At 68.1% G+C, this 46,780-nt stretch carries 50 protein-coding genes and 1 pseudogene; 27 read left to right on the top strand and 24 right to left on the bottom strand.

Going from position 1 to position 46,780, the window contains the following annotated elements; translation table 11 throughout:
• Positions 1–27 precede the first annotated feature (27 nt).
• From AB0I34_RS40695 to AB0I34_RS40685, 3 genes are read left to right on the top strand one after another with little or no spacing between them, the layout of a single operon-like run.
• Complete coding sequence (locus tag AB0I34_RS40695) at positions 28–2,688, top strand: GNAT family N-acetyltransferase (protein WP_360456846.1); 2,661 nt, start codon at positions 28–30, stop codon at positions 2,686–2,688.
• A 24-nt stretch (positions 2,689–2,712) separates the two neighbouring features.
• On the top strand, positions 2,713–3,777 hold the full coding sequence (locus AB0I34_RS40690; protein ID WP_360456843.1) for a zinc-dependent alcohol dehydrogenase family protein: 1,065 nt from the start codon (positions 2,713–2,715) through the stop codon (positions 3,775–3,777).
• Positions 3,774–4,739 carry a nitroreductase family protein gene (locus tag AB0I34_RS40685; RefSeq protein ID WP_360456840.1) on the top strand — a complete coding sequence of 322 codons (966 nt, stop codon included), beginning with the start codon at positions 3,774–3,776 and terminating at the stop codon, positions 4,737–4,739. Before AB0I34_RS40690 ends, AB0I34_RS40685 begins: the two co-directional genes overlap by 4 nt.
• Positions 4,740–4,755: 16 nt before the next feature.
• Here the strand turns inward: AB0I34_RS40685 and AB0I34_RS40680 are convergent, their stop codons facing one another.
• Both AB0I34_RS40680 and AB0I34_RS40675 read right to left on the bottom strand, forming a co-directional pair.
• Positions 4,756–5,094: a hypothetical protein gene (locus tag AB0I34_RS40680; RefSeq protein WP_360456837.1), complete on the bottom strand. Its 339-nt coding sequence runs from the start codon at positions 5,092–5,094 to the stop codon at positions 4,756–4,758.
• Positions 5,091–5,597 (bottom strand): hypothetical protein, encoded by a 507-nt coding sequence (locus AB0I34_RS40675; protein ID WP_360456834.1) that lies wholly within the window; start codon positions 5,595–5,597, stop codon positions 5,091–5,093. The genes AB0I34_RS40680 and AB0I34_RS40675 overlap by 4 nt, the downstream gene beginning before the upstream one ends.
• 284 nt (positions 5,598–5,881) lie before the next feature.
• On the opposite strand from AB0I34_RS40675, the gene AB0I34_RS40670 reads away from it, so the two are divergent.
• The 7 genes from AB0I34_RS40670 (at position 5,882) to AB0I34_RS40640 (ending at position 13,280) form a co-directional block, all read left to right on the top strand.
• Positions 5,882–6,022, top strand: coding sequence for a hypothetical protein (locus AB0I34_RS40670; RefSeq protein WP_360456831.1), 141 nt, complete (start codon positions 5,882–5,884; stop codon positions 6,020–6,022).
• Between the two features lie 5 nt (positions 6,023–6,027).
• A complete protein-coding gene (locus tag AB0I34_RS40665; RefSeq protein WP_360456829.1) occupies positions 6,028–6,924 on the top strand; it encodes a universal stress protein in 897 nt (298 codons plus the stop codon).
• Between the two features lie 214 nt (positions 6,925–7,138).
• A complete protein-coding gene (locus AB0I34_RS40660; RefSeq protein WP_360456826.1) occupies positions 7,139–8,062 on the top strand; it encodes a universal stress protein in 924 nt (307 codons plus the stop codon).
• 1 nt (position 8,063) lies between these two features.
• Positions 8,064–9,740 carry a sulfate permease gene (gene sulP / locus AB0I34_RS40655; RefSeq protein WP_360456823.1) on the top strand — a complete coding sequence of 559 codons (1,677 nt, stop codon included), beginning with the start codon at positions 8,064–8,066 and terminating at the stop codon, positions 9,738–9,740.
• Between the two features lie 2 nt (positions 9,741–9,742).
• Complete coding sequence (locus AB0I34_RS40650) at positions 9,743–10,303, top strand: flavodoxin family protein (RefSeq protein ID WP_360456820.1); 561 nt, start codon at positions 9,743–9,745, stop codon at positions 10,301–10,303.
• Positions 10,300–10,539 carry a hypothetical protein gene (locus AB0I34_RS40645; protein WP_360456817.1) on the top strand — a complete coding sequence of 80 codons (240 nt, stop codon included), beginning with the start codon at positions 10,300–10,302 and terminating at the stop codon, positions 10,537–10,539. The genes AB0I34_RS40650 and AB0I34_RS40645 overlap by 4 nt, the downstream gene beginning before the upstream one ends.
• Positions 10,540–10,679: 140 nt before the next feature.
• Positions 10,680–13,280, top strand: a complete 2,601-nt coding sequence (locus AB0I34_RS40640; protein WP_360456814.1) for a cation-transporting P-type ATPase — start codon at positions 10,680–10,682, stop codon at positions 13,278–13,280.
• Here the strand turns inward: AB0I34_RS40640 and AB0I34_RS40635 are convergent.
• From AB0I34_RS40635 to AB0I34_RS40625, 3 genes are read right to left on the bottom strand one after another with little or no spacing between them, the layout of a single operon-like run.
• Positions 13,251–15,647 (bottom strand): glycosyl hydrolase family 65 protein, encoded by a 2,397-nt coding sequence (locus AB0I34_RS40635; protein WP_360456811.1) that lies wholly within the window; start codon positions 15,645–15,647, stop codon positions 13,251–13,253. The two genes, AB0I34_RS40640 and AB0I34_RS40635, sit on opposite strands and share 30 nt — an antisense overlap.
• A gap of 16 nt (positions 15,648–15,663) precedes the next feature.
• Positions 15,664–16,635 carry a hypothetical protein gene (locus tag AB0I34_RS40630; protein WP_360456809.1) on the bottom strand — a complete coding sequence of 324 codons (972 nt, stop codon included), beginning with the start codon at positions 16,633–16,635 and terminating at the stop codon, positions 15,664–15,666.
• A gap of 26 nt (positions 16,636–16,661) precedes the next feature.
• Positions 16,662–18,041, bottom strand: coding sequence for an MBL fold metallo-hydrolase (locus AB0I34_RS40625; RefSeq protein ID WP_360456806.1), 1,380 nt, complete (start codon positions 18,039–18,041; stop codon positions 16,662–16,664).
• 190 nt (positions 18,042–18,231) lie between these two features.
• Here AB0I34_RS40625 and AB0I34_RS40620 point away from each other — a divergent pair, with 190 nt between their 5' ends.
• The 7 genes from AB0I34_RS40620 to AB0I34_RS40590 all read left to right on the top strand — a co-directional run bounded on the left by AB0I34_RS40620 (position 18,232) and on the right by AB0I34_RS40590 (position 23,841).
• Positions 18,232–18,792, top strand: coding sequence for a hypothetical protein (locus AB0I34_RS40620; protein ID WP_360456804.1), 561 nt, complete (start codon positions 18,232–18,234; stop codon positions 18,790–18,792).
• 4 nt (positions 18,793–18,796) lie between these two features.
• Positions 18,797–20,041, top strand: a complete 1,245-nt coding sequence (locus tag AB0I34_RS40615) for an FAD/NAD(P)-binding oxidoreductase (RefSeq protein WP_360456801.1) — start codon at positions 18,797–18,799, stop codon at positions 20,039–20,041.
• Between the two features lie 2 nt (positions 20,042–20,043).
• A complete protein-coding gene (locus AB0I34_RS40610) occupies positions 20,044–20,358 on the top strand; it encodes a TusE/DsrC/DsvC family sulfur relay protein (protein ID WP_360456798.1) in 315 nt (104 codons plus the stop codon).
• A gap of 11 nt (positions 20,359–20,369) precedes the next feature.
• Entirely contained in the window at positions 20,370–20,873 is a 504-nt protein-coding gene (locus AB0I34_RS40605; protein WP_360456795.1) for a DsrE/DsrF/DrsH-like family protein, read from the top strand.
• A 156-nt stretch (positions 20,874–21,029) separates the two neighbouring features.
• Positions 21,030–21,686, top strand: a complete 657-nt coding sequence (locus AB0I34_RS40600) for a CBS domain-containing protein (protein ID WP_360456792.1) — start codon at positions 21,030–21,032, stop codon at positions 21,684–21,686.
• A 53-nt stretch (positions 21,687–21,739) separates the two neighbouring features.
• The gene (locus tag AB0I34_RS40595) at positions 21,740–22,306 is read left to right on the top strand and encodes a hypothetical protein (RefSeq protein ID WP_360456790.1); all 567 of its coding nucleotides are present in this window, start codon (positions 21,740–21,742) and stop codon (positions 22,304–22,306) included.
• Positions 22,282–23,841, top strand: a complete 1,560-nt coding sequence (locus AB0I34_RS40590; protein ID WP_360456788.1) for an FAD-dependent monooxygenase — start codon at positions 22,282–22,284, stop codon at positions 23,839–23,841. The genes AB0I34_RS40595 and AB0I34_RS40590 overlap by 25 nt, the downstream gene beginning before the upstream one ends.
• Before the next feature lie 92 nt (positions 23,842–23,933).
• On the opposite strand, the gene AB0I34_RS40585 is transcribed toward AB0I34_RS40590, so the two are convergent.
• From AB0I34_RS40585 to AB0I34_RS40565, 5 genes are all read right to left on the bottom strand, one after another.
• The gene (locus AB0I34_RS40585; RefSeq protein WP_360456785.1) at positions 23,934–24,617 is read right to left on the bottom strand and encodes a dienelactone hydrolase family protein; all 684 of its coding nucleotides are present in this window, start codon (positions 24,615–24,617) and stop codon (positions 23,934–23,936) included.
• A gap of 19 nt (positions 24,618–24,636) precedes the next feature.
• Positions 24,637–25,149 (bottom strand): DUF1579 family protein, encoded by a 513-nt coding sequence (locus tag AB0I34_RS40580; protein ID WP_360456782.1) that lies wholly within the window; start codon positions 25,147–25,149, stop codon positions 24,637–24,639.
• A gap of 21 nt (positions 25,150–25,170) precedes the next feature.
• Complete coding sequence (locus AB0I34_RS40575) at positions 25,171–26,040, bottom strand: universal stress protein (protein ID WP_360456779.1); 870 nt, start codon at positions 26,038–26,040, stop codon at positions 25,171–25,173.
• Positions 26,037–26,504 carry a pyridoxamine 5'-phosphate oxidase family protein gene (locus AB0I34_RS40570; RefSeq protein WP_360456776.1) on the bottom strand — a complete coding sequence of 156 codons (468 nt, stop codon included), beginning with the start codon at positions 26,502–26,504 and terminating at the stop codon, positions 26,037–26,039. Before AB0I34_RS40570 ends, AB0I34_RS40575 begins: the two co-directional genes overlap by 4 nt.
• Before the next feature lie 115 nt (positions 26,505–26,619).
• Positions 26,620–26,832, bottom strand: coding sequence for a DUF1918 domain-containing protein (locus tag AB0I34_RS40565; protein WP_360456774.1), 213 nt, complete (start codon positions 26,830–26,832; stop codon positions 26,620–26,622).
• A 222-nt stretch (positions 26,833–27,054) separates the two neighbouring features.
• Here AB0I34_RS40565 and AB0I34_RS40560 point away from each other — a divergent pair, with 222 nt between their 5' ends.
• Genes AB0I34_RS40560 through AB0I34_RS40550 form a run of 3 tightly spaced genes read left to right on the top strand, consistent with a single transcriptional unit; the run spans position 27,055 to position 30,361 of the window.
• The gene (locus AB0I34_RS40560; protein WP_360456771.1) at positions 27,055–28,035 is read left to right on the top strand and encodes an ABC transporter ATP-binding protein; all 981 of its coding nucleotides are present in this window, start codon (positions 27,055–27,057) and stop codon (positions 28,033–28,035) included.
• Positions 28,036–28,037: 2 nt separating this feature from the next.
• On the top strand, positions 28,038–29,204 hold the full coding sequence (locus AB0I34_RS40555; protein WP_360456769.1) for an ABC transporter permease: 1,167 nt from the start codon (positions 28,038–28,040) through the stop codon (positions 29,202–29,204).
• Complete coding sequence (locus AB0I34_RS40550) at positions 29,201–30,361, top strand: ABC transporter permease (protein ID WP_360456766.1); 1,161 nt, start codon at positions 29,201–29,203, stop codon at positions 30,359–30,361. The genes AB0I34_RS40555 and AB0I34_RS40550 overlap by 4 nt, the downstream gene beginning before the upstream one ends.
• A 31-nt stretch (positions 30,362–30,392) precedes the next feature.
• On the opposite strand, the gene AB0I34_RS40545 is transcribed toward AB0I34_RS40550, so the two are convergent.
• The 6 genes and pseudogenes from AB0I34_RS40545 to AB0I34_RS40520 form a co-directional block, all read right to left on the bottom strand.
• Positions 30,393–31,169 (bottom strand): hypothetical protein, encoded by a 777-nt coding sequence (locus tag AB0I34_RS40545; protein ID WP_360456763.1) that lies wholly within the window; start codon positions 31,167–31,169, stop codon positions 30,393–30,395.
• Positions 31,170–31,430: 261 nt separating this feature from the next.
• Entirely contained in the window at positions 31,431–32,507 is a 1,077-nt protein-coding gene (locus AB0I34_RS40540) for a YbhN family protein (protein ID WP_360456760.1), read from the bottom strand.
• Positions 32,508–32,718: 211 nt separating this feature from the next.
• A pseudogene (locus AB0I34_RS40535) lies at positions 32,719–32,829 on the bottom strand (sigma 54 modulation/S30EA ribosomal C-terminal domain-containing protein); the annotation flags it as partial.
• A 144-nt stretch (positions 32,830–32,973) separates the two neighbouring features.
• Positions 32,974–35,487, bottom strand: coding sequence for a cation-transporting P-type ATPase (locus AB0I34_RS40530; RefSeq protein ID WP_360456757.1), 2,514 nt, complete (start codon positions 35,485–35,487; stop codon positions 32,974–32,976).
• Between the two features lie 36 nt (positions 35,488–35,523).
• Positions 35,524–36,018, bottom strand: a complete 495-nt coding sequence (locus AB0I34_RS40525; protein WP_360456755.1) for a GyrI-like domain-containing protein — start codon at positions 36,016–36,018, stop codon at positions 35,524–35,526.
• Between the two features lie 325 nt (positions 36,019–36,343).
• The gene (locus AB0I34_RS40520) at positions 36,344–37,096 is read right to left on the bottom strand and encodes a glucose 1-dehydrogenase (RefSeq protein WP_360456753.1); all 753 of its coding nucleotides are present in this window, start codon (positions 37,094–37,096) and stop codon (positions 36,344–36,346) included.
• Between the two features lie 329 nt (positions 37,097–37,425).
• On the opposite strand from AB0I34_RS40520, the gene AB0I34_RS40515 reads away from it, so the two are divergent.
• A complete protein-coding gene (locus tag AB0I34_RS40515; protein ID WP_360456750.1) occupies positions 37,426–38,427 on the top strand; it encodes a hypothetical protein in 1,002 nt (333 codons plus the stop codon).
• On the opposite strand, the gene AB0I34_RS40510 is transcribed toward AB0I34_RS40515, so the two are convergent.
• Together AB0I34_RS40510 and AB0I34_RS40505 are read right to left on the bottom strand one after the other, a co-directional pair.
• A complete protein-coding gene (locus tag AB0I34_RS40510; protein ID WP_360456747.1) occupies positions 38,390–38,839 on the bottom strand; it encodes a universal stress protein in 450 nt (149 codons plus the stop codon). The genes AB0I34_RS40515 and AB0I34_RS40510 overlap by 38 nt on opposite strands.
• Positions 38,814–39,515: a hypothetical protein gene (locus tag AB0I34_RS40505; RefSeq protein ID WP_360456744.1), complete on the bottom strand. Its 702-nt coding sequence runs from the start codon at positions 39,513–39,515 to the stop codon at positions 38,814–38,816. Before AB0I34_RS40505 ends, AB0I34_RS40510 begins: the two co-directional genes overlap by 26 nt.
• Before the next feature lie 272 nt (positions 39,516–39,787).
• Here AB0I34_RS40505 and AB0I34_RS40500 point away from each other — a divergent pair, with 272 nt between their 5' ends.
• Positions 39,788–40,108: a DUF3048 C-terminal domain-containing protein gene (locus AB0I34_RS40500; RefSeq protein WP_360456741.1), complete on the top strand. Its 321-nt coding sequence runs from the start codon at positions 39,788–39,790 to the stop codon at positions 40,106–40,108.
• A 62-nt stretch (positions 40,109–40,170) separates the two neighbouring features.
• Positions 40,171–41,250: a DUF2157 domain-containing protein gene (locus AB0I34_RS40495; protein ID WP_360456738.1), complete on the top strand. Its 1,080-nt coding sequence runs from the start codon at positions 40,171–40,173 to the stop codon at positions 41,248–41,250.
• Between the two features lie 217 nt (positions 41,251–41,467).
• On the opposite strand, the gene AB0I34_RS40490 is transcribed toward AB0I34_RS40495, so the two are convergent.
• The gene (locus tag AB0I34_RS40490) at positions 41,468–41,698 is read right to left on the bottom strand and encodes a hypothetical protein (protein WP_360456735.1); all 231 of its coding nucleotides are present in this window, start codon (positions 41,696–41,698) and stop codon (positions 41,468–41,470) included.
• A complete protein-coding gene (locus tag AB0I34_RS40485; RefSeq protein ID WP_360456732.1) occupies positions 41,695–43,125 on the bottom strand; it encodes an MBL fold metallo-hydrolase in 1,431 nt (476 codons plus the stop codon). Before AB0I34_RS40485 ends, AB0I34_RS40490 begins: the two co-directional genes overlap by 4 nt.
• 107 nt (positions 43,126–43,232) lie before the next feature.
• On the opposite strand from AB0I34_RS40485, the gene trxA reads away from it, so the two are divergent.
• From trxA to AB0I34_RS40470, 3 genes are read left to right on the top strand one after another with little or no spacing between them, the layout of a single operon-like run.
• On the top strand, positions 43,233–43,595 hold the full coding sequence (gene trxA / locus AB0I34_RS40480; protein ID WP_360456729.1) for a thioredoxin: 363 nt from the start codon (positions 43,233–43,235) through the stop codon (positions 43,593–43,595).
• Positions 43,595–43,996: a DUF302 domain-containing protein gene (locus AB0I34_RS40475; RefSeq protein WP_360456726.1), complete on the top strand. Its 402-nt coding sequence runs from the start codon at positions 43,595–43,597 to the stop codon at positions 43,994–43,996. The genes trxA and AB0I34_RS40475 overlap by 1 nt, the downstream gene beginning before the upstream one ends.
• A complete protein-coding gene (locus AB0I34_RS40470; RefSeq protein ID WP_360456723.1) occupies positions 43,996–44,259 on the top strand; it encodes a metal-sensitive transcriptional regulator in 264 nt (87 codons plus the stop codon). The genes AB0I34_RS40475 and AB0I34_RS40470 overlap by 1 nt, the downstream gene beginning before the upstream one ends.
• Before the next feature lie 102 nt (positions 44,260–44,361).
• On the opposite strand, the gene AB0I34_RS40465 is transcribed toward AB0I34_RS40470, so the two are convergent.
• Both AB0I34_RS40465 and AB0I34_RS40460 read right to left on the bottom strand, forming a co-directional pair.
• Positions 44,362–44,871 carry a flavodoxin domain-containing protein gene (locus tag AB0I34_RS40465; protein ID WP_360456720.1) on the bottom strand — a complete coding sequence of 170 codons (510 nt, stop codon included), beginning with the start codon at positions 44,869–44,871 and terminating at the stop codon, positions 44,362–44,364.
• Between the two features lie 341 nt (positions 44,872–45,212).
• On the bottom strand, positions 45,213–45,413 hold the full coding sequence (locus AB0I34_RS40460; protein WP_360456717.1) for a hypothetical protein: 201 nt from the start codon (positions 45,411–45,413) through the stop codon (positions 45,213–45,215).
• A gap of 155 nt (positions 45,414–45,568) precedes the next feature.
• Between AB0I34_RS40460 and AB0I34_RS40455 the strand changes: the two genes are divergently transcribed.
• Positions 45,569–45,844: a DUF1876 domain-containing protein gene (locus AB0I34_RS40455; protein WP_360456714.1), complete on the top strand. Its 276-nt coding sequence runs from the start codon at positions 45,569–45,571 to the stop codon at positions 45,842–45,844.
• A gap of 44 nt (positions 45,845–45,888) precedes the next feature.
• Here AB0I34_RS40455 and AB0I34_RS40450 read toward each other — a convergent pair whose 3' ends face one another.
• Together AB0I34_RS40450 and AB0I34_RS40445 are read right to left on the bottom strand one after the other, a co-directional pair.
• Complete coding sequence (locus tag AB0I34_RS40450) at positions 45,889–46,380, bottom strand: hypothetical protein (RefSeq protein WP_360456711.1); 492 nt, start codon at positions 46,378–46,380, stop codon at positions 45,889–45,891.
• A gap of 5 nt (positions 46,381–46,385) precedes the next feature.
• Positions 46,386–46,780: universal stress protein (locus AB0I34_RS40445; protein WP_360456708.1), on the bottom strand; the 395-nt coding region annotated here is incomplete at its 5' end.

The following is a 46,780-nucleotide window of genomic DNA, read 5'->3' as shown; positions in this document are numbered from 1 at the left end:
CTACAGCCACCCGTCGATCATCGGCTGGTGCCCGCTGAACGAGACGCACCAGTTCCTGCACGACCGGACGTTCGGATACGGCCGATCGGCGCCGGCGACGAGGCCGCCCTGAAAGCGATCAACCAGCGGCTCTCGGACCGTTCGGTGTACCTGCGGTTCTTCGCGCTCGACCGCCGTGGCGCGGACGAGCACGCGCACCACCTGGCCGACGGTAGTCCCGGGCACCAGGCTCTGGTCGCGGAATGCGCAGGGCGCGTGGTCGGGGTCGCAAGCTACGAAGTAATCCGCTCGGGCGAGGCGGAGATGGCATTCCTGCTGGACGACGCGGTGCACGGGCGGGGGATCGGCACCTTGCTGCTGGAACAGTTGGCCGCGGTTGCCCGCGAGGCCGGCATCCACCGTCTGCGCGCCGACACCTTGGCGGAGAACGCTGCCATGCTGCGCGTCTTCACGGACTCGGGATTCGAGCAGACGCACCGGTTCGACAGCGGGGTGGTCGAGTTGATGCTCGACACGTCGTACTCGGCGCGGACCCTGGACCGGATGGCCGAACGCGAACGCCAGGCCGAGGACAAGTCCCTTCGACCGCTGTTCTCCCCGGCAGCGGTCGCGGTGATCGGTGCCGGTCGCACGCCGGGTGGCATCGGCCACGAAGTACTGCGTACGCTCGCCGGCGGTGGCTATTGCGGTGAGTTGTACGCCGTGAACCCGCGAGCCGACCGCATCGCCGAGGTAGCGGCGTACCCGTCGATCCGCGCGGTGCCGGGACCTGTTGACCTCGCGGTCATCGCGGTTCCCGCCGCGCAGGTGAGCCAGGTACTCACCGAATGTGGTCACAAGGGCGTTGCCGGCGCTGTCATCCTCACATCCGGCTTCTCCGAGCTCGGTGCGAACGGGCTGCAGAGCGAGATCCTCGCGATCGCCCGCCGGCACAGCATCCGGTTGATCGGCCCGAATTGCCTCGGCATCGTGAACACCGCACCCGACGTCGCCCTCAATGCGACGTTCGCCGACGTGACCCCGCTGCCCGGCTCACTGGCAATCGCCGCGCAGTCCGGCGCCGTCGGCATTGCGGTCCTGGACCATGCGAGCCGGATCGGCCTGGGCATCTCGGAGTTCGTTTCCCTCGGCAACAAGGTCGATGTCAGCGGCAACGACCTGCTGCTGCACTGGTGGAACGATCCGCGGACAGACGTGATCGCGTTGTATCTGGAGTCGTTCGGCAACCCGGTCAAGTTCGGCCGGCTCGCCCGGCTCGTCGGCCGGACCAAGCCGGTCCTGGTGGTGAAGGGCGGCCGCTCGACCGGCGGCCGGCGTGCGGGCGCCTCGCACACCGCCGCCGCGTCGACACCGGACACCGCCGTCGATGCCCTCTTCGAGCAGTCCGGCGTACTGCGGATGGACACGCTCGAGGAGCTCGTCGAGACGGCCCGGGTGCTTGCCGGACGTCCGCTGCCGAAGGGTCATCGGCTGGCCGTGATCGGCAACGCAGGTGGCGCGGGTGTGCTGGCGGCGGACGCGGCCGGGTGGCTCGGTCTGGAGGTTCCCGAACTCAGTACGGCGACCCAGCAGGAGTTGACGGCCGCTACTGGCGCGGTCGGCGCGGGTAACCCGGTCGACCTCGGCGCCGCGGCGTCTCCAGAGACCCTGGAACGCGCGCTTCGCGTGGTGCTCGACAGCGGCGAGGCCGATTCGGTGTTGGTCTGCTACGCCGCGACACGGGCCGGCAGCGTGTCCGAGACCTACGCCGCGATCGGGGCCGCGTCGGCCGATTCGGAGGTGCCGATCCTCGTCACCTGCCTCGGTGCGCCGAACGCCGAACCGCGGGTTCCGTTGGCCAACGGGTCACACCTTCCGGTCTTTCCCTTCCCGGAGAGCGCCGTTCGTGCGCTCGCGCACGCCGTCCGGTACGCCGCTTGGCGGTCGCGTCCGCAAGGCGTAGTACCGACGCTGGCCGGCATCGACGCGGAGGGTGCACGGACGGTTGTACGACGGTTCCTGGAGCACCGGCCAGAGGGCGGCTGGCTCGGTCCGGAGCAGGCTGAGCAGTTGCTGCAGTGTGCTGGAATCCCTGTGGTTCATTCGATCCGGGCGAGCGACCGCGAGCAAGCGCGGACCGCGGCCGGTCGGGTCGGCTATCCCGTCGTCGTCAAGACAGCCGCCGAAACCATCGTTCACAAGACCGACGTCGGGGGAGTGCGCGTCGGCTTGGCCGACGAACGCGCGGTCGAAGCGGCATATGACGAGATCGCCGCGGCGACGGGTGATCGGCGTGTCATCGTCCAGGCGATGGCGCCGGGCTCGACCGAGATGGTCGTCGGCATGGTCCGCGACGCGTTGTTCGGTCCGATCGTAATGGCCGGCAGCGGTGGGGTGCTGACCGACCTGATGGCCGACCGCCGTTGGCGTGGCCTTCCCCTCACCGATCTGGACGCCGCCGAAATGGTGCGGTCACTACGTTGTGCGCCTCTACTGGCCGGCTACCGAGGCGGCGAACCCGCCGACGAGGCCGCGGTTCTCGACGTACTGCACCGAGTCGCCTGGCTGGCCGAGACGCTGCCGGAGATCGCTGAGCTCGACATCAACCCGCTGACCGCCGCTCCGTCCGGAGCCGTCGCGATCGACGCGAAGCTGCACATCACCCCGGCCGGCCCGCCGCACGACTGGTACGCGCGGCATCTGCGCTGAACCCCCGTCGAAAGGAGAAGTGAGATGAAAGCATTGGTCTATCACGGTCCGGAGCGCCGCAGCTGGGAAGAGGTGCCGGATCCGGTCATCGAGGACTCCGAGGACGCGATCATCCGCGTCGACGCGGTCACCATCTGCGGTACGGATCTGCACATCCTGAAAGGCGACGTGCCGACGGTCCAGCCCGGCCGGATCCTCGGTCACGAGGCAGTGGGAACCGTCCTGGATATTGGTGCCGGAGTACGAGGGCTGACCCCGGGCGACCGGGTGCTCATCTCGTGCATCACATCGTGTGGGCGTTGTGAGTACTGCCGCGAAGGCCAGTACGGGCAGTGCCTCGGGGGCGGTGGCTGGATTCTGGGTCACCTGATCGACGGTGTGCAGGCCGAGCAGGTCCGAGTGCCGTTCGCGGATCGTTCGGTGCACAAACTGCCGGACAACGTCACGGACGAGGCTGCCCTGCTGCTGGCGGACATCCTGCCGACGTCGTATGAGGTCGGCGTGCTCAATGGGCGCGTGTCTCCTGGCGACACGGTCGTGATCGTCGGCGCAGGTCCGATCGGGCTGGCCGCGATCGCTACCAGCAAGTTGTTCAGCCCCGCCCGGATCATCGTCGTCGACGTGGCAGACTCCCGCCGGAAAGCCGCCCTCGAACGGGGCGCCGACGTGGCGTTGAGTCCGGACGACGACGTCGTGGGCGCCGTGCGGGAGTTGACTGGTGGCCTGGGTGCCGAGGTCGCGATCGAAGCCGTCGGCATCCCGGCGACCTTCGAGCTATGCACCCGAGTGGTTCGTCCGGGCGGGACGGTCGCCAATGTCGGTGTGCACGGTGCGCCGGCGACGCTGCACCTCGAAGATCTCTGGATCAAGAACGTGACCATCACGACCGGCTTGGTCGACACTGTGTCGACACCTCGCCTGCTGTCGATGCTTGCGGCCGGTCGCCTGGAGCTGCCCGGACTCATCACGCACCGCTTCGGTCTGGACGAGATGCAGGACGCGTACGACGTGTTCGCCCGCGCGGGTGAGACGGGTGCGCTGAAGGTCGCTCTCTTCAGCGCCGAAGGTGCGGAGCAGGACAGCCGGTGACGGCGACGCCGGCCGAGGACGTCCGCGATCAGCTGCTCCGCGCGGCTGTCGCGGCGCCCTCGGTGCACAACACCCAGCCATGGAGGTTCCGCTTCCGCGGCTGGGTGGTCGAGGTTCATCGCGACCGCGAGCGGGAGCTTCCGGCCGAGGATCGCGACCGGCGGATGCTCTACCTGTCGCTCGGCGCCGCGGTGTTCAACCTGCGCGTCGCAGCGGCCCTCTGTGGCTACGGCACCGACAGCAGGAGCGTTCTGGATCGGGCGCATCCCGATCTCGTCGCCGAGGTCGAGCTGGTCATCCCCGGACCGGATATCCAGACGCTGTCGGCGCTGGCGCCGTACGTGCCGCTTCGTCGGACGAACCGGCAGCCCTACAGCGATCGACGGGTTACGCCGGAGGTCCAGAAGTTGCTGGAGCTGTCCGCCCGGCTGGAGGGCGCTCTGCTGGACTGGGCGGAAGCACCGGCCCGGCGGAGATGGTTGCAGCTGGCAAGCAGCGATGCCGGCGCGTTGGACGATCAAGACGCGGCCAGGAGCGCCGAGCGGCGTCGCTGGGTCGGCGGCGCACGTGCCCGGGACGGTGTTCCGAGCAGCGCGCTCGGGCCACGCAGCGAGGGGGAAATGTCGCCGGTCCGGGATCTCGCCGCAACTCCCGCGGACGAGAGCCGGACGGTCACCGCGTTCGAGGCGGAACCGCAACTGGCGGTGCTGTCGACTCGCCACGACGGTCGTCCCGAGTGGCTCCGGGCCGGTCAGGCGATGGAGAGGGTGCTCCTGGAGGCGACCGCTCTGGGACTGTCGACGTCCTTGCTGAACCAGGCGCTGGAGCACGACGAGCTCCGTTGGCTGATCAACGACCCGCTCGGTCCCTCGTACCGCCCGCAAGTCATCATCCGCGTCGGCTATGGCCCACCCGTCCCGGCGACGCCTCGCCGCCCGATCTCCGATGTACTGCTGAACTGACCACTCAGCGGGCGCGCTAGCCGCGCAGGGCGATTCTGACGAGGACGCGGAGGACCGCGAGGGTTTCGCTCAGCTGGGTTTGCAGCTTGGGGGTCGGTCCGGTGGCGACCAAGTCGCGGCGGATGGCTTCGAGGCGGTCGACCGCGAGGTTGAGTTCGTCGGCGACGGCCGGCGCCCGAGTGAGCGCGAGGCGAGGCACGATGCGACCGCGGTAGGCGGTCAGCGTCTCCTGCACGGTCGCCATCAGCTGCGCTGGCAGGCTCAGGTCGCCGGCCGCCAGCTCTTCGGCCAGCACAGTCAGGTCGTGCTCCCACTGATCCAGGTCGTGCTGGACCGAAGCCGGTTCGTTGGTCATGACTCCTCCGGAGCGTTGTGGCGACGACCGACCCAGTGGGACCGCTCGGCGCTGCGGTGCCAGTCACCGATCTCCCGGAGGTCCGTCTCGCGGACGAGGTCCAGAAGCTGTTGGGTCTCCGCGTCGCCCAGCCAGGTCAGCTCTGCCTTCTCCTTGAAGGCCGCCTGCATCAGCGCGGACCGGACGACCGAGGTGATCGAGTGGTCCTGGACCGGAGTGCGGCTGGTGTGACGGCGGGGAATCTCGGTGTGGGGGTCGCGGAGTTCCTGGTCGGGAACGTCGACCGGTTCGGCGACGATGCGGGCGACCAGGTCCGGTTCATCCGGGAACGGTGCCAGCCCGAGCCAGGTGTGGTAGCCCATCGCCGCGGCCGCGCAGCGCAGGTTGAACGTCGCGGCACCGCCGGCGATCCGCTTAGTCCGCCCGCTCGGGTCGTCCGCCGGCAACGCCCGGGAACCGTCCAGGAACACGTCGATGACGTGACCGTTCACCACGAACGCCATGGCTGGGTGTTGTTCATGCTCGGGGCCGTGATGGCAGCGGTGAGCACGGCGTCGATCTGCTCGATCGGCATCTGGTCTTCAGGCATCGAGGGCCTCCTGGTTGTCAGTGCGCGGCCATGACCGCTCCACGCTCTCAGCCTCGCGCGCGGGACGGGGCCGCGGCTGCGGGCTTCGGTCCCGAACCCCAGGGTCCTTCGGCATGCCGAGCGGTGACCGCGGCCCCTGATCTGGTGAGGCTCCGTGACCGGACGATGAGGGCATCGGAACGAAGAAAGGACATGGCAATGACCACGGTGCTGGATGAGCACATTCTTGGTGCGATCACGCTGGTGGTTCTGGCTCTGGTTGCTGCTGGCAACGTGTGGGGCTTGGGCAGGCAGTGGGGGCGTCTCGACATCGTCCACCGCTACCCCTGGCTGCGGTGATGACAATGACGACCAAGCCGGTGATCCACGTCGGCATCGACGGCTCGTGGCGTGACAGCGGAGCCCTCGATTGGGCACTGCAGGAGGCCCAGTTGCGCCACGAGCCGCTGCGGGCGGTTCACGTGATCGACGACAAGTTGCGCAACACGTCGTACTGGCAGCCGACCGTTGTCGACGACGCTGCGATGGAACTCGTCAAGGACGTGCAAAGGCACCTCGACAACAGCCCTGGTCCGCTCGACCACGAGATGGATCTGGTCGCGGGTCCGCCGGCGGCGACGCTGTCCGAGGTCGCGGCTGACGGCCGGATGCTGGTTGTCGGCCGGCGCGGGCTCGGCGATTTCAGGCGACTGGTGATCGGTTCGACCTCCGAGGCGGTCGCCTCGGGAGCGACGCGGCCGGTGGTCGTGATCCCTGACCGCTGGAAGCCGTCCGACCATGCCGGGCCTGTGGTCGTGGCAGTGGAAGACGCTGACACGGACCACGAGGCAATCGACTTCGCCGTGGCCACGGCAACCGAGCGGAACCTGCCGGTCCGACTGCTGCACGCCTGGGACCTGCCCACCATGTACAGCTGGGATGCCGTGAACGTGGCGGGCGTCAGCGACGAGCTGATGGACCGGTCGCGGCGACGCGTCGAAGCGCTGGCGGACCGGTTGCGGAGCAAGTACCCCGGCCTGACAGTCGAGGTCGACGTACGGCGGGGTCACCCGGTCGACTCGATCGTCACCGCGTCCGAGGAGAGCGACGCCCAGCTGCTGGTCGTCGGGGGCCGCCGGCACCACCGGCTGACCTCGATGCTGCTGGGATCCGTTGCCCGGGGCATCCTTCATCACCCGACCTGCCCGATCGCCGTCGTCCACGATCGTCGAGACGACGCCGCAGACGCTGGAACGTGCTGAGGGGCGCGAACCAGCAAGGTGCCGTGCGGCCCGTAGGCGGACAGGCCGCACGGCACCGACTTGCGTCGGCCGATCGATCGTCACAGCTACAGCTGGGGGGACGAAAGTCCTTCCAGCTGTCGCTGTCCGGCCTGGACGCCGAGGTAGCGCGCCTCTGCCGGCGGAGATGTGCACGAGCGACGCTCAAGGTGAGGAAAGTCGAAGGAGGCATGAGATGAAGAGCTGGGTACGGAACGGACCTGTCGTCGTCGAGGTGGACGGCACGGCTGAGGGGATGCGCGTGGTCGACTACGCGTGCGTGGAGGCGCTGCGGTCCGGTGCCGACCTGGTGCTCGCTGCTTCCTACCGCGCGCACAGCACGTTCTCCCCGATGCGGCCGACCGAGCTGCCGAAGCCGCCTGGCGACCTGGCCGACGCGGCCCTGCGGGTGGCAGCTGCGCATGTCAGGCATCGATATGGCTACGGCCTGCAGCTCGAGGCCGTGTCGAAGGATGGCTCACGGGCGAGAGTGCTCGCGGAGATCGCACCGCACGCGCGGATGCTGATCATCGGACGGACGCCGAAGCGCGGTCCGCAGCGGCTGGTCGCCGCTCAGACGAATCTGAACCTGGCGGCCCGGGTCGGTTGCCCGGTCCTGGTCGTACCGCTTTCCTGGCGGCCGTCCCAGGTGGATCGCAAGGTCGCTGTCGGCATCGACGGCTCGGGGCAGTCGGCCGAGGCGGTGGAATTCGCGTTCCGGGCTGCTGCGGCCCGTGAGGGCGACCTGATCGTGGTTCGCGCCGGCCTGCCGCCCGACCATGCGTTCAATGACGACGATGTCGAGCACTCGTGGATCAGCCGGGCGGACCACACGATCAGCGAGGCAGTGGCCGCATGGACCAGTGAGTTCCCGCAGGTGCGGTTGACCCGGTTCCTCAGCGGCCGGCCTGCCGCGGAGGCGATCCTGCACGAGAGCGAGGATGTCGGCCTGATCGTCGTGGGCGCGCACGGCTCCGTGCCGGCCACGGACCCGGTGGCGCGGCGCTGTGTGGCAGCGATGCCGTGCCCCGTAGCGATCGTTCCGCATCACCTGACCGTCGTCGAGCGGGAGCGCCTGCTGGAGCCCCGTCGGCCCGACATCGTGACACCGATGTACTGAGATGGCTACGACCGGGATCGCCGCTCTCCGCCACTACCAGGTCTCCTGGATGCGGGCCGACGTACTCGCCGGCGTGACGGTCGCGGCGTACCTGGTACCACAGGTGATGGCCTATGCGCAGGTGGCGGGGCTTCCGGCCGTCGCTGGGCTGTGGGCGGCACTCGGTCCGCTGCTGGTGTACTTCGTGCTCGGTTCCTCGCGGCTGCTCTCCCTCGGTCCCGAGTCGACGACGGCGTTGATGACTGCCGCGGCGATCGGTCCACTGGCGGCCGGAGATCCGACCCGGTACGCGATGCTCGCGGCAGTACTGGCGCTCCTCGTCGCCGGGGTCTACCTGATCGCTTGGCTGGCCAGATTGGGGTTCCTGGCGGATCTGCTGTCCAAACCGGTGCTGGTCGGATACATGGCCGGGATCGCGGTCATCATGATGACCGGCCAGCTGGGGAGGCTGGCCGGCGTACGCGTCAGCGGCGATTCCTCTGTCGAGGAGGTCGTCTCAGCCGCCCGGCAGATCGGCTCGTGGCACACGCCGACGGTTGTTGTGTCAGTGGCGGTGTTGGGTTTGCTACTGGTTTCCGCGCGGTGGCTGCCGCGCCTACCTGGACCACTTGTCATGGTGGTGTTGGCATCGGTCGTGGTCTGGGCGACCGGTCTGGACGTCAAGCTGGTCGGGGCAGTCCCGTCAGGGATCCCCGTGCCCGAACTTCCGCAGGCGTCTGCGGCGGATCTGCGCATGCTGCTTCTTCCGGCGTTCGGCGTCGCATTGGTCGGCTACACCGACACCGTGCTGACCGGTCGTGCGTTCGGGCAACGCCATCACGAGCGGATCGATTCGAATCGTGAGTTGCTGGCCATGGGCGTCGGCAACCTGTCGTCCGGTCTGCTCCGCGGATTCCCGATCAGCAGTAGTGGCAGCCGGACGGCGATCGCGGACGCGACCGGCGCGAAGAGCCAGGTCTATTCACTGGTTACCGCGGTGGTCGTGGTCATGACCCTACTGTTCGCCGGACCGTTGCTGTCGATGTTCCCGTCGGCGGCGCTGGGTGCTCTGGTGGTCTTTGCGGCGTTGCGGCTGGTGGATCTGGACGAATTCCGCAGGTTCTCCGCCTTCCGCCGTACCGAACTGATCATCGCCCTGGCCACCACAGCCGGCGTCGTCGCTCTGGATGTCCTGTACGGCGTCCTCGTCGCGGTCGGGTTGTCCGTCCTCGACGTACTGCGCCGGGTCGCGCGGCCGCACGACGGTATCCTCGGCATCGTTCCTGGGATCGCAGGCATGCATGACGTGGACGACTATCCGAATGCGCGCCCGGTTCCAGGCCTGGTCGTATACCGCTACGACTCACCACTGTTCTTCGCGAACGCCGAGGACTTCCGGCGCCGTGCACTCGCCGCGGTCGACAACGCCGATCCGCCCGTGCATTGGCTGCTGCTGAATGCCGAGGCGAATGTCGAGATCGACATCACCGCCATCGACGCGCTCGACGCGCTTCGACAGGAGCTGTCCAACCGCGGGGTCGTGCTGGCGATGGCACGCGTCAAGCAGGATCTGTCCGACGATCTCGAGGCTGCGGGGTTCCTCGATCGGCTCGGCCGCGACCACGTGTTCTTCACACTACCCACCGCCGTACAAGCCTTCCGGGACCGTACGGGGACCACCACCGAAGCAAGGAGTTGACCATGTCCGAGACACCACGTGCCCTCATCGTGTACGAATCGATGTTCGGCAACACCGAGAAGGTCGCGGCCGCGATTCGCGACGGACTGAGCACCCTCATCGACACCGACCTGGTCCGTGTCGACCGGATGCCGGGCCGGATCCCCACCGACGCCCGGCTGCTCGTCGTCGGCGGACCGACGCACGCGTTCAGCATGAGCCGGCCGTCGACGCGGACGGACGCCGGCAAGCAGGGCGACGTCACGATGCCGGTCGACACCGGGATCCGCGAGTGGCTCGGCTCCTTGCCGGTCCGCACCACCAAGACGATCTCCGCAACCTTCGACACCCGCATCACCAAGGTCCGGCGCCTGCCGGGGTCGGCCGCCAAGTCCGCGGCGAAGCTCCTGCATCGACGGGACTTCAGGGCAATGGTGCCACCGGCAAGCTTCTTCGTCGACGACACCACCGGCCCGATCGACGAGCGCGAACTGGAGCGGGCCCGCCGGTGGGGCGAGGAACTCGGCCAGGAGCTCCGGTCCGTACTCGGCACCATCTCGCGCGAAAGCAGGCGATCCGCGTGATGCACAACGGCATCGACCCTACGCTCGGCTGGATCGTGTTCGGGTTGACGATCTGGCTGGCGGCGATCGGCGGCGCGATCGTGCTGGCGATCCGCACCATCCACCACCCGCCACCACCCAGGGCGCTCCCGTCGCCATTGGACATCCTCGAGCGTCGCTACGCCACGGGGAAGATGACGCGCGACGACTTCGACGAAGCCCGAGCCCGCCTCCACGAGTACGAAATAGACATCTGACTCATAGCCGGGCTCAGACTGCGACACGCGTCGTTCGGCCCTCCGCAGCGGGACGTGTGCCTCTGACTTGCCGTGGGCGGCGTCTCTAGCGTCAGCCAAGAGGCTGAGTGTGGCTTGGCAACCGTCGAGAGGAGGCGCTCGTGACCGCCGGGAGTGTCGACAATCGGGCGGTGGGGTTGTCGTCGATGGAGGCTGCCACGAGGCTGGCGGTCGACGGACCGAATGCACTGCCCGCTCCACGCCGGTCCGGCGCCTGGAGACTGCTGCTCGCTCAGATGACTCATCTGTTCGCCATCATGTTGTGGCTTGCCGCCGTCCTTGCGTTCGTGGCGGGACTGGTGCCGCTGGCCGGCGCGATCGTCACGATCGTCGTCCTGAACGGCGTCTTCGCCTTTGCCCAGGAGTACCGGGCCGATAGGGCCGCCGAGCGCCTTCGGGACCTGCTGCCTGCCCGGATCCGAGTCGTCCGTGATGGGGAGGTCACCAGTGTGGACTCCGCTGACCTCGTGGTCGGGGATCTAGTCCTGCTCGCGGCGGGTGACAAGGTCAGTGCGGATCTTCGGCTGGTGGCGGTCCATTCCCTGGCGGTAGACGAGTCGATGCTGACCGGGGAGTCGGTGCCGGTCCGGCCAGGGCAAGGTACGCCGGTGTTCGCCGGGACCTTCGTGGTCGAGGGTGAGGCGGAGGCGATCGTCAGCGCGACCGGAGCCTCGACCCGATTGGCCGGGATCCAGTCCCTGACCGAGAGCGCTCAGCATCCGGACAGCCCACTGACGATCGAGTTGCACCGGTTGGTCCGCGTGATCGCGGCCATCGCGGTCGCGGTCGGAGTATCGCTGGCGGTGGCGTCGATGCTGCTCGGGTTGGGACTCACTGAGGCATTGCTGTTCGGGGTCGGCGTGATGGTAGCCCTGGTTCCTGAGGGTCTGCTTCCCACGGTGACCTTGTCGCTGGCCCGCGGGGCGCAGTTGATGGCGCGCGGAAATGCGCTGGTACGACGTCTGGACGCGGTGGAGACGCTGGGTGCGACGACGTACGTGTGCACCGACAAGACCGGGACGCTGACGATGAATCAGATGTCCGTCGAGGAGATCTGGACACCGCTGGGGACCGTCACGATGGAAGGCAGCGGGTACAACCCAACAGGCTCTGCCCAGGGCACGCCGGCGGCGGTGGCCGAGGTCATGCGCGCTGCCCGGGCAGCCGTTGCCTGCGTCCGAGGGCACGTCGTCCGGAAGAAGGGCCGCTGGGTTGCCGAAGGTGATCCGATGGAAGTCGCTCTCGATGTCTTGGCCCGGAGGCTCGGTGTGAGGCCGATTGCTCCTGCCGGGATCAGTCATCGGGTCAGTTTCAGCAGCGAGACGAGGTACAGCGCGGTACTTGCTGAAGGCGAGACAATCGTCATCGGCGCGCCGGACGCGCTCCTGCCCTACTGCCAGCTAGATGGTGGACCGGACGCGATTGCCGCGGTCGACGAACTGGCCAGCCGGGGCCACCGGGTGCTGGCGGTGGCGCTGGCACCTACCAATCTGGTGGACGACGGCAGCCTCCGGTTGGCGCCGGATGGCCTCGAGCTGCTGGCCGTGTTCGGTCTGGAGGATCCGCCCCGACCGGATGTGCACGCCGCTCTGGATGCCTGTCGCCGGGCCGGCGTACGGATCGCCATGATCACCGGCGACCACGCTGCCACCGCCGCGGTCATCGCGCGTGAGGTCGGTCTGCTTCGCCCTGGCGGTCTGGTGCTCACCGGGCGGGATCTGCCGGCCGACAACGATCGCCTGGGTAGGTTGCTCGACCGGGACGAGGGTGTGGTGGTGGCCCGGGTAACCCCGGCCGACAAGCTCAGGATCGCCCGGGCACTGCGGGCTCGCGGTCACGTGGTTGCGATGACCGGTGACGGTGTCAACGACGCGCCGGCGTTGCGCGAGGCCGATGTCGGTGTGGCGATGGGCGCCTCGGGCAGCGACGTCGCCCGGGCGGCAGCGGATCTGGTCCTGCTGGACGACCACTTCGCCAGCATCGTGACGGCGATCCGTCTCGGCCGGGCCACCTTCGCCAACGTCCGGCGCTTCCTCACCTATCACCTGACCGACAACGTGGCCGAGCTCGCACCCTTCGCGGTTTGGGCGTTGTCCGGAGGTTCGATCCCGCTCGCGATCGGTGTCCTGCAGGTGCTCGCGCTCGACATCGGGACCGACATGTTGCCGGCTCTGGCGCTGGGCGTCGAACCGGCCGGCAAGCACACATTGGACGGTCCGGCTCGCCACCGCCACATCGTCGACCGTGAGTTGCTGGTCCGGGCCTTCGGCATCCTCGGTCCGACGGAGGCGCTGCTCGCGATGGGCGCCTTTCTCTCGGTTCTGATCGGTACCGGCTGGCGGCTCGGCACTGAACCCTCCGGGGCCGGCCTTGCGATCGCGTCCGGTACGGCGTTCGCGGTGATCGGCCTGGCCCAGCTTGCCAATGCCTTCGCCTGCCGCAGTGAGCGCAGTACGGTCTTCGAGATTCCGCCGACCAGGAACCGGGCGTTGCTGGTGGCCGTGGTCGCTGAGGTCGCGCTGCTGGTTGTCTTCCTCGGCGTTCCTCAGGTCGCGGACCTGCTGGGCGGCGGCTGGCCGTCGTACCAAGGCTGGCTGTACGCCGCCGGTGCGGCGATGGTGCTGATCGCGGTCGACACGATCGCGAAGCTGGTTCGTCGGGCCGCCCGGAGGTCAGCCGCCGCGGCTCGACCACCTGCGTGATTCCCCGGGCCTCAGCAGCCGGGTGCGGCCGAAGCACCGAACTGCGATGGCAGGCCCAGGGCCGGGGTCGACAGTGAGGGTGACCCGACTGGTCGAGACCTTGGCGACGATACGGTGCCCGCGATAGCGAAGGACCATCCTGAGGGTGCCGAGCTTGGCCGGCCAGCGAGGCCCGAACCGGAGGACGTCGTTGGTGCCGCCCAACCCGGTGAAGCAGCGCTGGATGAGATCGATGCTGCCAGCCATCGCGCCGAGGTGGATGCCCTCCGCTGCCGTGCCGGTCTGACTGGGGTCGCCGGCGTCGCTGTGCAAGGCCTGCTCGAGGAATTCGAGCGCACGGTCGGGATCCAGCATCGCCAGGCCCCACGCGTGCACGACCGCGCTGAGTGACGAGCCGTGGCAGGTCCGGGCCAGGTAGTACTCGACCGTGGCGCGCACGGTGGTGGCTGTGAACGGGTACCCGAGTCGTTCCATCAGGTCGTGCAACTCGCGACGAGGCAGCAGGTACAACAGCATCAGGACATCGGCTTGCTTGGAGACCTGGTACGACGTAACGTCGCGGCCCTCGGCTTCCAGGATCCGATCGAGCCGGCGGATGTCGCCGTACGTGGAGCGGTAGTGCTGCCAGTCGAGCTCGGTCAGCTGCTCGTACCCCTCGAACTGGCTGATCACGCCGTCGTGGAAGGGAACGTACATCCTCCGGGTCAGCTCGTCCCAGTGGCTCAGTTCCTCGGAGCGCAGGCCGAGTGTGGCGGTCAGCTCCGCCCGCCGCCAGGCCGGCAGCCGCTGGAGTGCCTTTGCGGCGACTCCGAACAACCAGACGGCCAGCACGTTCGTGTAGGAATTGTTGTCGATCCCGGCGGCGGGCCGACTGGGATAGCCGGTGTGGAACTCGTCCGGCCCGACCACACCCCGGATCACATAGCGGTCGCGACCCTGGTCGTACTCCGCGAGTCCGGCGAAGAACCGGGCCACCTCGATGATGACCTCGGCACCCCGGTCGCCGAGGAACTCCAGATCGCCGGTCATTTCGACGTACTGCCACATGGTGTACGCGATCGCCAGGCCGACGTGACGCTGCCGGAAGGTTGCGTCCTCGGTCCATCGGCCCGACAGCGGGTTGAGATGCAGACGCTGGCTCTCCTCGCGGCCGTCGCTGCCTGATTGCCACGGAAACATCGCCCCGGGGTAGCCGGCCCGCCGTGCTGCCTGCCGGGCGGCCGGGAGCCGTCGATACCGGTAGCGCAGCAGCGAGCGGGTCAGTGCCGGCATCCGCAGAGTCAGCAGCGGGAAGACGAAAAGTTCGTCCCAGAAGATGTGACCGCGGTATGCCTCGCCGTGCAGACCACGGGCAGGTACGCCGGCATCGGTGTCGCCACTGTGCGCGGAGGCCGACTGCAGCAGGTGGAACAGGTTCAGCCGGACAGCGGCCATAGTGCCGTCGAAGGGCTCCTCGAGCTCGATCGAGAAGCGCTGCCAGAGCTGGGACCAGGCGAGTACGTGGGCTTCGCGGAGTTGGTCGAAGCCGGGTGCGTGGGCCAACGCCGTCTGCGTTGCGAGCAGTGGTTCCGAGATGCCGACGTCTCGAGAGCCATGAATCGCCGCGACCTTCTCGGCCGTGACGACATCTCCAGCCTGGACGGGTACGACGAGCTCGGCGTACGCGGAGTCCGAGTCCGTCCGCGTTGTCCAGCCGGCAACCGGCGATCCGTTGTGGGCGGCAACGGTCCGGATGCCGACGGCGACCCGGTGACGCGACTGCGAGGTAGCCGCCGCGACCATGAGGTTGTCATCGTCAACCGTTGGGCTCACTTCGGTCAGATGCCGGCCGGACAACTTCCGGTACCGCTCGACGCCACAGTTGCGCACCGCCCCGTTGACCGCGGATCCGAGCCGGAGGTGGCCGGCCCAGCCCGTCACCGTGATGGCCAGTGTCTGGCCCGCCAGGTGTGGATCGGCCATACTGGCGAAGCGCCGCTCGACGCCGCTGATCTCCCGGCCGAGTGGATCGCGCAGCCGGAAGCGCCGCGTCAGTACGCCTCGCAGCAGGTCAAGTTCCTGGTCGTGTTCGAGGACCTCGCAGGTGTCCGGTGTGATCCAGTCGCCGTCGTTGATGGCGACCGTCAGGGGAAGCCAGTCGGGCAGGTTGACCAGACTCTCGTTCTCTACCAAATGGTCGTCGACGTCGTCGATGAGGCGGTTGTAGTAGCCGGCCAGATAGGTCCCGGGGTAGTGATGATCCGTCGCCGAGGATCCGGCCCAGGCGCCCCGGGTGGCGAAGTACCCGTTGCCGACGGTGCAGAGCGCCTCACGCCGCCGCTCGTCGGACGGCTCGTACCCGCTGAACCGATGGATCCAGTCGTTCATGGCTCATGTCCGCCGATCAGAACGAGCGATCGAGTGAGTGCTGCCACGGGATGCGGCTGGTGCTGGTTTCTGCTGCGGCCGGGTAGCCGATTCGGAGGATCATCTGGGGCCAGGCGCCGCCGATCAGGTCGCGGACCTGCCGGCGCAAGTCCTGGCGCTCCAGCGCCTGATTCAGGAACGACACGACCAGGACCGACGATGTTGCCGCCAGCAACACTCGCTGCAGGGCCAGCCCGGCCCGCACCCAGGCGGCCTCGTCCTCGTTGTCGGTACTCAGCACGGCGATCACCGGCCTCGCTTCGAACGCCGTCTGCTCCCGGCCCTCGATGTGGGATCCGGCGGCGAGATCTCTGACCATCGCCGGTCCGGTGGGGAGCGGACCGAGGGCGGTGGACGGTATGCCGTCGTCCGCCCGTTCGCCGCCGATCCACCGGGAACGTTCGTGCAGGCGGTCCTCGTCGTGCAGGTCAAGGTCGTCGGCCTGCCGCAGTGTCCTGGCGAGCTGACGTATCGAGTCCTCGTCCAGCCGGTGTAGCTCCGCGCCCTCCGCGGTCGCAGCCCTCGACAGCCGGCTGATCACCATCGGCGGGATGGGCAGGTCGCGCATCGGGCCGCGATAGGTGTGTCGACGGCCGATCTCGCGGTACAGGGTGGCCAGCTCAGGCACCGGGCAGAGGGAGTCGGCCAGGAAGATCCTGGCGGCCACGGTCGGCTCGGCGGGGTCGGGTGTGACGGCGAAGGTCGACTCGTGCCCGAGCATCGCGGCCGCCACCCGGAGGTTGAAGGCCGCTGCGCCCAGTCCGATCCGGATCTGCCGTCCGGACGGATCCTCAGCCGGCAGGACGCGGTCCTCGTCGAGGTGTATGTCGATCACCTGACCGGCGACCTCGAACCGCCAGGGCTGGGTGTTGTGCATCGACGGTGCGTGAACTGCCGAGGCCAGTAAGATGCCCACCTCGTCCTGGGTCAACGATGTCGCTCTGCTCATGGTTGTGCTCCTTGGTGCGGGGTCGGCTACAACCGGACCCGTTCGAGGTGATGAGGTGTCACGGCCGTCCAGCCGAGTTCGTCGCCGATCCGGTCCGCGAGGGCATGCCGGGCGTCCTCCTCGCCGTGGACCACGTACACGGCGTCAGGCTCTCGACGCGCGGTCGACAGCCAGTTGACGAGTTCGTCGGCGTCGGCGTGGGCGGAGAACTCGGGCATGTCGGTGACCCGGGCGCGGACGGGGACGTAGCGGCCGTGGATCTTGACCGACCGGGCGCCGTCGAGCAGCTGGCGACCACGGGTGCCGGCAACCTGGTAGCCGGGAAGGAGAACCGTGTTCTTCGTCTGGGGCAGGAGGCGTTCCAGGTGGTACAGGACTCGGCCGCCAGTGGCCATCCCGGAGGCGGAAACGATGATGCAGGGTCTGCCGGGGTTGTTGATCCGCATCGACTCGTCGACCGATTGCACGAGTCGCAGGTCGCCGGGGTCGAAGGGGTCGTCCCCGGTGAGGATCTCCGGTCGTAGCTCGTCGGACTTGTGTTCCACCGCGGTGCGATAGACGTTCAGCGCGGCCAGCGACATCGGGCTGTTCACGTAGATCGGCAGGTGTGGGATCAGGCGCTCTGTGGTCAGTACGGCGAGCTCGTGCAGGATGACGGCGGTGCGGTCGACGGCAAAGGCGGGGATGAGCACCACGCCTCCGCGTTCGACTGTCGATGTGATCAGCCGGGCCAACCGGGCATGGTCGACGGGCAGGTGCAGCCGGTTGCCGTACGTCGACTCGATCACCACCGCGTCGACGTCAGGCAAGGGCTCGGGTGGGAGCAGAAGCGGATGGTTCTGCCGGCCGAGGTCGCCGCTGACCGCCAACCGACGGCCTCCCAGCTCGACGACGGCGAAGGTCGACCCGAGGATGTGGCCGGCCCGGTAGAGGGTGACGGTGCCGCCTCCGGGCAATTCGGACATGCCGGACTCCGGCGTTGGGCGGAAGTGCCGGATCGCCCGCTCGGCATCGGCGCTGTCGAACAGCGGCAACGGCGGATCGTGCCGCGAGTAGCCGCCGGCCCTGGCATGGCCCGCGTCCTCCATCTGCAGGTGTGCGGCGTCGCGGAGCACGATCGCGGCGACCTCGGCGGTCGCCGGCGAGCAGATCACCGGGCCGTGGAAGCCCTGCCGGACCAGGGCCGGCAGGTAGCCGCAGTGGTCGAGATGAGCATGAGTGAGTACGACGGCGTCGAGCGTGTGGGGATCGATCGGGAAGCTGTCCCAGTTCCGGCGCCGCCAGCGTGCCTCGCCCTGGAACAGCCCGCAGTCGATCAGCGTCCGGTGGTTCTGGTACTCGAGCAGGAACTTGCTGCCCGTGACCGTTCCGGCCGCGCCGAGGAATGTCAGCACGGGTGTACTCATCGCAGGCTCCCTTCGGTGCGCCGAGCCGCTTCGCTACTTCAGCTTGGGTCACCGGAGCGCCGCCGTGCTGCGGGCTTCGGTCCTGAGGTGGGGGGGTCCTTCGGCATACCGAGCGGTGACCGCGGCCCCTGACCTGGCGCGGCTCCGCGACCGGACGATGAAGGCAACGGAACGAGGAAAGGACATGACAATGACCACGACTCCGCGTCGGCGTGATGTGCCGGCTCCTGTGATGGAGCCTGATGGTGATCGGTATCCGGTCATCACTACTGCGGCGGGCCGTGCGCTCGCGGTGCTGCGGATTGCTTTCGGCCTGACGTTCTTGTGGGCTTTTGTGGACAAGTTATTCGGGTTCGGTTATGCGACTGCGGAGGGCAAGGGCTGGGTCGATGGTGGCGATCCGACGGCCGGGTTCCTGGGGAAAGGCACGAGCGGCCCGTTCGCGGACTTCTATCAGTCGCTGGTGGGTGATTGGTGGGTTAGTCCGTTGTTCATGGTTGCTCTCGCAGCTATTGGTGTGGCGCTGACGTTGGGGATCGGGATGCGGATCGCCGCGGTGGCGGGGGGTCTGCTGTATGTGTTGATGTGGACCGCGAACCTGCCGCCGGAGAACAACCCGGTGCTGGACGAGCACATTCTCGGTGCGATCACGCTGGTGGTTCTGGCTCTGGTTGCTGCTGGCAACGTGTGGGGCTTGGGCAAGCAGTGGGGACGTCTCGACATCGTCCACCGCTACCCCTGGCTGCGGTGATGTCGTGAAGCGCTTGGTCATCTTGGGTGCTGGAACCGCGGGCACGATGGCGGCGAACAAGCTCCGCCGCCATCTGGCCATGGACGAATGGCAGATCACCGTCCTCGACCGTGACGATGTCCACCTGTACCAGCCCGGCCTGTTGTTCCTCCCGTTCGGGCGCTATCGGCCCGAGCAACTGCGGAAGCCCCGGCGGCGTCTCCTGCGCCCCGGAATCCGGCTCCAGCTCGCCGAGGTCGACCGGATCGACCCCGTGGCCAAGGTCGTCAAGCTCACCGATGGTGACGCGCTCGGCTACGACTACCTGGTGATCGCCAGCGGTACCTCGCCACGGCCGGACCAGACACCTGGCATGCTGGGCACCGAGTGGCGCCGCAGCATCTTCGATTTCTACAGCTACGACGGTGCGGCCGCCCTGGCCGGCGGGCTGGAGTCGTTCCGCGGCGGCCGCTTGGTGGTGCACATCGTCGATCAGCCGATCAAGTGCCCGGTCGCACCACTGGAGTTCACCTTCCTGGCCGAAGCCTGGTTCCGTGAGCACGGAACACGCGACCAGGTGGAGATCGTCTACGTGACGCCGCTGTCCGACGCCTTCACCAAGCCGATCGCCGCCGAGCGGCTCGGCGGGATGCTCGAGGATCGCAAGATCACGCTGGAGACCGACTTCCTGGTCGAGCGGATCGACCCCGAGCGCAAAGTGCTGGTGTCGTACGACGAGCGCGAGATCCCGTTCGATCTCCTCGTCACGGTCCCGCTGAACATGGGCGCAGACTTCGTCGCCCGGTCCGGTCTCGGTGACGAGCTGAACTACGTCCCGGTCGATCGCCGCACCATGCAGTCGACGGCGTACCCGGACATCTTCGCGATCGGCGACGCCAACGACCTGCCGACGTCGAAAGCCGGGTCGGTGGCACACTTCTCGGTCGAGGTGTTCACCGAGAACTTCCGCGAGTACGTCGAGGGTACGGCGATGACCGCGCGGTTCGACGGGCACGCCAACTGCTTCGTCGAGTCCGGAGACGGCAAGGGCCTGCTGATCGACTTCAACTACGACACCGAGCCGTTGCCCGGCGAGTACCCACTGCCGCGAGTCGGCCCGTTCACCCTCCTGCGGGAGACCGCCCGCAATCACTGGGGCAAGTTGGCGTTCCGGTGGATCTATTGGCACCTGCTGTTGCCCGGCCGCCGGCTACCGCTGCCGAGCAACATGTCCATGACCGGCAAACATCGACCCGACAAGGAGAACTGATCATGCCTGTCCTCACCATCGGCTCCGCCGACATCCACGTCGACGCCGAGGGATTCCTGACCGAGTACGGCGAATGGAACGAACCGCTCGCGGAACAGTTGGCCGCCCAGATCGGTATCGAGCTGACCGACGAGCACTGGAAGGCGATCAGGTTCCTCCGCTCGGACTTCCCCTCGCACGGCGAGACGGCGACGCTGCGGCGGGTGTCCACACTGGCCGGCATCCCGATCAAGCAACTGTTCGTCCTGTTCCCGGTCAAGCCGGCCAAGAAGATGGCGTACGTCGCCGGCCTGCCCAAACCGCGTGGTTGTGTGTGAAGGAGATCGTCATGACCGAGACACTGGCTGTCGTACCCGACTTCGGTGACCAGGCCGAGGGCCGCAAGCTGGCCATCATCTGCTCCAAGGGCAACCTGGACATGGCCTACCCGGGCCTGATCCTGGCGAATGCGGCCCTTGGCGAGGGCGTGGAGACGCATCTGTTCTTCACGTTCTGGGGCTTCGACATGATCACCAAGTCGCGGATGCACGAGCTGAAGTTCACGATGCTGGGCAACACCGCGACCCATATGCCACAGGGACTCGGCGGCCTGCCGGGAATGACCGCGCTGGCCACCCGCCAGATGAAGAAGCAGATCGAGGAGGTCGGCGTCCCCGACGTACCGGAGTTCCTCGAGCAGATCGTCGCCTCGGGCGGTCACCTGTGGGCCTGCCGGATGTCGGCGGACATGATGCAGCTCGACGAGTCCGATCTGTACGACGAGGTCGAAGGCATTATCAGCGCAGCCGACTTCATCGAAAAGACCGAAGGCGCTCAGTTGCTCTTCATCTGACGTCTGATGAATCAGCCCGGGATCGCCTGGCCCTGGCAGCGCGGGTACGACGACTCGTTGCGCTTCGTCGAGTCGCTGCGCGAGATCCTCGCGGCCCATCCGAGCGAGTGAAGAACGGAGAAGGCGATGAGGCATTTGCTGACAGTCTCGGACGTGATGACGACTGACGTGATCACGGTGGCCGAGGACACGCCGTACAAGACGCTCGTGGCTTTGATGGCCGAGCACCACATCAGCGCGCTGCCGGTGATCAACCGGTACGGCGGCGTCGGCGGCGTGGTCTCGGAGACGGACCTGCTCCGCAAGGAGGAGTTCCAGCGCTCGCCGTCGTCGCCGTGGGCACTGCGCTGGTGGCATCGCCGGGCTCGTGCCAAGGCTGCCGGCCTGCGGGCGAGGGATGTGATGACAGGCCCGGCGGTGACGATCGAGCAAGGCTCGACGATCCCCGAGGCGGCCAAGCTGATGGCCGCACGCGGAATCACCAGACTGATCGTCACCGACGGCGAGGTCCTGACGGGCATCGTGACGCGATCGGACTTGCTGACGGCCTTCCTGGTACCGGACGAGCGGATTCTCCAGCGGGTGCGGCGCGATATCGTCGAGCACGCGTTGTGGGAGGACCCGTCCGGGGTCGAGGTGACGGTCGATGACGGGGTCGTTACCCTGACCGGCCAGCTCGACCACCGCAGCATGGTTGCGATCGCAGAGAAGCTGACGCGTGAGGTCGACGGAGTGGTCGGCGTCGTCAACCAGCTCACGTGGGCCTTCGACGACACTGTGCCCGCGCCGGGCACGGGCGCCCGCTACGCGTGACCTCGCGGCGGCGTCACGCGACCTGTTGTGCGCCCTGATCGAAGGAGGACTTGATGACTCAGCAAGGGCCGTTGCCCCGGGCCACCGCGTTCGCCGCGGTGGTGCGGTGCGTTGTGGCCAGCGGGAAGCTGCTGGTGCAGCGTCGCATACATCAGCCACGTGAGCACGTCGGCCGGCGTTTGTGGTTCGCGGACGGAACTCGCGGCCGGGTCTACCGGGAAACCGTGGTCGATCGGCCGCCGGCCGCCGACCCGTGCGTTCTGGTGGTGGCCTTCCTGTTGCGCGGTGTGCATGGTCGTGGGCACACGCTGTTTCGGTGGGAGTCTTGGCTGAACCTCCCGCTGTTCGTCGGCTTCGAGGGATTCGTCTCGAAGCTGTGGCTGGCTCACGACGACCACGGCTTCTATCGAGGCGTCTACGAGTGGGACGGGCCTGAGGCAGCGGAGGCGTACGCTCGTGCGCTGTGGCGAGTACTCGAGCTGGTGAGCGTGACTGGCTGCGTCCGCTACCGCGTGATTCCAGACCTGCGGTGCGAGGACCTGCTGGCTGACGCTCACATTCTGGATCCGATCGAACCTACCGGTGAGAGGTCCTGGTGGCGGTTGGTCGACGCGGCCTGACCGAGCCGGTGGATGTTCTGGTCGTCGGTGCTGGGCCGACCGGACTGGCCGCGGCTCTTCAGGCCCACGGCCACGGTGCCACAGTGCGGGTGGTGGAACGCCGGACGGAGGTCTTCCGGCCGTCGCGCGCGATGATCATGCACCCGCGCACGCTGGAATGTCTGCGGCCGCTCGGCGTGACCGACGCACTGCTTGACAGGGCAGACATCTCGCCCCGCGCGGAGGTGCATCTGGGGCGCAGACGGGTCAGCGTCCAGCTGTCCGAACTGGCCTTGCCCGACACCGCGTTCCCACATCTGACCCTGGTGCGGCAGATGGATGTCGAAACCGTCCTGGCACAGGCGCTGACCCATCGAGGCGTCACGGTCGAGCGCGGGGTGGAGCTGGCGGACATCGCGACCGCGGAGGGCGTCGTAAGGGCCGCACTGCGGTCGAGTTCCGGAATTGAGGAGGCACCCTGCCGGTTCGTCGTCGGTTGTGATGGGGCCACGAGCACTGTGCGTTCCCTTGCCGGGATCGGCTGGCGAGGTGCTTCGTACCGGCAGGAGGTCGTGCTGGCCGATGTGGAGCTCGGTGGCGAGCTGACCCCGAATGCCCTGCATGTCGCCGCCGGCCGCACCGGGTTGCTGTTCCTGTTCGCGCTCGGCGAGGGCGCGACCTGGCGCGTGCTCGCGACCCGGCCGGTTGGAGGGCCTGTCGAGAACGGCTTCGGGCAACCCGGCGAAGGTGTTCCGGCAGCGGAGATCCAGCAGTTGCTCGATCAATCGGGTCTCGGCGTCGCCGTACAAGAGTTGCGGTGGTCGGCCAAGGTGCCCCTGCAGCACCGGCTCGCCGCGACGTATCGGTACCGGCACCTGTTCCTCGCGGGGGATGCCGCCCACACGCACTCCCCGGCCGGGGCGCAGGGGATGAACACCGGCATCCAGGACGCGATCAACCTCGGCTGGAAGTTGGCCTACGCAGCGGGCGACGTGAGCGCCTACGGCGACCTGCTCGACTCCTATGACCAGGAACGCCGGCCGGTCGCACGCCGGGTGCTCGCGATGACGCACGCGATCTTCTTCGCCGAGGCGTCGACACATCCGCTTCCTGCCCTGCTGCGCGGCACCTTGGCACCTCTGCTGGCACCGGCCGCGCCACTGCTGCTGCGGCATGAGCAGTTCTTGGCCGAGACGATCCGCACGCTTTCCCAGCTCCGGGTGAACCACCGCTCCAGCGTGCTCTCGCAAGACGGCACGCCGTCGTCCGGCCAAAACCTCAGGTCAGGCGATCGATTGCCAGACGCAACAGTGATTTGCGACGGTGGAGCGGTTCGGTTGCACGAGCTCACCGCGGCACCCGGCATACATCTCCTGCTGTCCGGCGACGTGGACCTGGTCGACTCTCCGGGCCCGCGAGTTCACGTCCATCGCCTGACCGGTGGACCAGGACCCGAAGTCCTCGCCGTCCGTCCGGACGGCTATATCGGTTATCGCTCGGGCCCGAAAGGCGCTGCGAAGCTCAATGCGTGGCTGCACCTCGTCGGAGCCCGCTGACCTTCCAGCGAGGCTCCGGGCTGAACCGAGGGCGGCTATCAGGCCCGATCCTGACTCATTGCCGACTCGCAGCTACGCGATCGGTGCCGAGGTCAGCTGCTGCCGCCTGCTCCTGGCGCGCCGGGCCTGACGTGCTCGGCGAAGAACGCCAGGACTCGCTGCCAGGAATCCGATGCCGCGGCGGCATCGTAGTTGCGCCATTGGTCGTTGAAGAAGGAGTGCTTCGCACCTGGATAGACCTTCAGATCGTGCGGCACACCGGCCGCCGTCAGGTGCGTCTGCAGGATCCTGGCGGCCTTGGTGGTGAAATCCCTGCCGGGCCATGATCCAACGACCGGACACAGGCGACGGATTGCCTCCCGCGGCCTGGGTGCGGCGCCGTAGAACGGCGCGATCGCACAGAGCCGGTCATCGCTACAAGCCCAGGTCAACACGATGGAGCCGCCCAGGCAGAAGCCGATGGCGCCGGTCCGGTCGGCATCGACGTCGGGATGGTTGCCCAGTCGAGTGAGTGCGTCCTTGAGGGCCGGCACGCCGTAGTGGTCGAGATTGCCGGCGATCGCGCCTGCGAACATCCGCGCCATGCACACGACGCGACTGCGGCCCTCGAACAGGTCGATGCCCAGCGCGGCATACCCCTCAGCCGCGAACCGCCGGCAGACGTCGCGGATGTTGTCGTTGAGTCCGAAGGCCTCATGGATGACCACCACCCCGGGATACGGTCCCGGCCCGTCGGGAAGAGCCAGCCAGGCCGCGTCGAGCGTTTCCGTCCTCATCGCTCCAGTGTGCTCCGCATCACGGCTCGACGGGGTGGCACTCGTAGCGCTCGACAAGCTTGAACGGTTGGCGGTCGATCGAGGCCTCGTTGCGCCAGATGATGGTGTGCGCGTCGGCGATGTGCCAGAACAACCGGATCCGGACAGGCGGGGTGCCGATGCTCTCGAAGGTGAGCAGATCACCGTCGATCCACCCGCGCAGGATCTCGGTGTGTCCATAGTTGTCGGCCACCGTTGCGCGGTACTCCTGTGCGGTCGGGTCCCAGCCGGCGACCCAGTGCAGATGCCAGCGGAGGACGAACGTGCCGTCGGTGAGGAACTGGTCCTGCTGGTAGTTGCCGACGATCCACAGGCCGTCCTGGATCAGCTCGTGCCGTCCTTCACCGACAGCCGTCATCCGAGGACTGCCCGGTCCCATTCCGCCCGGCTGGATCGTCCCGCTCCACGTGATGTCACGGTGGAAGCGGGCGAGATCTCGCATCTCGGCGCCGGCCTCGAGTGGTCGTGGTACGGCGGTGATGTCAGTACTCATGGTCATCTCCTGAAGCTTGCGTCAGCGCACCACCGCGACCGGGCATGGTGGGTGGTGCACGAGGGCTCGGCTGGTCGAACCGAGCAGAAGGCCACGGAACGCGCCCCGGCCCCGGGACCCGACCACGAGTAGCTCGGCGGCCTTGCCTGCGGCGATCAGTACGTCGCGGGCGATGCCGCGGACGAGCTCCTCGCGCACCAGCACGTCTGGGAACTTGTCCCGGTGACCGGCGATCGATTCGGCCAGGAGCGCCGCGCTCTCCTCCTCGAGAGCGTCGACGTCGTAGATGTACAGCAGCGGATCCTTCGGACCGGTGCTCACCGGGTCATGCCAGGCCATCACCGCCGTCAACGTCGCCTGCCGTGCCTGCGCCCGCTCGAAGGCGAACTCGATGGCTTCCAGCGAGCATTTCGATCCGTCGACTCCGACGACGATCTCGCCGGTCCGCCGGCCGGTCTGCCACTGTGGTGGAACGACCACGACGGGACAGGTCGCGTGTGTCGCCACGTGCGCGGATACCGATCCCATCGCCAGATCCCGGAACGCGCCGAGCCCGCGTGAGCCGACCACGACCAGCACGGCGCTGGTTGCTTCCCGCAACAAAGCCTGCGCGGCGCCGGCGAAGGTCACGACGGCGTCGACGGAGAGCTGCGGATGTGTCCCGCGGATCCGCTGGGCGAGCTCGGCCACCAGGTGTTCGGCCGCATCACGCAGCAGATCGGTCGGCAGCGGTATGGACGGGATCCCCAGCGGAGCGTTGCTCAGCGGCAAGGGCACCGCGTAGGTCACCCGGAGGTTCGCGTGCCGGCGCTCAGCCTCGGCCGCCGCCCACCAGACCGCGGTCTCGCTGGCCGGCGAACCGTCGTACCCGGCGACGATGCTGGGCGTCATGATCGGACGCCTTCGACCTTGCCCGCGTCGTACTGTCCGATCGCGCTCGTCGCCGCCGTCCGGAAAACGATGTCGCCGTGGTGGACGGTGAAGTTCACCGGTACGACGGTCAGCCGTCTGGCGGACGCGAACGCGATCCTGCCGATGCCGCCGGATTTGATCGGGTGCAGGCTCTCCTGCTCCCGCATCTCATCGACAATCAGGTGCAGCGCGGTGCGGCGGTGATCATGGGGGCGAGTGGAGTCCGCGCCAAGGAGACCGGAGATGGTGGTGTCGAGTGCGTCGGCGAGACGGATCAGGGCGTCCGTGGTCAGGGCGACTGGAGCGTGCTCGACGTGGGCAAGGTAGCCGGTGTCCATCCGGGCCCGCGCGGCGACCTCTTCCCGGGTAAGACCCAGCACTCCACGGCGGCGGCGGACGCGCCCGGCGAGATCTCCGCCGCTCGGCTGATCGGTCGCTGCCATCATCGCTCCTCCAGTCCAAGCCTTGTGTAATCAGCACACATCGGCCACTGTCCGCCCGAGCACGGGTGCCGTGAGTTGTACCGTGTCCATGAAATCCCCCGCCGTGATGTCTGGATCAGTTGCTGTGGGTTTGCTTCATCTGTTCAGGGGTGAGGATGTGGGCCCCGGTGCTCGGGATGACCAGGGTTTCGGTCTCGGTGTCGTCCCAGCGGACGAGGTACGGCGGAGAGCCGTCAGGACCGTGCACTTCCAGGATCAGTCCGTGCCGTTTGCGGTCGCTGAGGTGGGTGCCCTCGATCATCAGCCAATCACCCGGTGCTGCCTTCATCGTCCCGCTCCCTCCGATTGACAGCCCGCCATCGGGCCCAAACCCAGCACAGCACCGGCTGAGCGTGTCGAGCAGGGACCAAGTTCCCTCCGTCAAGGTCCGAATGGCCCCATGTCACGCGCCTGCGCGACGAGGACCTGCGGCCTCGATGGCGCATTCGGCTCCGCAGGACGGGACCGTCGGCCCTGCTGCGAAGGCAGGTCGGGAGGCGAGGGTATACGTATGGAAGCTGTCGAGACCGTTGCTGCCGAAGCAGGTCCGACTGCTGCGCAGGCGCTGGTCGCGTCGCAGCTCGGCAAGCGGTTCGGGGACCGGATCGCGGTCGAGAATGTCAGCTTCGAGATCGCGGCGGGGGAGACGTACGGGCTGCTTGGGCCGAACGGCGCCGGCAAGACGACGACGATCCGCCTGGTCTGTGGCCTGCTACGACCGGACGCCGGTGAGGTCGTAATCGCGGGCCGCCGCGTCAGCACGACGGACACCTCGGCGAAGCGGTACGTCGGTTATGTGCCGCAGGAGATCGCGCTCTACCCCGATCTTACCGCGCGGGAGAACCTGCGCTTCTTCGGGCGCCTCTACGGACTGCACGGCAAGGCGCTGAACCACAGGGTCGGCAAGGTCCTGGAGTTGGTCGGCTTGTCAGAGCGAGGGCGCGATCGGGTCGAGTCGTTCTCGGGCGGGATGAAGCGGCGGCTCAACATCGGCGCCGGGCTGCTCCACGAGCCAACCTTGCTGGTCCTGGACGAGCCGACCGTAGGTGTGGATCCGCAGAGCCGGCACGCCGTGATGGAGAGTGTCCGGTCCTTCGGCGCCGCCGGGATGGCGGTGCTCTACACCACGCACTACATGGAAGAGGCCGAGCGGTTGTGCGATCGGGTCGGCATCATCGACCACGGCCATCTGGTTGCCGAGGGCACCCGTCGTGAGCTGGTGGCGAAGCTGGGCGAGCACGACCGCATCCAGCTCTCCGCCACTGGCGACCTCGGCGTCCTGGCAGATCGCTGCCGCATCCTGGAAGGGATCGACGGTGCGGATGTGAAGGACGGCCAGGTGCAGCTGCTCGCCCGCGACGGGCGCCGCGTGCTGCCCGCGGTCCTCGACGCTGCCGAGCGGATCGGTACGCCGGTCCGATCGGTCGAGGTGGCCGAGCCCGACCTGGAGGCGGTGTTCCTGCACCTGACCGGCACCGCCCTGCGGGAGTGATCGTGCCCGCCGCACTCGTGATCGCCGCCAAGGACCTGCGCCAGCGCTTCCGGGACCGGTCGGCACTTGTCCTCGGCTTCGTCGCGCCCATTCTGGTCGCCGGCCTGATGAGCTTCGCCTTCTCCTCGGTGGAGGCCTTTCACGCCGACGTCGCGCTGGTGGACAACGATCGCGGCCAGATCGCCGTCGCCTTGCGCACGGCGCTCACCAGTCCCGAGCTGTCCGACGTGCTGACCGTCAAGCCGACCGAGAACGAGCAGCAAGCCCGCCAGCTGGTGGACGACGGCGAGGTCGGCGCCGGCCTGGTCATCCCCAAGGGTTTCAGCACGGCGGCCATCGGTGACGAACCGGTGGGCGTTACTGTTCTCGGCAGCCCGGACAACCCGCTGCAGGCCCAGGTCGCCCGAGCAATCGCCGACGCGTACATCGCACAGCTCAACGCCGACAGGCTCTCGGTGCACGCAGCGCTGGCCGCTGGTGTGTCGCCGGCCCGGACCGAAGAGCTGGCCAAAGCAGTGGCCGGATTGAGACTGCCTGAGTCCGTCGAGGAGCGGCCAACCGGCTACCGGCAGCTGACGACGGCCAGCTACTACGCACCCGCGATGGGCATCATGTTCGTGCTGTTCGCTATCGGATTCACGGCCCACGGCTTCTTCGCCGAGCAGCGGGCCGGCACGCTCGAGCGGATCGGCGCCGCGCCGGTCGGTCGAGGCGCCGTACTGCTCGGCAAGTCACTCGCCGCGTTCGCCTACAGCGTTGTCAGTCTGACCAGTCTGGCCGTGGTGACCTCCATGGCGTTCGACGCGCAGTGGGGTTCTCCGATCCCGGCCTTCGCCCTGATCATGGCGATGTCGGCGGCTCTGGTCGCACTGACCGCGCTGGTGATTGCGGTGTCGCGGACGGAGCGGCAGGCGGACGGGACCGCCATGATCATCACCTTCACTCTGCTGTTGCTCGGCGGGAACTTCGTACTGATCAGCCAAGCGCCTGAGATCCTGCGCAAGCTGGCTCTGCTGACACCCAACGGCTGGGCCCTGCGGGGCTTCACCGACCTCGCCACGGGTGCTGCCGCGACGAGCGCCGTCCGACCTGTTCTCGCCATCCTCGGCATGGCGGCGGCGACCAGCGTGCTGGCTGCGGTCATAGGCCGCTGGAGGGCTGCGTCATGACCGCACTTGCCGTGGCCGGCGCCTCCCTGCGCCGGATGCTCCGGGATCGGACGGCGCTGTTCTTCATCGTGCTCCTGCCCATCCTCGTCATCGCGATCATCGGCACCGTGGTCGAGAACCCGGGCGGCTTCCGGATCGGTGTGCTCAGTGGGCAAGGCTCGGGCCAACCCCTTGCGGCGGCTCTGGTCGAGGACCTCGCGACGGTGGGGCCGGTCCGTACCCTGACGGACGAGGAGACCGCCCGTACGGCGCTGAGACGCGGCGAGCTCGACGCGGTGGTCTTGGTCCCGGCAGACCTGGACACGAGGCTGCTGAGTGGCGACGATCTGGCGATTCCCGTGCTGGCCGGTGGCGCGGAGTCGACGCAGGCCGCCGTACGTTCCGCGATCTCCGCCGCGGTGGCGCGGCATGCCGAGCGGGTCCAGGCGGCCGCCTTCGCGGCCCGGACGACTGACAGCACTATCGCGGAGCAGTTGCCCAGGGCCACTGCTCTGCAGCAGGCGACTCCTCGCATCGCGGTGAAGACAGAGAACGTGGCCAGTGGCAGCGACTACCTGCCACTGGGGTTCGGGTACAGCGCACCGACGATGCTGGTGCTGTTCGTGTTCATCAATGCTCTGGCAGGCGGAGCCGCGATCGTGCAGACCCGCCAGCTCGGGATCCACCAACGAGCGCTGGCCGCACCAGTCCGCGCGCGGACGCTGATTCTTGGTGAGGGCCTGTGCTGCTTGACGTTCTCGCTCCTGCAGTCGGCGTTGATCATCGGAACCGGCTCACTCCTGTTCGGCGTCGCCTGGGGCAACCTGCCGGCGGCGATCGCACTGGTCGTCACCTGGGCCCTCGTGGGCACCGGTGCCGGGATGCTGAGTGGCGCCGTCTTCAAGACGCCGGACCAGGCGTCGGCGATCGGGCCGGTCGTCGGCATCGCCTTCGCCATGCTCGGCGGCTGCATGTGGCCCCTCGAGATCGTCCCGGACACGGTCCGCACACTCGGTCACGCGACACCGCACGCCTGGGCGGTGGACGCCTGGATCACCGTGTTGTCCCGCGCGGGTGACATCAACGACATCGGCACCGAGTCGGCGGTTCTGGCCGGATTCGCCCTGGGGATGCTGGTCCTGGCCTCGACCGTTCTCCAACGCAGACTCAGCAGCTGACCCCGTCGGTCCCGCCGATGGACGGGTGCGGTCAACTGGTGGCGGCGCCGCGTACGGCGGTGATGGCGAAGCGCTCCACGTCTTGAAGGTGCCCGCCGGTGGAGACCACGATCGTGAGTGCCGGGTCGGCCGCGCCGGCAAACGCCACGCGGGCCGACCAAGGCTGCCGGTCACCCCCGGCCGGAACGCAGCAGAATGTGCCGATCGGCTCGGCGGACGACAATTGGCGTACCGCGACGCGGATGGACTCGTCCACGCCGGTGATCCGCCCGCCGACCGTCATCGGTGAGCTCACCTTCGCGCCGTACCGGGGGCGATCGAGGGTGAGGGTGCTGTCGATGGTGCCGACGACCTCCCATGGCGCATCCTGCCCCTGACCGAGCTTCACGAGGTGCAGCATCGCGGCCAGACTGGCGCGCCCTTCGCCCTGGTAGCCGACGCCGATCCGCGCCTGGTCACCGATGACCGAGGTTGACACGATCCGGTCGACCTCGGTGAAGCCCAGGTAGCCGGTCGTGAACGACAGTGCCGTCTGCTCGGCGTCAAGGTGCCAGGGCTGATGTCCACTCGCGCGGTAGCTCCGCTGCCACGCGGCTGCCGCGGCGGCCGAGCTGAACGGCCAAAGAGGCTGGTAGGCGAACGGCCGTACCGTTGGGCTGGGTGTTCGCCTCGTGGTGGTGGGTCCCGGTGACGGTTCGCTTGTCGTCGGTGTCGGCGACGCGCCGGCGGATGGAGTGGCGCTCGCCGACGGAGGCGGCGCGGTCCCAGGCTCCGAACCCGAGTCACGAAGGAACACCACAGCCAGCACGCCTATCAAGCGATGCTCGTGACCGCCGCGACGACGACCGCGATCCACATCCGCCGGGTCCTCCGGCCCAGTCGTCCCGGATCGATGCCCGGGAGCTGGTCAGGGCTGTTGCTCGTCATGTTGGACTCCCATTGCTGAGGAAGGTGATGCAGCCGCCCAGGTCCTTCCAGCAGCCGAGCGCGGCGACGTACAACTGGGGTTTGCCCGGTGAGCAAGATGAAGACTCGTGACCGTGGACCCACCGGGCTTCGTCGTAGTCCGTCAAGTTCGATGTGGAGTCCGGGCGGGGATCCTGTCGCGCCAGCCTGGTGTTCGAAGGGACAGGTAGCAGAGACCGGCGACTGGGATCGGCGCCCAGAACTGGAACAGGCGCCAGGAAACGACACCGAGTACGGCGACCCCGCCGGGGACCCCGAAGCCAATCAGGCCGGGGATGAGAACTCCTTCGATGATGCCGAGCCCGCCGGGAGTGAACGGCAGGATGGCCAGCAGAGAGGCGATGCAGTAGGCGAGCAGGAGAGCGACCGGTTCCATCGCGTGTCCGTAGGCGGCCAGGAACACCCACAGAGCCGCCGCGTCGAGCAGCCAGTTCGCTGTCGGCCAGAGCACGAAGGCCGATCGCACGTCTCGGTCGGTGAGCAGCGCCTTCAGTTGGTTCGCCACCGCCTGCGCCCGCGGCCGTAGTCTGCGCGGCAACCTGTGCAGGGCGAATCGGAAGGCGCGCTTGGCCGGCTCGGCCAGCCGAGACCGCTCCCGGATCGCCACTGCCGCACAGAGCGCTGTCGCCGCTCCGCTCAGCAGGACGATCAGGTAGAGCGCGGTCGGACCGTACAGCACCACCGCCGGGATGAGAGCCACCCAGAACACCGCCGCGAGTGACAGCCACGCGCCCACACCTTCGGCGGCGATCGCGGCCGTCACGTCTTTCACACTCGCATTGCCCGACACCAGCAGCCGAAAGCGCAGCGCAGTCGCGGTGGCTCCACCGCCCGGGACGACGTGGCTGACGCCGAAGCCGGTGAGATCGGACCGGAGGATCCAGCTGAATCGCAACGGGCTGTCGCGCAGCACGCTGCGGGTGAACAGCGAGTAGCAGACCAGGCTGGCAGCTTCCAGAAGGATGCCCACGGCAACCCACCAAGGCCTGATGTCGCCGATCAGGTGCAGTGACTCCTGTGTACCTGCGAGCTTGGGAAGGACGAAGTAGTCGACCACCGCGATCAGCAACAGCAGCCCGGCGGCGCTGCGCAGCCAGGCGAGCAGGGTCGAGCCCTTCCGTGCCGGCTTCGCGGACGGCGGGGTCGCCCGCTCAGCGGCCGGTGACGCCGGGCGAGCCATGGACGGTGTAGTCGGTCGTGCCCGGCGCCGGCTCGGCCTGACGAGCCATCGCCCGCTTCATGCTGTCGGGGAGGTTCATGATGCGGTCCCTTCGTGCCCGGGCCGGCAGACCGGCCCATTCGAGCGTCTCCTACCGGCACACCGTGGTGCAGAGCCGCCCGGCCCCACTCGTGCGACCGAAAGTCCTGCCACGTTAGGAGCCGAGCGCTGGTCAGGACGCGACCAGCAGACCGAAGCGGCCGTCGTACCGGCGATAGAGGACCCGGGCCCGGTCGTCAGTCGGGTCGCGGTAGAACAGGAAACGATCGGTGGTGACCTCGAGGCGCTCCTTCGCCGGTGCGACTCAGCCCACGCAGTACCTCTCCGGCCGGCTCGTCGGGACCGGCGATCGGCACGGCGGTCGACGCGTGCTGCGCTGCCGTCTCCAGTAGGCCGGGTGGCTCAGGCGGGCGGATGCCGGTTTCGATCATGGCTGCCGCCTGGTCTTGCGGACGCGGCGGATTGCCACGACCAGGCCGGGGAGGATCGCGAAGCCGACGGCCACGGCGAGCTCGGATACAGACAGCGCCTGTAGGCTGAGCAGGTCGCGCAGTGGCGGTACGAACAGCGGTCCGACCTGGGCTACAAGTGCGCCCAGGACAGCTACGTCGAGGAACCGCAGCCGGCGCTCACCGTCCGGGCGGGGCCTGCGCAGTGCGATCGCGACACCCAGTTGGGCCACGCCGAGAACGATGAACGCCATCGTCTGCCAGGGTGCTCCGATCGAGCGAGCCCAGAGGGCGGCGGCGAGAGTCACCGCAGTGATCAGTGCACCGGTCCAGGCAACTCGTTGCCAAAGGCCCGCACCAAGGACCTGTTCGTCCGGTGAACGCGGACCACGCCGCATCGCCTGCGGATCCGCGGGCTCGGCGCCGATGGCGACGCCCGGCAGGCCGTGGGTCAGCATGTTGATCCAGAGGATCTGGGCGGGCAGCAGCGGTGCCGCCAGTCCGAGCAGCGGGCCGATCAGCATCACCAGGACTTCGGCCAGCCCGCCGCTGAGCGCGTAGCGCAGGAAGGTGCGCACGTTCGAGTAGATCCGGCGGCCTTCCTCGATCGCCGCGACCACTGTGCCCAGGTCGTCGTCGGTGAGGATCAAGTCCGCCGCCTGCCGGGCGACCTCGGTGCCGTCCTTGCCCATCGCGACGCCGATGTCGGCTCGCCGCAGTGCGGGAGCGTCGTTGACTCCGTCACCGGTCATGGCGACCACGTGCCCTTGCTGCTGCCAGGCCTGCACGATGTCGAGCTTCTGCTCCGGCCGGATCCGGGCGAATACGCGCCCGGACGCTGGATCGGCGCCACCGTCGATGTCGGCGCCGGTCACGACTGCGTCGGTGTGCAGGCCGACCCGCTCGGCGACTGCCTGCGCGGTGCCGGGGGCGTCACCGGTGATCAGCAGGAGCTCGACTCCTGCCTGGCGGAAGGAGGTGATGACCTCCGGGGCGTTGTGCCTGACCGGGTCGGTGAGTGCCACCAAGCCGACGAGTCGCATGCCGTCCTCGGTACGGCTGGTGCCAGGTGGCAACATCCGGTCGGTGACCGCGAGCACGCGGTAGCCGTCCGCCGACAGTTCTGCAGCGACCGCCCGGGCTGTGTCGATGTCACCGTCCGGCGTGACTGCCGGATCGAGCATGACCTCGGGTGCGCCCTTTCCGACAGCGAGTTCGCCGTCGACGCCGGGCATCCGGTGGAACGTAGTCATGCGCTTGCGGACGCTGTCGAACGGCATCTCTCCGATTCTCGGATAGGCCGCTCGGAGTGGCGCCGGATCGGTCGCGCCACGGTGGGCCAGCGTCAGCAGGGCTGCCTCGGTGGGATCGCCGAGCGGCAGCCAGTCTGGCTGGTCCGGTCCGGGCGGCCGAAGGTCGGCGTCGTTGCACAGCACGATGTCCCGGAGCAGCGTTGTCGGCGGTTCGGCGTCTCCGAGTGGGACCAGGCCGCCGACGGGGGAGTAGCCGTTGCCACTGGCAATGAACTCGCCGCCCTCGGTCCAGGTGCGCTCGGCCAGCATCACCCCTTCGGTCAGGGTGCCGGTCTTGTCCGCGGCGACCACGGTGACCGATCCGAGTGTTTCCACAGCAGGCAGCTGCCGTACGACGGCCGATCGCTTGGCCATCCGGTGAGCACCGATGGCCAGCGCGAGGGTGACGACCGCAGGCAGGGATTCGGGTACGGCGGCCACGGTCAGGCTGACCGCGGTGACGATCATGTCGGCTGCTGGAAGGCCTCGGAGCAGTCCGGCTGCTGCGACGACGCCGGACAGCCCGAGTGCGACGATGCTGAGGATGCGGCTGAGCGACCTGAGGCGGACCTGCAGCGGCGTCGGACGCGGACGTTGGCTGGAGATCAGCCCGGCGATCCGGCCCAGCGCGCTGTCCGGCCCTGTCCGTGTGACTACGCCGGAACCCCGGCCACGCGTCACTACCGTGCCGGAGAACACCTCATTTCCGGAGTCCTTCTCGACCGGGACGGACTCACCGGTCAGGGCCGACTCGTCGGTCTGTAGACGGACGGCGCCGCTGAGCTCGAGGTCCGCCGGCACGATGTCGCCGGCTTCCAGCAGGACCAGATCGCCTGGTACGACGTCCGCCGCGGCGATCACCGTCGTACGGCCGGAACGCAGAACTGTCGCCTGTGGTGCGGCGAGCTGGTTCAGAGCGGTCAGCGCCCGTTCTGCCCTCAGCTCCTGCACCACACCGACCGTGGTGTTCAGCACGATCACGATGAGGATGACCGCAAGATCGGTGAGGTCGTGGAGCGCGACCGTGAGGACGGCTGCGCCCAGCAGAAGCAGGATCATCGGATCCCGCAACTGGGCCAGCACGCGGAAGACCGGAGAGGGAGGTCTGGGAGAGGCGATCGAATTGCGTCCGTGTTCGGCGAGTTGCTGCGCGGCCCCGACATCGGTCAGGCCGCGGGGAACGGTCAGCTGGACACTCATCCGGGATCTCCTGGTAGTTGTGGCGGGACGGGCGTACTACGACCCACCGGCGTTGGCTTCGGCCCGGGCCAGGGCGAACGGCTGAATGACTTCGGTGCGCCAGGACTGCGGGTCGCGACGGGCGGGACCGTGGTAGACCTCCCACGGGTCGCTGGTGCGGACGCCGTGCTCGGTCTTCAGCCAGTCGGTCAGCGCCTGGTACGCCGTACCCAGTTGTTCGTAGGGACCGATGTGCCAGACCGCGACGACATGGCCTCCCGGCAAGCTGGACGGTCGGACCCGGGCGTCACCGACGATCGGGGCCGGGACCGGTAGCCCGGCCTCCACCTCGAAGCTGCCGTCCCGCCGGAGGTGGTAGCGCGCGAAGGGGAAGCCGCAGGACGCGACACCGTGGCGGTGCAGGTAGTGGGCGATCTGGTCGAAGGCGGGGCCGACCCAGTCGCCCAGCTCGCCGTGGCGCAGGGTCGACCGCACAACAGCGGTTGGTTGCTCGGGGACGGTGCGTGACTCGGGGCGGTGGATGGCGCGCATGGCTCCTCCCTGGTGACGGGGCATCGCGGGGTACGCACGCGGCGGTCTCATGATTCGACTCTGGCTGCGTTGGGCTGCACGACACAGAGTCGAAGGTCCCGAGGGCAGACCCGTCGTTGCGTGGCCTGTCGTCTGGCGGGCCGGGACGTTCGGCCCTGTCTGCCGCCCTGGCGGCGCGACACCGTAGTGACTGCAGGGAAGCTGACCGACTCGCCAACTACTCCACGCCGCCGCCTCCGACATCGAGCAGATCACCAGCGAACACCTTCGCCTGCAGAGTTGACGCAGTCAGCGGTCACCAGGCCCGCACACCGACCTGTTCACGTCAGCGGGCCAGGTAGCCGCCGTCGATGTAGAGCTCGAGGCCCGTGACGAACGAGGCGTCCTCGCTGGCCAGGTAGGCGACACCGGCGGCGATCTCGTCCGGCCGGCCGAGCCGGCCCATCGGCGTGAGCTGCGTCATCACGTCCCAGAACGGCGTGTCCCGGGCGCTGTCGAGGATCGGGGTGTCGATGAAGCCGGGGTGGATCGAGTTCACCCGGATGCCTTCGGCTGCCCAATGCAGAGCGGCGTTCTTGGTCAGAGTGCGGACCGCGCCCTTGGCCGCGTGGTAGGCGGGCGACGTACCGAATCCGCCGCTGGTACCGAAGATCGAGCTGATGTTGACCACCGACGCGTGTCCGGAGGCCTTCAGGTACGGCGCGGCCGTGCGCATTCCGAGGAAGACGCCGGTCTGGTCGACGTCGATGGTGTGCTGCCAGTCCTTCAGGCTGGTCTCCTCGATCGTGGCGAGGTCCCCCATGCCGGCGTTGTTGACGAGGATGTCGATGCCGCCGAACTCGTCGGCGGCTTTGGCGCAGGCGGTTTCCCAGTCCGCTTCGCTGGCGACGTCGTGCCGGACGAAGACTGCACGTGCCCCGGAGTCCCGGAGGGCTTCTGCCAGCGCATCGCCGGCCTCGACCGCGATGTCCGTCACCAGTACGGCGGCGCCCTCTGCGGCGAGCCGCCATGCGGTTGCCTTCCCGATCCCGCTCGCCGCGCCCGTCACCAGCGCAACCCGGTCGTCAAGCCTGCCCATTGTCGTCCTCCTCCTTCGTTGAGCTACACGTCCAACTGTCTGACCGCGTTCCTGTCCGCCCCAGGGCCGGAGGTCTCGGTGCTGGTTGCCGATAGGCCCTACTGCCGGCTGACTTCACTGCACCGGTACTCGGAAGGCACAATGCCGAGCGGGTAGGCGTGACCTCGACCTCGAACAGGCCGTGGATGGCGTGCCGACTTGACCCTGGGCGCTTCGCCGGCGATTCCGGTCGAGAGGTCCGGGCGTGTGGCTGAAGGTCCTGGTGCTTCGGGCACGACGCCTCTGCTGACCGCGCCGATGACGGGAGACGGTCGAAGTGAGGTGGTCACGTGCTGAAGGCGGTGAGTCCGATGATCGAGCTCTCGACAAGAGATCGGGACGCGATGCTGCGGGCGGCGGTGATCGCACCGTCCATGCACAACACACAGCCCTGGCGATTCCGATTCCAGGGCTGGGTGGTCGAGGTGTACCGGGACAAGGAACGCGAGCTCCCGGCGGAGGACCCGGATCGGCGGATGCTGTTCCTGTCGTTGGGCGCGGCGATCTTCAACCTGCGTGTCGAAGCGGCTGCCCGTGGGTACGGCTCGCAGGTCCGTCAGCTGACGGACCGGCAGCGGCCGGACCTGGTGGCCGTGGTCGAGCTGGGCGGACCGCATTCCGGCCAGCTCCAACTGCTGGCGCCGTGCCTGATCCACCGCCGGACGAACCGGCAGCCGTTCACCGGCCAGCGACTGCCTGGCCAGGTTCGGGCGGAACTCGTGCTCAGTGCTCGGATCGAGGGCGCCGAGCTGCAGTGGCTCGACCGCCCGCTCCGGCGATGGTGGTTGCGAATGGCAACTAACGAGGCGGCGGCGACCGATGACGACGATGCGCTGCGGACCGCGGAGCGGCGGCGGTGGGCCGGCGGTGACAGGGACGTTGACGGGATCCCGTCCACTGCACTCGGACCCAGATCCGCGGGAGGCGAGGCGGTGGTGCGCGAGTTTGCTGCCACCCCGGCCGACGCGACGCGGCCGATGGCCCTCTTCGAATCTGAGCCGCAACTCGCGGTGCTGTCCACCCGATACGACGGGCCGGCGGAATGGTTGCGCGCCGGCCAGGCCCTGGAACGTGTTCTCCTCGAGGCGACGGCTCACGGTGTGTCGACCTCGCTGCTGAACCAGGTGATCGAACACGAGGACCTCCGCCGCGAGCTTGACGACCCCCTCGACCCTGAGCTCCGTCCGCAGTCCGTCATCCGATTCGGCTACGGTCCGCCGGTTCCGCCGACGCCACGCCGCCCGCTCGCCGACGTCACGATGCCCGACGACGCGGCCGCCGGGCAGGAGTGAACGGGTGAGCCGACCCCGATTGGAGCCGGCTGTTCACGACGAGGCGGGCGTGCTCGGCTTCGGCGAGCAGGGCTTCCGCGGCCGAGCCGCCGGCGAGAACCGATTCAACGGTCAGCCCGGGCCGCTGCAGGCGGATGCCCTCGGCGAGCGCGCTGAGTCCTCTCTCGCGGGCTGTATGCAGCGCCTGGAGCGGTACGACTCGGCCCGGCGACGGACGTGAGTAGACAACCAGTTCGAAGGCCTCGACGATGCGCAATGGTGCCGTCGCCCGGACAGCTGCGACTGTTGCCCAGTGCAACGCGTCATGACTCGCCGGCGAACCGTCGTACCCGACGATGATTGGGGGCGGGCTCTGTCGACATGGTCGGTCTCCTTGTCCCTGAGGCTCAGAGTTGGTCGCCGGCCGGGGCACGGCCGAACCGGATCAATGTCTGGGCGAAACCCGAGGTTCCCGTCAATTCCTGAGCGCAGCGACGCAGCTCAGGTCGGCGGATCGGCTGGGGCAGGTGCGTCGCCGCGACGTCATGTCGGATGGAGGTGAGCAGGATGCGTTCCAAGGCGATGCCTGCCGCGACTTGGTCCGAGCGCTCATCGCGGTCGGTGGACAGCACAGCCAGCGGTGCGAAGGAGACGGAAAGCCACCCCAGCTTGGTGTTCTCGAGCTCTGCAGCCCGGGCGAGTGCGAGCTGGACGGCGTTGTCCGGTCCAGCGGGTGGCCGGGTCAGGTGCCGTGAGCGGATCGCGCGGTACAGCTGTCGCAGCTCCTGATCGGGGAGGCCGGTCGGTTCGATCACGATCCGCGCGAGCAGATCCGGGTCGTGCCGGTACGGGCACAGGCTGAACCAGCTGTCGAAGCTCAATGACGCGGCCGCACAGCGCAGGTCGAAGACCGCGACTCCGGCTGCGATCCGCAGACCCCGCGCGGCCGGATCGGCGGTCGGCAGGGGGTGTGATCCGTCCACATAGACGTCGAGCAGGTGGCCGTTCACCTCGAGTCGCCAGGAGCGTCCGGACTCACCGCGGTCGGGATCGGTGGCGGCGTCGAGCAGCACGCCGAGCGCTTCGGTCGTCAGCTGCTCGTCGAGCATCAGGGCCTCCTCGCCGGGAGAACTTCGCGTGTTCCCAGCCTGTGGCCGTCGCGAAGCGGCTACCAGCGGCAAGCGTCCCGGGTCGCCGGGGCCTTTCGGCTCATCGCGGCCGTTGACGGACCGCAGCGTGCTCCGCTTGCGCCCTATTTCAGCTACTCCGCGGACGTCGGTTGGTCCACCGCCCAGGGCAGCGGTCGGATCGCTGGATCGGTGACCGTGGGGTACGGCGGCTCAGCGGCTGCCACCTGGCGCTACGACGCAAGCTCCGGCCGGTGGCTGCGTGCCGAGAAGTGGTCGGCGCATCGCCTCACGTGTCCGCTCAGAACGTGCTCGTGCTGACGGCCGACCGCGACACCAGCTTCCGGCAGGCGAAGCCGTCGATGACGATTCTCGATCTCGTCGACTCGGCCGGACCGGTGCAGCTGTTCACCGGAGGCACGGTCGTCGACGGGCGCTGGAACAAGCGCGGGGTCAACGAACCATTCAGTTTCACCACTCTGGACGGCAAGCCGTTGCTGCTGGCACCTGGAAACACCTGGGTCGAGTGCTTGCTGACCGGCATGTCCGTCCAGATCGCGCCGAGCAGCCCGTAGGTCTGGCAGGTAGGTGACATTCGGCCCTGGGCAGCCGGACAAGGCCGATCAATCGTGGTGCTATGAGGCACTCCCTGGTGCAACCTCCGGCTGACCTGCCGGCTCTGCTCGAGCACTGGATCGCGGCAGGTGTGATCACGCCCGAACAAGCCGCGCGGATGCGGGCGGATGTCGGCCCGTCGATGCCGCCTGCGTCACCGGAGACCGAACACCGACAGGCTTCGCTCGCGATCGAAGCGCTCGGCTACCTCGGCAGTGTACTGATCGTCGTCGCTTCATTGCTGCTGGCTTCGGAGTACTGGGACGATCTGTCGACCGTCGGCCAGTTGATCATCATCGGCGGGGCCGCCGGCACGCTCTTGCTGGCCGGGTTCGCCGTACCCGAGCGACTCGGCCGGGCCGGAACCCGGATGCACGCCGTACTGTGGCTTGGGGCAACGGTCGCCACAGCCGGCCTCCTTGGCCTGTTCGGTGATGAGGTGCTCGGTTGGTACGACGAAGACCTCGCACTGTTTGTCTTCGTGGGCGTGACGGCGCTCGCCGCGGCGCTGTGGTGGCGGTTGCCGACGGCACTGCAGCAGGCGGCTGTGGTCGCGGGACTGGCAGGTGCGGCGGGCGCCGCGGCGGCGGAGTTCCACGCGCGGGAGGGCCAACTGCCAGGATTGGCCATCTGGGGTGTCGGGGCGATCTGGTTCGTGCTGGGCTGGGGTGGAATCGTGCTGCCGCGTTGGACCGCGTTGTTGCTCGGTGGGTTCGGGTTGATGATCGGCTCCGGCATGACAATGCCGGGCGACGGCGGGATCGTAGTGGCGCTGACCACCGTGACCGCGCTGGTCGTGCTGGCAGTCCTGGCGCGCGACTTGCTCGTGCTCGCGCTCGGTGCCTGGGGTGCTCTGCAGTTCCTGCCGATCGCGATCAACGAGTGGTTCCCCGGCGAGGTCGCCGCCGCGATCGCGCTGCTCGTCGCCGGCGGCCTGCTGGTCTCGGTGGCGATCTGGATCGCCCGACGGCGCGGCGTGACCCCGCAGACCGGGGTCGTGCGCCGCGACTACGGCGTCATTCCCGCCGAGACCGCCCGTGTCGCGAGCGTTGCTGTCGCCGTCGCAGTGACCACCGCCATCATCGTCCTGGGCATCACCTGAGATACCAGGAGCGCGGAGTCTCGAGCCAGGTCAGCGGCGGCCGAGGATGCGGGACAGGAGACCTTGGCGGTTGCCTTCGGGATGGCCGGGGCAGCGGGCAGATGGCGGTACGGAAGCCAGAACCTGGTCGACGTGCATACCGCAACCGGACCAGGTGATCTTGGAACAGGTCTTGCAGGTGACTGCTCTGCACATGAGGACTCCTCGGGGTGGTGGGTCAAACGATGGGAGAGATGACGGGTGGTTGCCTTGACTCGCGGCGCCAGGCGAGCGCCGACGACTCCGCCAGCCACCGAGGCGACGACGAGCGAGCCTGTGTTGCCGCCGCGGCACTCTGGCCGAGCAGGTACACGAGCACGGGAACGGTCAAGATCGACCCTCCACCGCCGAGGGCACCGAGACTGAGGCCGATCAGCATCCCGGCGGCCACGGTGAGGAGCACCGTCACGGTTGCCCACTGACGAGTGGCAGGCCGGTCTCGGACGCGTTGTCGAAGGCGTCGTCGACGGCGACGAGCCGGCGTCCCCCCGCGCTGAGAATCGAGGCGGCGATGGAGGCTCGATAGCCGTGGGCGCAGTGGATCCACAGTTCGCCGGCCGGTACGTCGTCAAGTCGCGCGAAGAGTTCGTGCAGTGGAACGTTGACCGCTCCTTCGATACGGCCGGCCACACACTCCTCGGTACGGCGTACATCGAGTACGACGACCGGCCGGTGCCTAAGCGCGTGGTCGAGGTCCGCGAAAGTGGCGAGCGGGAACGACGCCAGCTCACCGTCGGTCCACAGCGCCGGACCTCCGGTGGAGTGCGCGGCCGGGCTGTCGATGCCGATCCGGACCAGCTCTCGTTGTGCCCGCCCGACGTCATCGGCGGTCTCGCCCAGCAAGGTGACCGGTGTGCCCCACACGATCAGCCAGCCGAGATAGGTGGCGAAGGCTCCGTCGAGACCGAAGTTCAGCGAGCCGGGAGTGTGCCCGGCGGCGAAGGCGGTCCGCGTTCGCAAGTCGACGATCCACTCGCCGTCCTCGATCCGCCGCCGGAGCTCGATGGGGTCGGCCTTGGCGGGCAGGGACAGGTCGGGTTTCTCCGGGCCGGCCGAGTTCCGCGGCGCCATGTGAGCGTAGTACGCCGGATAGGCGCCGAGTCCACCGAGGAGTTCCTGCACGTAGGTCTCCTCGTCCCGGGTGAGCGCCGGATTGGACGTCTTCTCGACGCCGATCGTGGAGGCGTTCGCAGCGGATTGTGTCGACGAGCAGAAGGAGCCGAAGCCGTGGGTGGGGTAGAGCTCCGCGTCGTCGGGCAGGAGCGCCGCGAGTCGTTGCGCAGAGGCGTGCTGATGCCGGACGAGGTCCGCGGTGTGATCGTCGCCGAGCAGATCAGGTCGACCGGTCGATCCGTACAGCAGCGAACCGCCCGAGAACACGGCGATCTGCTCCTTGGTGGTGGCGTCGGAGAGCACATACGAGAGATGAGTGAAGGTGTGACCTGGTGTGGCCAGTGCGGTGACGCGCATTCGTCCGATCCGGACGGTTTCACCGTCGCGGATCGGGGTGCGGTCGAACGAGACATCGTCCTCGGCGTTGACGACGTACCGGGCGCCCGTGTGCCGAGCCAGGGCGAAGCCGCCGGTCACGTAGTCGTTGTGGATGTGGGTCTCGAACACGTGGGTGAGCTGTACGGCGGCGTCGGACAGGGCGGTCAGGATGCGGTCGACGTCCCGCTGCGGGTCGATGACGAACGCGACCTCGCCGTCGTGAGCGACGTAGCTGCGATCGCCCAGGGACGGCGTGTCGATCGCAATGACAGTGAGCCCGTGCACGGTCCGTGCCTGATCGGTGGGCGCGCCCGTTGCCGTGGCGGGCAGGGCTTGCTGTGTCACGATGCCTGACCTCCGGAATACCGCGGGGGGTATTGTCGTTCTCCACTGTAGACACCCCCGGGGGTATCCTCAAGTCGAGGACACTCCACGTCCGAAGGAGCAGCATCGTGGCCACCATCGACCTGACCGCAGCCGAGTTCGACAAGACCATCACCGGGAACGACATCGTCCTGGTCGACTTCTGGGCGGCGTGGTGCGGTCCGTGCCGCATGTTCGCGCCCGTCTACGACAGCGCATCTCAGAACCACTCCGACATCGTCTTCGCGAAGGTCGACACCGAGGCCGAGCAGGCGCTCGCAGCGGCCGCCCGGATCACTTCGATCCCGACCCTGATGGCCTTCAAACAAGGCAATCTGGTCTTCTCGCAGCCAGGTGCGTTGCCTGCGGCGGCGTTGGAGCAGTTGATCACCGCGGTGCGTGAGCTCGATCTCGAGAAGGCTCGCGCCGAGGCAGAGCAGCGGAGCGCCTGATGACTGCCTTCACCCTCTCGTCGACGGTGCGCCGGCCGTACGATCGCACTCTCGCGGCTGTTCGTGATGCGTTGGCCGGCCAAGGCTTCGGCATCCTGACCGAGATCGATCTCAAGGCGACGTTGAAGAGCAAGCTCGACGTCGACGTACAGCCTGAGATCATCCTTGGTGCCTGCAGGCCGGCCCTGGCTTACCGGGCGCTGCGGGCCGAGCCGTCCATCGCGGCTGTGCTGCCGTGCAACGTCGTTGTCCGCTCGGTCGATGCGGAGACCACGGTGGTCGAAGCGTTCGATCCCTCCGCGATGATCGGCCTCGCGGGCACGACGACACTGAATGACGTCGCGGCCGAGGCGAGGACACGTCTCGCCGCCGCCCTTGCCGTTGTGGAACAGGAGAACTGATGCAGTTGGAACCCGCTGAGATGACCCCGGTCATCAACCGCATCAAGCGCGCGCAGGGGCAACTCGCCGGCGTCCTGCGGATGCTGGAGGAAGGACGTGAGTGCGACGAGGTCGTCACTCAGCTCGCCGCCGTCTCGAAGGCTCTCGACCGCGCAGGCTTCGCGATCATCGCCACCGGACTGCAGCAATGCCTGGCCGACGAGTCAGCCGCAGGCCAAGCCGACCTCAAAAAGATGGAAAAACTTTTCCTCGCCCTCGCCTGACCGCCAACAGTCGATGTCCGCGCCCGCACGAGGTAGCCGACGGCTGCGATCAGGACCAGCAGGCCACCGGGATCGGGATCGAACGGTACCCGCCGCGGACGGTCAAGGTTGTACTCGCGCCGTCTGCAGGGCGGTGGCGACTTCGCGGGACCAGGCGCGGATCTTCGGCCAGTCCCTGGAGTCGCCGATCAGGTGGTCGAGTTCGGCCTGGCGAGACAGGCGTTCGGTGATCGCATCGGCCTGGAGTTCGCCGGCGAAGGTCTTGACCGGTGCTGCCTCGATGAGGCGTGCCAGCCGTGCGACGTCGGGTGGGGTGGGCTGATCCTGGCTCTTGCTGCGGCCGATCGGACCGCTGTGGAAGAGCCAGACCCGGCGGTTACGGAGCTGCCGCTCATGGTCGCGGAGGAAGCGGACGGCCTCGGGGCGCCAACGGCCCTGGTAGATCGCACTGCCGACGATGACGGCGTCATACTCGCTGACGGCCAGGACGGCGCCGATCTCGTGGACATCGACCTGGTGGCCGGCGGCGCGAAGCTCCGAGCCGATGACCGCTGCCATGGTCCCGGTCGAACCCATCTTGGTGGCGTAGGCAACCAATACCTTCTTGGACATCATCCATCTCCTTCCTTCAGCACGCGGACAGGCCGGAGCCGAAGTACCCATGATCTGATCGTGCATCGGCCGATGCTCGCCCTGCAGAGACCTCGGACCCGGATCGCCAGGGTCGGATGGTCCGTCAGCGGCCGGTGGGTCCAGCGAACCTGTCGTATCGGTAGCGTCATAAGCGCCCGACGGCGAAGATCGTGGCGCAGCTGTAGGGACAGAACACCCAGAGGAAGTCGCTCAGAGGCCTACTCCTGGCAATGAGGGCATCGGCCGCGTCGCGGTGATCGCCTGTACGTCGAACAGCCAACTCGAACCCGCCGGTGAACTGAGCGCAGATGCCCTCCGCGTCAGTGGGCAGGGCGCTGATCGGTCGGCCGCTCCGCGTCCGCTTCGTCGGCCGCGTTGGCGCGGCGGTGGCGCTCCTTGTAGAGCTCGACGCCGAGGTAGCGCAGCATGGCCTGCTCGAATCGGGACGACCCGATAGTGGCTCGGCCGGCCACGTTGCGCTGCGCGTCGCGCTGCGTGCGTGCTTTGTCGATGTCTTTCATGGTCGGCTCCCTTCCTGCACCTCCAGCACACGCCCGCCTGTGGTCGCACGGAAGGGCACAAGTTCCCGCCGAGGTGGACCTGACGGCCCTGGCGCGGACCCCGGCGCCTTCGGAGCATGGCACTACAGGGGTCCATCGATGGGAGGGCGAGCATCATGATCGCGAGCAGGCACTGGAGCGTCGAGATCTTCATCGACGAGCACGAGGACGAGCGGACCACCCGCGCGGAAGCCCGGCTGCGCACGAACGACGAGACGCATCTGATCGGCCGGGGTGCCGCCCGCCGGAATCCGAACGACACCGACATCGCCGAGATCGGCGACGAGCTCGCCGTTGCGCGGGCCTTGTCGAGCCTTGCCCACGCGCTGCTCGACGCCGCCACGTCCGACATCGAGCAGGTCACTCACGAGCACATTCACCTGCAGGGTTGAGCGGAGGCCGGAGAGGGCTGGCCTGTTGCCGCAGGTGGCCGTGCTCATGACCCGGATGCCGGAGGGACGGACTTCTTGGGGCGGGGGATCCGGCCGGAGTTCAGCAGGACGAAGAAACCACTCACATTGGCGCTACCGCTCGACCCGGAAGGCGTGCCGGGTCGCTGGGAGCGCGAGGCACAGGGCTGGCACGGACCAGAGCCAGAAGCCCAGCCGAAGCACATCAGGGCGAGATGGAAGGCGATGACCGCGAGGTAACCGGTGCGCGGGCTCTTGACCAGCAGTATGGCGATGGTCAGTTCGGCTACGGCGAGGAGCAAGGCCCACAGCGTCGGGTGGGCCGTGAAGACGTTCTGCCAGCCGTGGTACACCCAGTCGAAGAGCGCTCCGTCGGCGAACGGACGGTAAGACTGCGGGGTTGTCAGGGCCAGGACGAAATGAATCACGGCCCCTGATCCGAACAGCGCGACGAAACCCCAGTGGATCGCACGGTAGACACCGGCCGAATCGGTGGACGTGGCGGATTGCGTGGTCACGAGGATCAGCCTCCGGTGGTGGCGGCGGGGATGATAGCCACCGGGTGGCCGGTGATCTGGATCAGCTCGGCATCGTGGCGCGCATGTACTGCCTCACGTAGCTCGGCCTCCGTGATCTTGTGCAGCTCGGTGCCGAGATCGGGTCGTACGACGACCACCGGGCTGAGACCGCGGCTGCTGATCACCAGCAGGTCCGCGTCACCAGACGCCTGCACCAGGATCGTGGCTGCCGGGACGGCACTGATCAGTCGCAGCCGGGTGCGCAGCGACGCGGCTTCGGCGCTCGCCCACCTGATCGCGACGTGCGCGGCCGGCGAGCCATCGATGCCCACGACAACGGGTTTGGCGTTCATGCGGATCTCCTTGACGTTGCGGGAAGGCCGATCTCCTCGGCTGCCAT

It is taken from the genome of Kribbella sp. NPDC050281 (assembly GCF_040655855.1).
Lineage (GTDB): Bacteria > Actinomycetota > Actinomycetes > Propionibacteriales > Kribbellaceae > Kribbella.
This window is presented reverse-complemented; position numbering and strand designations above follow the sequence as displayed.

Excerpts from the sequence above, each read along its gene's own strand:
- AB0I34_RS40690 (WP_360456843.1), top strand. The coding sequence starts at position 2,713 with ATGAAAGCATTGGTCTATCACGGTCCGGAGCGCCGCAGCTGGGAAGAG.
- AB0I34_RS40680 (WP_360456837.1), bottom strand. The coding sequence starts at position 5,094 with ATGACCAACGAACCGGCTTCGGTCCAGCACGACCTGGATCAGTGGGAG.
- AB0I34_RS40675 (WP_360456834.1), bottom strand. The coding sequence starts at position 5,597 with ATGGCGTTCGTGGTGAACGGTCACGTCATCGACGTGTTCCTGGACGGT.
- AB0I34_RS40670 (WP_360456831.1), top strand. The coding sequence starts at position 5,882 with ATGACCACGGTGCTGGATGAGCACATTCTTGGTGCGATCACGCTGGTG.
- AB0I34_RS40665 (WP_360456829.1), top strand. The coding sequence starts at position 6,028 with ATGACGACCAAGCCGGTGATCCACGTCGGCATCGACGGCTCGTGGCGT.
- AB0I34_RS40660 (WP_360456826.1), top strand. The coding sequence starts at position 7,139 with ATGAAGAGCTGGGTACGGAACGGACCTGTCGTCGTCGAGGTGGACGGC.
- sulP (WP_360456823.1), top strand. The coding sequence starts at position 8,064 with ATGGCTACGACCGGGATCGCCGCTCTCCGCCACTACCAGGTCTCCTGG.
- AB0I34_RS40650 (WP_360456820.1), top strand. The coding sequence starts at position 9,743 with ATGTCCGAGACACCACGTGCCCTCATCGTGTACGAATCGATGTTCGGC.
- AB0I34_RS40635 (WP_360456811.1), bottom strand. The coding sequence starts at position 15,647 with ATGAACGACTGGATCCATCGGTTCAGCGGGTACGAGCCGTCCGACGAG.
- AB0I34_RS40630 (WP_360456809.1), bottom strand. The coding sequence starts at position 16,635 with ATGAGCAGAGCGACATCGTTGACCCAGGACGAGGTGGGCATCTTACTG.
- AB0I34_RS40625 (WP_360456806.1), bottom strand. The coding sequence starts at position 18,041 with ATGAGTACACCCGTGCTGACATTCCTCGGCGCGGCCGGAACGGTCACG.
- AB0I34_RS40620 (WP_360456804.1), top strand. The coding sequence starts at position 18,232 with ATGACCACGACTCCGCGTCGGCGTGATGTGCCGGCTCCTGTGATGGAG.
- AB0I34_RS40610 (WP_360456798.1), top strand. The coding sequence starts at position 20,044 with ATGCCTGTCCTCACCATCGGCTCCGCCGACATCCACGTCGACGCCGAG.
- AB0I34_RS40605 (WP_360456795.1), top strand. The coding sequence starts at position 20,370 with ATGACCGAGACACTGGCTGTCGTACCCGACTTCGGTGACCAGGCCGAG.
- AB0I34_RS40600 (WP_360456792.1), top strand. The coding sequence starts at position 21,030 with ATGACGACTGACGTGATCACGGTGGCCGAGGACACGCCGTACAAGACG.
- AB0I34_RS40595 (WP_360456790.1), top strand. The coding sequence starts at position 21,740 with ATGACTCAGCAAGGGCCGTTGCCCCGGGCCACCGCGTTCGCCGCGGTG.
- AB0I34_RS40585 (WP_360456785.1), bottom strand. The coding sequence starts at position 24,617 with ATGAGGACGGAAACGCTCGACGCGGCCTGGCTGGCTCTTCCCGACGGG.
- AB0I34_RS40580 (WP_360456782.1), bottom strand. The coding sequence starts at position 25,149 with ATGAGTACTGACATCACCGCCGTACCACGACCACTCGAGGCCGGCGCC.
- AB0I34_RS40575 (WP_360456779.1), bottom strand. The coding sequence starts at position 26,040 with ATGACGCCCAGCATCGTCGCCGGGTACGACGGTTCGCCGGCCAGCGAG.
- AB0I34_RS40570 (WP_360456776.1), bottom strand. The coding sequence starts at position 26,504 with ATGGCAGCGACCGATCAGCCGAGCGGCGGAGATCTCGCCGGGCGCGTC.
- AB0I34_RS40565 (WP_360456774.1), bottom strand. The coding sequence starts at position 26,832 with ATGAAGGCAGCACCGGGTGATTGGCTGATGATCGAGGGCACCCACCTC.
- AB0I34_RS40560 (WP_360456771.1), top strand. The coding sequence starts at position 27,055 with ATGGAAGCTGTCGAGACCGTTGCTGCCGAAGCAGGTCCGACTGCTGCG.
- AB0I34_RS40550 (WP_360456766.1), top strand. The coding sequence starts at position 29,201 with ATGACCGCACTTGCCGTGGCCGGCGCCTCCCTGCGCCGGATGCTCCGG.
- AB0I34_RS40540 (WP_360456760.1), bottom strand. The coding sequence starts at position 32,507 with ATGGCTCGCCCGGCGTCACCGGCCGCTGAGCGGGCGACCCCGCCGTCC.
- AB0I34_RS40530 (WP_360456757.1), bottom strand. The coding sequence starts at position 35,487 with ATGAGTGTCCAGCTGACCGTTCCCCGCGGCCTGACCGATGTCGGGGCC.
- AB0I34_RS40525 (WP_360456755.1), bottom strand. The coding sequence starts at position 36,018 with ATGCGCGCCATCCACCGCCCCGAGTCACGCACCGTCCCCGAGCAACCA.
- AB0I34_RS40520 (WP_360456753.1), bottom strand. The coding sequence starts at position 37,096 with ATGGGCAGGCTTGACGACCGGGTTGCGCTGGTGACGGGCGCGGCGAGC.
- AB0I34_RS40505 (WP_360456744.1), bottom strand. The coding sequence starts at position 39,515 with ATGCTCGACGAGCAGCTGACGACCGAAGCGCTCGGCGTGCTGCTCGAC.
- AB0I34_RS40495 (WP_360456738.1), top strand. The coding sequence starts at position 40,171 with ATGAGGCACTCCCTGGTGCAACCTCCGGCTGACCTGCCGGCTCTGCTC.
- AB0I34_RS40475 (WP_360456726.1), top strand. The coding sequence starts at position 43,595 with ATGACTGCCTTCACCCTCTCGTCGACGGTGCGCCGGCCGTACGATCGC.
- AB0I34_RS40470 (WP_360456723.1), top strand. The coding sequence starts at position 43,996 with ATGCAGTTGGAACCCGCTGAGATGACCCCGGTCATCAACCGCATCAAG.
- AB0I34_RS40465 (WP_360456720.1), bottom strand. The coding sequence starts at position 44,871 with ATGTCCAAGAAGGTATTGGTTGCCTACGCCACCAAGATGGGTTCGACC.
- AB0I34_RS40460 (WP_360456717.1), bottom strand. The coding sequence starts at position 45,413 with ATGAAAGACATCGACAAAGCACGCACGCAGCGCGACGCGCAGCGCAAC.
- AB0I34_RS40455 (WP_360456714.1), top strand. The coding sequence starts at position 45,569 with ATGATCGCGAGCAGGCACTGGAGCGTCGAGATCTTCATCGACGAGCAC.